Raw genomic sequence first — 57,671 nt, forward strand, 5'->3', positions numbered from 1 at the left:
TCGAACGGCACAGCCGTGTACATGCTGGACACGGCGGGCTCGTGCGCGGGCGTGCGGCGCTGCTCGATCGGCGGCAGCGTGGTCTCGACCCCGCGGACCGCCTCGGCGACCTGGCGGATGTGCTCGGGGGTGGTGCCGCAGCAGCCGCCGACGAGCCCGAGCCCGAACTCGGAGACGAACCCGCTCAGGGCGACCGCGAGCTCCTCGGGCGTCAAGGGGTATTCCGCGCCGTTGGCGCCGAGCACCGGCAGACCGGCGTTCGGCATCACCGACACCGGGATCTGCGCGTGCCGCGACAGGTGGCGCAGGTGCTCGCTCATCTCGTCGGGACCGGTGGCGCAGTTCAGGCCGATCATGTCGATGCCGAGGGGCTCGAGCGCGGTGAGCGCCGCGCCGATCTCGGACCCGACCAGCATGGTGCCGGTGGTCTCCACCGTGACGTGGGTGATGATCGGGATGCGGCGGCCCGCCGCGATCATGGCCCGGCGGCTGCCGGTGATCGCGGCCTTGACCTGGAGCAGGTCCTGGCAGGTCTCGACCAGGATGGCGTCGGCGCCGCCGTCGAGCATGCCCAGGGCGGCCTCGGTGTAGGCGTCCCGCAGGGCGACGTAGGGGGCGTGGCCCAGGGTGGGCAGCTTGGTGCCGGGGCCCATCGAGCCCAGGACATAGCGCGGAGTGCCGTCGGCGGAGGGGCCCATCTCGTCGGCGACGTCGCGGGCGATGCGGGTGCCGCGTTCGGACAGGTCGCGGATCCGGTCGGCGATGTCGTAGTCGGCCAGGTTGGGCAGGTTGCAGCCGAAGGTGTTGGTCTCCACGGCGTCGGCACCGGCGGCGAAGTAGGCGCGGTGGATGTCGGCCAGCACGTCGGGGCGGGTGTCGTTGAGGATCTCGTTGCATCCCTCGAGGCCGCGGAAATCGTCGAGCGTGAGATCCGCGGCCTGCAACATCGTGCCCATCGCACCGTCGCCGATGACGACTCGCCGCCGCAGCGTGTCGAGGAGCGTGGTATCGAACCCGGTGGGCAAGGACGCAGACATGTATCCAAGACTAATGGTCGGCACCGACGCCCGAGACCACTGCGGGTGAATCGAGTGGCCCCGGCCACAGCCACGCGCCGAAACACGCAACAGCGCCGGTCACCGCAAAACAATTCGCCCGAGACACTAGGCTGACCGGGTGGATGCCAGTGAAACCCCCGAGACGGAACTGCCGACGTTGCGCAATCCCGTGCTGGTTGCGGCCTTCGAGGGCTGGAACGATGCCGGTGACGCTGCCAGTGGCGCGGTCGAGCATCTCGAGTTGCTCTGGGACGCGGAGCCACTGGCCGAACTGGATTCCGAGGACTATTACGACTATCAGGTGAACCGGCCGACGGTGCGCCAGGTGGACGGGGTGACCAGGGAGATCCAGTGGCCCTCCACCATGCTGTCGGTGTGCTCGCCGCCCGGCAGCGACCGCGACATCGTGCTGCTGCGCGGCATCGAACCCAATATGCGCTGGCGCAGCTTCTGCAACGACCTGCTGGAATTCATCGAACAGCTCGGCGTGGAGACGGTGGTGATCCTCGGCGCGCTGCTGGCCGACACCCCGCACACCCGCCCGGTGCCGGTCACCGGCTCGGCCTACAGTCCCGAGGCCGCCGAGCGCTTCAGCCTCGAGCAGACCCGCTACGAGGGCCCGACCGGGATCACCGGGGTGCTGCAGGACCAGTGCGTCAAGGCCGGGGTGCCCGCGGTGTCGTTCTGGGCGGCGGTCCCGCACTACGTGTCGCAGCCGCCGAACCCGAAGGCCACCATCGCGCTGCTGCACCGGGTCGAGGAGGTCCTCGACATCGAGGTGCCGCTGGGTGAGCTGCCCAAGCAGGCCGAGGAGTGGGAGTCCGCGGTCAACGAGATGACCGTCGGCGACGAGGAGATCAACGAGTACGTGCGCTCGCTCGAGGAGCGCGGCGACGCGGCGATCGATCTCAACGAGACGATGTCGAAGATCGACGGCGACGCCATCGCCGCGGAGTTCGAGAAGTACCTGCGCAGGCGCGGTCCGGGCAGCTTCGGGCTCTGAGCCCGTGCCGCCGCCGGGCGCGCGGTGCGCCCGGCCGGGCGGCGGGGACTCCCCCCGCTCACCGATGTGGTGGTTCGGATCCCGCGGAACCGGACATGGCTACACCTCCAGGGTGAGCACTTGGGCGGCCGCCTCGTGAGCCAGCTTCGCGATGAGCAGGTCACGGGGAATCGTCTGGCCGGCAAGGTGATCCAGCGACGGCACCACCACGTGGTGCGCGTCGGCGCGCTTCAGTTCCTGCGTGAGCTCGGCGAACGCGGCGCCGTCACCGGCGGTCGATTCGTGGAAGGTCGCGGCGAAACACATTCCCGCGGTACGCGCCAGGCTACGTAGCGCGTCCTCCAATTGATCGCCCTGGCCCTCGGCCAGATCGTCACGCAAGTATCCATAGATCAACGCTTCCACCCGAACCTCCGTTGGATAGGGATCGCTGTTCTGTTGTCGGATCCCCCCGCGCCGCGCCGGAGCGCCGCGCGGGGGTACTGCGTTGCCTCGCAAGCTCTCCTGCGAGGCGGGCGTCCGGTCTGCGGGCCGAGCACCTGCTACCAGCATGCGCAATCGTGGCCCGCGGCAGCAGATGTCAAACCGATGACATCTACATGCCCTATCCGGGACGCCGAACGTTAACTGGTGGGATACTACCGCCGTGACCGCAACTGATGATCGACCCGTCTGGGCTGTCCGGATGCGCTCGGAACGTGACGCGAGGGGGTGGTCGCAAGCCGATGCCGTCCGCGCGATGCGTGCCAAGTCCTCCCACAACCTGCCAACGGACAGTACTCTGCTGCGCAACTGGCGCCGCTGGGAATCCGGGGAATCACGACCTGACGAGTTCTACGCGCCGATCATCGCGGCCGCGTTCGACACCGTCACGGCGGCGTTCTTCCCCAAGGCCCGGCCCAACCGGGATGACGAGCTGTTATCCGCAACGGGTATGGACACTTTGGAGTTCATCGGCCGACTGCGCATGTCCGATGTCAACAGCGCGACCCTGGACGCGGTGCGGATCACCGCCGAACGGCTGTGCTGTGAATACGCCTACGCCGAACCGCACGCGCTGCACGCCGAGGGCACGGCCTGGCTGCGCCGGATCACCTCGCTGCTCGACGGCAGGCTCACCCTGGGCCAGCATCGGGAAATCCTCGTTCTGGCGGGCTGGGTGGCGTTGCTGGTGGGTTGCGTCGACTACGACCTGGGCCGCCGCGGCGGCGCCGAGGCCACCCGCCGGGCCGCCGAGTCGCTGGGCCGGGAGGCGGGCAACCCCGAGATCGTCGGCTGGGCGGCAGAGATGTCGGCCTGGTTCGCCCTGACCCAGGGCAACTTTCGCGGCGCCATCGAGGTCTCCGAGAAGGCGATGCCGGGGACGACCTCGATGAGTGTCGGGGTGCAGCTGGCCGCGCAGCGGGCCAAGGGCTGGGCCCGGCTCGGTGACCGGCGGGCGGTGCAGACCGCGCTCGACGAGGGCAGGGCGATCCTGTCGCGGATGGGTCACCCGGCCGATCTGGACAACCATTTCGTCATCGACGCAACCAAATTCGACTTCTACGCGATGGATTGCTGCCGGGTGGCGGGCCAGGACCGGCTCGCCGAACGCTATGCCCACCAGGTGATCAGCGATTCGACCCGGCCCGACGGCAGCGTGCGCAATCCCATGCGGGTCTCCGAGGCCCGGCTGACCCTGGCCGTGGTGGCGGTGCGCGATCGCGATCTGGAGCGCGCCGTGGAGGAGGGCGTGGCGGCCTTCAGCCCGGGACGCAAGTCACTGCCCTCGCTGGCCTGGATCGCGGGCGAGGCGGCGCGCGAGATCATCGAGCGCTTCCCGGGCGACCCGCGCACCCAGACGTTCCTCGAACAGCTGCGCTCACTCAACGTCGGGTGAGCGCGGCGGCGGGGGCGCGCCGATCCGGGACGGGTCGGGCGGAGCACGGACCGGGCCCCACTACCCTCTCTACGGTGACCGACTCCGCCGACGGCCTGCCCAGCGCCGTACCCGCCCTGTGGGACGAACGTCTGCGGTTGTTCTCGTTCGCGACGGCGGAGAAGCGCGCCGACTACCTGCGGGTGCTGCGGGCCTTCGACAGCGCCCGCGCCGCCTACGTGGTGTTGCTGCACGCCGACGACGTCGCGGACTGGATCGGCCGCACCGAATCGGGGGGCAGGGGCGACGCCCCGGCGGGCGTCCCGCTGCCCTCGGCCGAGATCGGCCCGCTGCTCGAGCAGCTGCACCGGTGGGGGGTGCTCGAACGCAGCTATGACGGCACCCGCGCGGCCACCCTGGCCGAGTACCGCAACCGGCACTACGTCTACCAGTTCGCCCAGGCCGGGTTCCAGGCCTACCGGGCGGTGGCCGGGGTGCTGGCGGCCCGGATGGACGACGCCTCGCTGTCGCGGCTGGTGCTGCCCGAACTGCTCGCCGACCTGGGCACCTTGGCCGCGGCCAATCGTGACGGTGACGCCGAACGCGTCTACACCACTCTGCGCAGGCTCGACGCCGCCCTCACCGATATGGCGGCGCGGGCCGCGCACTTCTATCTGTCGCTGGGCGATCTGGTGCGGACCACCGAGATCACCCCGGAGTCGTTCCTCGCGCACAAGGACGCCCTGCTGGCGCACATGCGCGAGTTCAGCATGGACCTGGCCCGGTTCGCGCCGCGGCTGGCGGCGGCGATCGGCGAGGTCGAGCGGACCGGGGTCGAGGAGCTGGTCCGGCGGGCGGCGAGCTGTGACGAGCGGGTGCTGGTGAGCGCGGCCGAACGCGAGGCGGACTGGCGGGCCCGCTGGGAGGGGCTGCGCACCTGGTTCGTCGGCGCGGGCGGCGAGGGCGACGCGTGTGAGGCCGACCGGCTGCGCGAGGCCACGATGAGCGCGATCGCGGCGGTGCTGTCGCTGCTGCGGCGGGTCACCGAGACCCGGCGCGGGGGTGTCAGCCGGGAGTCGGCGCTGCGGCACCTGGCCGGTTGGTTCGTCGACACCCCGACGACGTCGGCCGCGCACGCCCTCTACGACGCGGTGTTCGGACTGGGCAGGCCCCGCCATTTCGCGCTGGAGCATCCCGATGCCGAGCTCGTGCCCGCGCACCGATCCTGGTGGGACGCACCGCCATTGGAGATATCGCGTACTCTCGCCGAGACCGGCCGGGCCCCCGCCGCTGGCGCACCGGCCCGGATCGCGCGCAATGACGCGGGGATTCGACGGCTGCGCGAAGCCCAGCTGGCCGCGCAACGCGAACGCGCGGCGGCCGCCGCCTCGCTGGCCGCGGGCAATGTGCACGAGCGGGTACTCGATCAGCGCGAGACCGAGGTCCTGTTGCGGCTGCTCGACGCGGCGTCGACGGCGTGGGTGCCGGTGAGCGGCCGGGTCGAGGGCACCACCGGATCGGACAACGGCGTCACCTTGACGGTGCGGCCGTGCGAGGGATCGACGATGATCCGCACCGCCGCCGGGATGCTCCATCTGAACAATCGCCGACTCGAGGTGCGGGCGACGGTGCGGCGGGGCGTGTCCCGATGAACGACTACCGCCCCCCAGGCGATGCCGTCGAGCGAGAGGCGCCCGGCTCGAGCTTCCCCCGCACCGCGATGAGGTGCGCTCCGGTGCGCGACCACCTCCGCCCCGGAATGGCCGCCACCGCGCGACACCCGCGCGGTTCGACGAACCAGGCGCGGGAGATCCGCGCCACCCAGCGGCGAGGTGGGGTCCGATGAAGCAGCGACGACGGATCGACGCGCTCGCACTGGACAGCTATCAGCGGGCCGCGCGGGTGATGCTGGCCAATCACCTGGTCACCCGGGTGTACCCGGACCGGATCGCGTTGCCGCTGGTGCGCCGGTGGGCCACCGAACTGCGCGAGGACCTGGCCGAACTGTTCGGGTATCGGCTCGAGGTCACCGAGACAACGGCCCGGCTCTTCCCGGTGCACGACCGGCTCGATGACGCGCGTCCGGCGCGCAGTGTCAACGACCGGGTCTTCGACCGGCGCCGCTACGCCTATCTCGCGCTGGCGCTGGCCGCGCTGGGGCGGGCGGGTGACCAGATCACGCTGTCCGAGCTGGCCGAACAGGTGGCCGACTACGCGGGCGGGATCGACGGGCTGGAGCTGTCCACCGAGCGGGCCGCCGACCGCGATGCCTTCGTCGACGCCATCGGCTGGCTCGGTGCGCGCGGTGCGCTCACGCTGGCCGACGGGGACGCGGGCGGCTGGGCCAGCGACCCGGAGGCGGGCGAGGCGCTCTACGACATCGACCGTCCGGTCGTCGTCGCGCTGTTCCGTCCGCCGCGCGCGCTCCAGCACCTGCACAGTGTGCGCGGCCTGCTCGCCGACGAGACCGAGCAGACCGCCGCCGACCAGGCGCGGCGGGTGCGGCGCGCGCTGGTGGAGCGGCCGGTGGTCTATCGCGAGGAGCTCTCCCCCGCCGAACGCGCGCTGCTGGACCAGGACCGGGTGGTCGGCGAGGTCGAGTACTGCACGGGGTTGCGGGCCGAGCGCCGGGCCGAAGGGGTGGCCCTGATCGATACCTCCGGCAGGCTCTCCGACACCCGGTTCCCCGGCACCGGAACCCTCGCCCAGGTGGCGCTGCTGCTGATCGGCGAGATCGCCGACGCGGTGCTCGACCTCGACAATCCCGTCGAGCGCCGTCCCACGCCCGACCCGGCCGAGGACGCGCTGATCACCCAGCTCGACGCGGCCATCCCGGCGGCCGGTGTCTTCGCCCCGCTGGCCGAGGAGGCCGACGCGCTCGCCCCGGATCCCCTCACCGAGATCGCCGGGGACGACGGCGACCCGGTGACCTACCCGTTCCTCGACGACGCCTGGACACGCAGCACGGTCACCGCGCTCACCGACCGCTACGGCGCGACCTTCGCCGCGCAATGGCAGGCCGATGTGGGCGGGTTGAGCGCCGAGGTGCTGGCTCTGCTGGCCAAGCTGCGGCTGGTGCGGCCGGTGCCCGGCGGGCTGCTGGTGCTGCCCGCGCTGGCCCGGTACCGGGGCGCGGTGGTCACCGTGCGGGTGCGCAAGGCCGAGGAACTGTTCGTCACCGCCGCCGAGACCGGCGGGACCGGAGTGGGAGGGAACCGAGCATGACGCTCATCCACGGCGGAATACGTTTCGTCCCGACCCGCGCGGGCATCGTCAACCTCTGGGACTACCGCGACCAGGAGTTCTGTTTCGCCGACGGCCGCCTGGTGCTGCGCGGCCCCAACGGCTCGGGCAAGACCAAGGCCCTGGAGGTGCTGTTCCCGTTCGTGCTCGACGGCCGGATCGAGCCGCGCAGGCTCAACCCGTTCGCGGGTGAGGAACGCACGATGAAGTCGAACCTGCTCTACCGCAAGCAGGAATCGGCCTACTCGTATGTGTGGATGGAGTTCGCGCGCGGCAGCTGGGCCGACCCCGAGGTGGTCACCGTCGGCATCGGCATGCGCGCCACCCGCTCCTCGGACAAGGTGACCCGCTGGTACTTCGTCGCCGACGGGCGCGCCGGGGTGGACTTCTCGCTCATCGGTCCCGACGATCGCCCGCTGACCCGCAAGCAGCTGGCCGAGCAGATCGGCGGCGACGCCATCGTCGACCGGCCGGTGGAGTACCGCGCCGCGATCGACGCGCGCATGTTCGGGCTCGGCGTGCAGCGCTACGACCAGCTGATCAATCTCATTCTCACGCTGCGCCGCCCGCAGCTGGCCAAGAACCTCGATCCGCGCGGGCTCTCCCAGGCACTCACCGACGGCCTGCGCCCGCTCGACGAGCAGCTCATCCTCGACGCGGCCCGCTCCTTCAGCGATATGGAGGAGGTAGGGCGCACCCTCGACGGGCTCGTCCAGGCCGACACCGCGACCCGCAAGTTCGTCGACGTGTACCGCAAATATCTCGCGGTCCAGGCCAAAACCGATGTGGACCAGGTGCGGACCCGCCTCGACGCGGTCACCAACGCCGCTACCGCCGTCTTCGCCGCCACCGCGCTGCGCAGCCGCCGCGAGGGCGACCGCGCCGAGGCCGAGGCCAGGGCCGAGGACGCCGACCGCGCCTACGAGCAGGCCATCGCCGACCGTGAGAACCTGCAGCGTTCCAGCGCCTACGAGGGCAAACAGCAGCTCGACGACCTCGCCGACGCCGTGCGCCGCCTGGAGACCTCCGCCGCGGTCCACCGCGACAAGGCCGCCGAGGCCGGGCAGACCCTGCAACGCCGGGCCGAGGAGGCCGAACGCGCGGCCGAGGCGGTGCGCACCGCGGCCGCCGCGCTGGCCCGCGGCGAGGACGCCGTCCGCGCGGCCGCCGAGGAGGCGGGCATCGAGTGGACCCCGCCCGCCGACGGCCGCGGCGACCAGTTCACCGCCGCCGTGCGCGGTCACGCCGAGGAACGCGACGCCGACGTCCGCGCGGTCCGCAAGGCGGTGAGCACGTGGGAATCCGCCACCGCCGAACGCACCCGCGCCGAACGCCTCGCCGAACGGGCCGTGGAACTGCGGGAGTCCGCCGCCGCCGAGGTGGCCCACGCCGAAGCCGCGGTCACCCTGGCCCGCACCGAATCCGCCGCGGCCCTGCGGTCCTGGTGGAAAACCCACGCCGCGGTGTTCACTCCGGACACCCCGAATATCACCGAACCCGCGAACATCTCCCAGTCCGCCGGGGGCCCGACAGCGTTGTTCGCCGCTCTCAGCGCCGCCTTCGCCGCCGCGGGCAGCGACGAAGGCGCGTCCGCCCCGGAAATTCTGGCCGAGTTCAGCGAGCCACTCCGAGAACAGATCCGCACGCGGCGCCAGGAGGCGCGCGCCCGGGCGAACGACGCGGCCGCCCGTCGCGACGCGCTCCGTGCCGAGCGCACCCAGATCGCCGCCCAGCACGACGACGCTCCCCCGCCGCATCCCGCCAGAACCGGTGTCCGCGACGACCTTCCGGGCGCGCCCCTGTGGCGGCTCGTCCGTTTCGCCGACGCGGTCACCGCCACGGACGCCGCCGCGATCGAAGCGGCCCTGCAGTCCAGCGGCCTGCTCGACAGTTGGATCTGCGGCCCCGACCTGCCCGCCCACGTCGCGTCCGACCACTTCCTGCTCCCGCTCCCCGCCGACCAGCGCCCCACCGGCCGCACCCTCGCCGATGTCCTGGTGGTCGAGGAGGACTCCCCCGAACTGACGGTCCCCACCGAGACCGTCGCGGCGGTGCTCGCCTCCATCGCCCTGCACGACGCGGCCACGAGCGCCTCCGCTCCGACCGGCACCCCCACCGCGCCCACCGCCGCCGAGGCTCCGGACGAGCCGGACTCCGAGCGCACCGCGGTGCGGGCGGACCCGCTCGACTCCGCCACGGACGCGCGGACGGGCACCGCCACGGCGATCAGCGGGCCCGCGCTGGCCGCGCTGAGCACCGCGGGTGTGGTCCTGGGTACCGCGGGCGAATTCCGGTCCGGGGTCCTGGTCGGTCGGCATCACAAGGCCGCGGCCGAGTTCCTCGGTGCCACCGCGCGGGCACGCAGGCGGGAGCTGCGGCTGGCCGAGATCGAGGCGGCCATCGAGAGCACGGCGGCCGAACACGACGCGGCGCAGGCCGAAGAAGCCACTGCCACAGCGGAATCGGCCGCCCTGTCGACGGCGGCCAAGGCACTCCCCCGGCCCTCGGCCGTCACCGCCGCGCTGCGGGCCGTGGCCGAGACCGCAGGACTCATGCGGTCACGGGTGGAGGCGGCGGCGCAGGCCGAGCGGGAGCTCGATCAGGCGGTCGCCGAGGTGACCGCGCTCGACAAGAACGTGCGGGCCGCCGCCCAGGCGCACCGGACCCCGCGCGAGGCCCGCGCGCTGGACGCGCTCGCCGCCGCCATCCGGCATTTCGAGAACACCGGGACGGGGCAGCTGCGGCTGCGCGCCGAGCACGAGCGGGAGCGGGAACGCGAACGCGAGGGCGCCGACCGGCACGCCGAGGCCCGCGCGCTGGCCGAGGCGTTCGCCGAGGAGGCCGAGGCCGCCCGCCTCGGGTTCGCCGAACAGCAGCGCAAGCTGGAGACCCTGCGCGAGGCACTGGGCGCGAGCGCGGCCGATATCGACCGTGAACTCGAGGCCGCCCGCGCGGCGATCGAGGCCGCCAAGGCGGAGCAGCGGGCCGCGCGCAAGGCCGCCAACGCGGCGATCGAGGCGGTCGGTGACGCCGAGGCCGCCTACCGCACCGCCAATGAGGCACTCACCACCGCGCTCACCGAAGTCCTGGCCGAGGTGCGCTCGCTGGCCCCCTATGCCCGCCCGGACCTGCTCGCCCTGCTCGGCGCGGGCACCGAGCACCGCTGGCCCGCCGGGGACGCCGCCTGGCTCACCCCGGAGCAGCTCCAGTACCGCATCGTCGCCGCGGGCCCGGAGACCGATCCGGTCGTGCTGCCGGACGAGGTGGCCGCCCTCTACGCGGATCTGGACACCGCCACCGCGCAGGTGCGCGCGACCGAGGCGGGCCGCAAGGCCACCCGCTCGGCGGTCACCGGCGCGCTGCAGGAGTTCGACGCCGCGCTCACCGCCTCCGGACGCGACTACCGCCTGCACTGGGACGCCGCCGACGGGCTCACCGTGGTCGCCGTGCACGACGAGAACGGCCAGGCCGCGCTCGCCGATTTCGCCGCCCGGATCGACGCCGCCCGCCGCGACCAGGAACTGCTGCTCACCGACGCCGAACGCCGCATCCTGGAGGACGCGCTGCTGACCGGCCTGGCCCAGCAGATCCACGAGCGCACCACCGACGCCCGCGAACTCATCTCCCGGATGGGCGCGGAGATGAAGCAGCGGCGGATGTCCTCGGGCACCACCGTCGGCGTGCACTGGGTGCTCGCCGACGGCCTGTCCGAGGCGGCCAGGGCCATGTGCAAGCTCCTCGACCGCGACACCGCCGCGCTGAGCCAGGACGATCTGGGCGCGGTCCGCGCGCATTTCGCCGCCGAGATCCGCGCCGCCCGCGGTGCCCACCCGGAACGCTCCTACCCGGAGATCCTCGCCGCCACCCTGGACTACCGCACCTGGCGGGTGTTCGCGTTCACGCTGATCTCCGGTGACGGCACCGAGGACAAACTCACCGTCGCCCGGCACAGCGCGCTCTCCGGCGGTGAGCAGTCGGTCTCGCTGCACCTGCCGCTGTTCGCCGCCGCGCACGTGATGCTCGATTCGGCCGACCCGCAGGCGCCGCGGCTGCTGGCCCTGGACGAGGCGTTCGCCGGTGTCGACGACAACGGCCGCAGCGAATTGCTCGGCCTGAGCGTGCAATTCGACCTCGACCTGTTCATGACCGGCTACGACCTGTGGATCACCTACGGGCACGTCCCGGGGTGCGCGCACTACGACCTGGCCCACTCGACCGCCGAGAACACCGTCAGCGCGACGCTGCTGGTGTGGGACAGCGGCGAGCTGCTCGCCGAGCACGACGGCGGCGATCTCACCGCCGCGCTGGGCTCGCCCAACCGCCGCCGCGTCCCCACCACGATCGAGGGTGGACTCACCCTGGAGGGCATGCCGGGCGAACCCGCGCCGGTGGGCTGACCCCCGCGCGGGCCAACCCGCCTTGACGGGAATTCCACACGGCCGGTGCGGTATCCAGGGGTTTGCCGGTGCCGTGCGGACCGACCGGTTGATTTCCGCGCGCTCCCGGATCGAATTTCGCGGAATCGGTTGCTCGAAATCCGCAGGGCTGTCAGGATTCTGCTCACGCGCGGGCCCGGGGATCATGGGGCCCACGCGGGCCGGTGCGGTCGATTCCGCACGCCGTCAGCGATTTTCAGGGGTCGTCGTGAGATACCGACACATGCCGTGCGCGCCGATGCGGTGAGTTCGCCGGCACCCGGCCGCCCAGCCCGCGGAAGGTGCCGGATGTGTTCGCCGGACTGAGTGCGTGGCCGTTGCTGGCCCGCCTGCGCACGAACCGACCGCGGGAGGTGACCACCATGCAGCTGCCCATCCCCCTCCGGGACACCCGACCGCTCGAAGCGGCCCTCGCCGCCGCGGGCACCGACCACTTCTGCGGAATCCTGCGCGTAATCGGCGAGCCCGGCGGCGACATCCGTTTCGCCGACGGCCGGATCGTGGCCGTGACCACCGGTGGCGCACCGGGTTTCGACGCGCTCGACCGGGTCGCCGGGGAGCGTCCGCTCGGCGCCGCCCGGGCGCGGCTGCTGCGGATGACCGCCACCGTCGACGGGGCCTTCGCGATCGCGGCGGGCTGGGTCGAGCGCTGTCACCGGATCGACACCGGTCCCGACGACATCGACGCCGGGGAGTCCGGGTACGAGGCGCCCTGGCTGGTCGACGAGACCGACCGCCGGATCACCGCCCTGGCCCACGCGGGCTTCTCCCCGTACCGGAATCTCCTGGCCCGCACCGCCGCCGTCGAGGGTGGCGAGGGCCCGGGTGCCGGGATCCTGCGCCTGGCCGACGGCACCCGGACCTGCCGCGATCTGGCCTTCCGGCTCGGCCGTCCGCTGTATCCGGTCAGCGTCGAGGTGGCGCGTCTGCTGGCGACCGGTCTGCTCACCGTCCATCACGCCGACGACCGTCCCGGTCCGGCCGACACCGCCCTGCCCCGGCGCCGCCGCGGCGCCAGCGGCATCAACGACACCCTCCGGCCGCGTCCGCCACAGCCGGTTCCCCCGTCCACGACCGTGGACGAGTACTACTCCCCGCTCCGGCGGAGAAGCGAGAAGATCACGTGACCACCAGTAATCCCGGCCCCGCCACCATGACCGAACGACTCGGCGGGCTGGTCAAATCCCTGCGCGCCGAGGTGCCCGACTGTCTCGCCGCGGGCATCATCGACATGTCGACCGGCATGCTGCTGTCGGTGGAGACCGTCGACAACCACCCGCCGGAGGTCCTCGACCTGCTCGCGGCCGCCACCCTCGACCTGTTCCAGGGCCGCAATGTGGTGATGATCGAGGACATCTGGAAGGAGCGGCGCGGCGTCCGCAGCGACGAGCACTACTTCCAGGAGATCCTGGTGAACTCCAACAACCTCACCCACCTGTTCCTGCGCGCCGAGAGCCGCGACGACATGGTGGTGGTCGTGGTCTGTCGCAAGACGGTCAATGTGGGCATGCTGTTCGCCCAGTCGCGCCGGGTGCTCAAGGACACCGGCAGCCTCTGACCCGGCGGTCACGGGCCCGGCGGGGTGAGGGCCCGGGCGACGCGATCGGTGAGCGTGCGCAGGTGCGCGGCGAGTTCGGGGGCGTCGTGGAGCCGGAAGGGCACGCCCAGGGTAACCAGGCGGGCGGCGAGCCAGGCGGGATCGTCGGCCCGGGTGCCGGTGAGGCGGCAGCTGGTGGCACCGTCGGCGACGAGGGTGCCAGGTTCCTCCCCGAGCCGACCGGCGACGCGGTGGAGCGGCGCCTCGATGGTGACCTCGGCCCGGTATTCCGGGGTGCCCCAATCGGTTCGGCGTCCCGCGACGTAGTCGGCGGGATCGGCGGCGGGGAGTTCTCTGACCAGGACGCGGGCGCCGGTGGGCCGGGGATCCTCGATCCGGTCGGCCCGGTAGCTGCGCCAGGCGTCCCGGTCCAGGTCGTAGGCGACGAGGTACCAGCGTCGGCCCGAGGCGACCACGCCGAGCGGTTCCGCGTGCCGCCGGGAGACGGTGCCCGCCGCGTCCCGGTAGCCCAAGCGCAGGCGTTCCCGGTTGGTCACGGCGGCCGCGAGGACGGTGAGCACGTCGGGGTCGACGGCCGGTCCGTCGTCCACCCGAACCGCGACCGCCGCGCCGACCGTGCGTACCCGCCTGCGCAGCTTGGCGGGGAGCACCTGTTCGAGTTTGGTGAGCGCGCGCACCGACGCGTTCTCGATCCCGGCGACGGCCTGACCGGTGGCCACCCGCAGGCCGACCGCCACCGCCACGGCCTCCTCCTCGTCGAGCACCAGGGGTGGCAGCGCGGAGCCCGCGGTGAGACGGTAGCCCCCGGTGGCGCCCAGGGCCGCGACCACCGGATAGCCCAGTTCGCGCAGGCGATCGACATCGCGGCGCACGGTGCGATCGGTGACGCCGAGCCGTTCGGCCAGTTCGCTACCCGGCCACTCGCGCGGCATCTGCAGCAGGGACAGCAGTCGGAGCAGGCGGGCGGCGGTATCGGTCATGAATTCGATTCTCCCGCACATCTAGGACCGATCCTGTCCTAGATGCTTTCTAGAGTCGGAATCACACCGACGAGATCGAGGAGCCCGACCCCATGAGCACTGTCCGCCCGTTCCGCATCGACATTCCGCAGGCCGACATCGACGATCTGACCGACCGGCTCACCCGCACCCGCTGGGCCGCGCAACTGCCGGGCGAGGGCTGGGAGCGCGGGGTGCCCGCGACCTACCTGCGCGAGCTGGCCGAGTACTGGACGGGCGAATTCGATTGGCGCGCACAGGAAGCCGCCCTCAATGCGTTCCCGCAGTTCCTGACCGAGATCGACGGTCTCGACGTGCATTTCGTGCACGTGCGCTCCCCCGAGCCCGACGCGGTGCCGCTGCTGCTCACCCACGGCTGGCCGAATTCGTTCGTCGAGTTCACCCGCGTCATCGGGCCGCTCACCGATCCCCGCGCGCACGGTCTCGATCCCGCCCTCGCCTTCCACGTGGTGATCCCCTCGGTCCCCGGCTTCGCCTTCTCGGCCGCGCCGACCGAGTCCGGGATGACCACGGCCCGGGTGGCCCGCATGTGGGCCACCCTGATGGACCGGCTCGGCTACGACCGCTACGGCGCCCAGGGTGGCGACCTCGGCGCCTACATCGCCCCCGAGCTGGCCCTGGTCGCGCCCGAGCACGTCATCGGCGTGCACCTCGACGGCGGGATCGGCATGCCGACCGAGGCCGACGTCCCGACCATGTCGGCCGAGGACCAGGCGCAGTGGGCCGAGATGCAGCAGTGGATGACCGGCGGCGTCGACCACCACGCCCTGCTGAAGGCGGCCCCGCAGACCTTCGCGCTGGGCTGGAACGATTCGCCGGTGGCCCTGCTGGCGTGGATGATGCAGAAGTTCCAGGAATTCACCCCGATGGCCGAGCTCGCCGAGGACGTGATCGACCGCGACCACATCCTCACCAATGTGGCGCTGTACTGGTTCACCCAGACCACGGGCAGCTCGTCGTGGCCGATGTACGAGGGCCTGCGCGACGGCGGCTTCGGCTGGCCGATCGGCCAGAAACTGGTGCCGACCGGCGTCTACGGCGGCGGTTCACCGCTCATGCGCACCCTCGCCGAACGCGACAACAAGATCACGCACTGGCCGTCGGAGAACCCCGGCAACCACTTCGTCGCCATGGAGGAACCGGCCGCCCACGTCGCCGACATCAGGACCTTCTTCGCCACCCTGCGCTGACCCCGGCCCGCGGCGCCGGGATAGCACCCCGGCGCCCCGGGCGGGTCAGCGCTGACTCGCGTCGGGCACCGTCGGCGGGCACGGGGTGCCCGGCACGGTGACCAGCTCGAAGTGCCACCACTCGTTGTCGAAGGTGCGGCACAGGCCCCAGCGGTTGCCGTTGGTCTCGAGCCACTGGGCGCCTGCCTGGGGGCCTACGTCGATGGCGTGGCCGGAGACGTGGGTGGATTCGGCGGGTGGGAGGACCCAGCGGCGGGCCTCGGCGGGGTCGCCGTAGGTGGCCAGGCCGTCCTGCCACAGTTGTTCCTGCTGTTCAGGCGTGCGGTAGCCGGAGGTGATCGACAGGGGGACACCCTCGGCGTGGGCCCGCTGTTCGGCGAGGGTGTAGGCGGCGGCCAGGGCGGGGTCGAGGCCCTCGGTGCCCGCGGCGGACTGGGACTGTTCGCGCTGGTCGGTCCCGGTCGGGTGGGCGTGGGCGAGGCCCCCGGCCGCGGCGGTGAGCACCACCGCGGCCGTGAGCGTCACCAGTATCCGGTCGGCCGCGCGGCCGGGCACAGTCCTCATGCGCGGATTCTATCGACCTCCGCCCGGCCCGCGGAGTGCGGCCGATCGTCCCCGGACCCGGTGCGCACCGGCCAGCGTCCGGGGGCGGCGGTGTAGGCGGGCAGGGCCGACGACCGGCGGTGGCGTCCCTGGTCGGGGCACAGCGCGCGGCCGACCGCGACCGCGGTGAGCACGCCGATCAGCAGGATGCCCAACCAGACCAGCCGGTCGGCACCCGCGGCCCTGGCGGCGCCGAGGACCGCGCCGGTTGCCAGGTTCCCGGCCAGGATGGCGACGCCGACCACAGTGTTGTAGAAGCCGTAGTGGGTGGCGACCAGCTTGCCGTCGGCCATGGCGACGACGGTGTCCATCTCGAACGGGAACACCGCCGCCGTGCCGAGCGCGAGCACCGCCGCCGACACCAGCAGGGCCCCCGCCGCGACCACCGGACCGACCCCGTCCGGCCCCGGCACCAGCGCCAGCGGCACGAAGGCCGACGCCAGCACCCCGAGCCCGACGACCAGTCCGCGCTCGGTGCCCCACCGCCGCCGGAACCAGGCGGTGATCCGCCACTGCCCGGCGATGGCGACCACGCCCGAGATCACGAACACCGCGGCCGTGAGCGCCTGTGCCCCGCTCGCCCCGGCGACGAACTCCGCGTGCAGCGGCAATGCCAGATACACCTGGAACGAGAGCACATACGACCCGCCCATCGCGACGGCGAAGGCGAGGAAGCGCCGGTTGCCCGCGATGGCACGCCAGTCGGCCAGCACCGACGTGCCGGTGACCACCCCGCGCCGCTGCGGCAACGCGCACAGCTGCGCCACCGTGAGCACCGCGAACACCGCCGCCGCCACCGCCGCGACCCACCGGAAGTCCAGTCCCAGCAGGGCGATACCGACGAGCGGTCCGGCCAGGATGCCCGCCTGATAGAACACGTTGAACACCGCGAAGGCCTCCACCCGCCGCTCCCCCGCCTCGGCGGCGAGATAGGCGCGCACGGCCGGATTGAACAGTGCCCCGGCGAAACCCGTGGCGGCGGAGGCGATCAGCAGCATGGGCAGCGACGAGGCGACTACCAGCGCGGCGAATCCGGCGGTGCGCAGCAGACAGCCCGCCACGATGAGCGGTTTGTAGCCGAGCCGGTCGGCCAGGGTGCCGCCGAGCAGGAACATGCCCTGCTGGGAGAAGTTCCGCACGCCCAGCACCAGTCCGACCGCCCAGGCCGCCAGACCCACGGGGCCCGCCAGGTATCCGGCCAGGTACGGCATCAACATGTAGAAGCCCAGGTTGATGCCGAACTGGTTGATCATCAGCAGCCGGGCGGGCAGGTCGAACCCGGCGAAGGCCCGCAGCGTCGTCATGCGAGCACCGGCGCGGCCGGGTCGACGACGACCGGGCAGCGGGTCCAGGACCGCACGGTCCGCTCCCCGGGATGCGCGAGGACCGCGGGTTCGCGCGGCGGCAGTCCGGTGAGCAGGTCGTGGTCGCGGCAGTAGGCGTCGTTGTAGACGGTGTCGAAGTAGCGGTGCGGGCCGTCGGGGAACACCGCGGCGATCCGGGTGTCCGGGTCGGCGGTGCGCGCGGCCCAGCCCGCGACCAGCGCGACCGCGCCCACGCTCCAGCCGCCGGTGGCGTAGTGCGTGGCGGCCAGGGTGCGACAGGCCCAGACGGCTTCGGCCGGGGCCACCCAGTGCACCTCGTCGAACGCCCCGTAGTCGACATTGACCGGGCGGATGCTGGAGCCGAGCCCCCGCATCAGCCGCGGTCCCGCGGGCTGGCCGAAGATGGTCGAGGCCACCGTGTCGACTCCGATCAGCCGCAGCGCCGGGTGGTGTCCGCGGAGGTAGCTCGCGACCCCGGCGGAGTGGCCGCCGGTGCCGACCGCGCACACCAGCACGTCGACCCGGCCGAGCTGCTCGAGCAGCTCCTTGGCCAGGCTCGCGTAGCCGTCGGGGGCGTCGGGATTGCTGTACTGGTCCGGGCACCAGGCAGTGGGGTCGGCGGCGAGGGCGGCGGTCACGTGGTCGCGGCGGGCCTGCTGCCAGCCGCCCACCGGATGCGGCCGCTCGACGCGTTCGACGCGCGCGCCGAAGGCGGTGAGCATGCGGTCCACGATGGGTTCCAGGCCGGGGTCGGTGACCACCGTCACCGGGTGGTCGTGCACCAGCCCCGCCAGCGCGAGGCCGAGACCGAAGGTGCCGCTGCTGGATTCGACGATCCGCGCGCCGGGCACCAGATCACCGCGCTCCTCGGCGCGGCGCACCATGTGCAGGGCGGGGCGGTCCTTCATCCCGCCGGGGTTGAAGCCTTCCAGCTTGGCCCAGAACCCCCGGTCGGGTCCGGCCAGCGGGGCGCCCACCCACATCACCGGGGTATTGCCGACGAGGTCGTGGGGCCGGTCGGCGATGACGCGAGCGGTCCTGTCGAGCACGAATTCCTGCATGTCTGTCGCTTCCTGAGTCGGCCGCCGGGCACGGCGGCGCGAACGAACACGGGCATGCGAACACCGGCCTGTCCCCTGGGGAACAGGCCTGGCGCTGACCGGTCAGCGTCGGCAGAGGCAGTGATGGATGAGGATGTCGCGGCCGGGGCGCGACCGCGGGGTGACGCGCGGGGGTCCACGCCCGGCGAGCGCGGGCAGGCCAAGGGCGGCGACGAGGACGAGCAGCACCGCGGTGAGCGCGGCGAGGGCGGGCAGGACGAGCGCGCTGTCGGGGGCCGCGACGTCGGCGAGGCAGTGGTCCGGCAGCAGTGGGTGATCGGGCACCACCACATCGGCGACGCCCGCGACCACGGCGACGGTGCCCGCGTGGTGGTCGTCGTGGTGCACGGTGGTGCAGTCGATCACCAGCGCGCACAGCGTGGTGAGAACCAGCAGCACGGCGACCGGGAGGGTCCGCGGGCCGAACGCGCGACGGGAACCATCGGCAGAGGTACCCACCACACTCCCTTCCCGCGCCGTCGCTTGTCGTCGACCAAGCTACTACAGCTCGACGTAGACGCAGGTCAGCACCGTGTGAGCGAGCGGAGTTGCGCCGGTGACGGTTTCGCGGCGCTCAGCGCGCGCGGTGGCGCCACCGCTCGAACTCGCGGCCAGCCTCGGTGGGCGCGGGATCCCCGTAGAGCCATTCGCGGGCCAGCAGATGCCAGTTCGCGGTGACCCGCAACTGGCCGAGGGTGGCGAAGGTGAACAGGTCGGCACGGCGGGAGAAGATGTGCTCGGGCGGCAGGAACTGGCGGTGCATGCCCTGGAACTCCGAGGAGCGCGGGTCGATGGCGAGCAGCAGCGCGCCGGTGGCCAGTTCGGGGGTGATGGTGACCTCTTCGTCGAACAGGTGCCAGCCGGTCACCGCCCACACATAGGCCTCGCACTCCTCGACGGTGACGCCCGCCTCCGGGTCGATGATGCCGCGCTCGACCCAGGCCGCGTACAGGTCCTCGGGGCGTCCCTCGGCGGCCGCGCGCAGGCACGAACGTTCGAAATCGACGTGCACGGGGTCCATCTCGTTGTAGAGCCCGAAGTCGACGAAGGCGAGCCTGCCGTCGGCGGCCAGCAGCACATTGCCCGGATGCGGGTCGCCGCAGAACTCGTTTTCGGCGAAGAGGGTGCCGATGTAGAAGCGGTAGATCAGCTCGCCGAAGTGGTCACGGTCGGCGTCGGGCAGCGTCTGCAGGTGGGCGAAGGGGCGCGCGTCGACGAATTCGGTCACCAGCACGTTGTGCGAGCAGTGTTCGCCGATCGCGTCGGGGATCTGCACCAGCGGGTGGCCGCGGTAGCGCTGCGCCACCCGGTGCTGAGTGCGGGCCTCGCGCAGATAGTCCAGCTCGCTGCGCAGATTGTCGGCGACCTCCTCGAGCACGCCGGTGTCGGCCACGCTGGGCAGCACCGAGCGGCCCATCTTGCCCAGGAATTCCAGGTTGCCGATATCGGCGTGCACCGCGCGCTCGATCCCGGGGTATTTGACCTTGACCGCCACCTCGCGCCCGTCGTGCAGCCGCGCCCGGTGCACCTGGCCGATCGAGGCCGCCGCGAGCGCGGTCTCGTCGAAGTCGGCGAAGACCCGCCCCAGCGGGCCGAGATCGTCCTCGATCACCCGGCGGATCTTGGCGAAGGGCACGGCGGGGGCCTGATCGCGCAGCGCGGCCAGCTGGCCGCGGAACTCGTCGCGGTGCCGTTCGGGCACGAAGTCCAGGTCCAGCACCGAGGCCATCTGCCCCAGCTTCATGGCCGAGCCCTTCATGCTCCCGAGCACCGCGACGATCTGCTGGGCGGTGGTCATGGCCGAGCGTTCGGCCAGCACCTGCCGGGCCTCCTCGGTGCGCCCGATCATCGACAGCCGCCTGCCGACCCCGCGCATCGCCTGCCCCGCGGCCAGTTGCCCGAGCTTCGCGCCTCGCGTGAAGCGTCCGCCGGGCACTCCGGTGGCTGTCATCCGCACCCCCGTCACCTGGCGTGTCCTGTCGCGCGTCACATTACACGCGACAGGCCGCTGTCAGACGCGTTCCTTCGAGCGGGTGCGCACGCGCAGCGCGATCGGCTTGGACGTCTCGGCGAAGAAGTCGTTGCCCTTGTCGTCGACGACGATGAACGCCGGGAAGTCCTCGACGTCGATCTTCCAGACCGCTTCCATGCCGAGCTCGGGGTATTCGAGCACCTCGACGTTCTTGATGCAGTCCAGCGCCAGGCGCGCGGCCGGGCCGCCGATGGAGCCGAGGTAGAAGCCGCCGTGCTCGTGGCAGGCCTTGGTGACCTGGGCCGAGCGGTTGCCCTTGGCGAGCATGATCATCGAGCCGCCCGCGGCCTGGAACTGGTCGACATAGGAGTCCATGCGACCGGCGGTGGTGGGGCCGAAGGAGCCGGAGGCGTAGCCCTCGGGAGTCTTGGCCGGGCCCGCGTAGTAGACGGCCATGTCGCGCAGGTACTGCGGCATGGGCTCGCCCGCGTCGAGGCGTTCCTTGATCTTGGCGTGCGCGATGTCGCGGGCCACCACCAGTGGGCCGGTGAGCGAAAGCCGGGTCTTCACCGGGTATTTCGACAGTTCGGTGCGGATCTCGTCCATCGGGCGGTTGAGGTCGATCTTCACCACGTCGCCGCCGAGGATGTCCTCGGTCTGCTCCGGAAGGTACTGCGCCGGTTCTGTTTCCAGCTGCTCGAGGAAGATGCCGTCCTTGGTGATCTTGGCCAGGGCCTGGCGGTCGGCCGAGCAGGAGACCGCGATGGCGACCGGGCAGGAGGCGCCGTGGCGAGGCAGGCGCACCACGCGCACGTCGTGGCAGAAGTACTTGCCGCCGAACTGGGCGCCGATGCCGAACTCGCGGGTGAGCTGGAAGACCTCTTCCTCGAGCTCGAGATCGCGGAAGGCGTGGCCGGTGATCGAACCCTCGGTGGGCAGATTGTCCAGGTAGTGCGCGGAGGCGTACTTCGCGGTCTTCAGGGCGAATTCGGCGCTGGTGCCGCCGATGACCACCGCGAGGTGGTACGGCGGGCAGGCCGCGGTGCCCAGCGAGCGGATCTTCTCGTCGAGGAACTCGAGCATGCGCTCGGGGTTCAGGACGGCCTTGGTCTCCTGGTACAGGAAGGACTTGTTGGCCGAGCCGCCGCCCTTGGCCATGAACAGGAACTTGTAGACCGGGTTGTCCGGGGTGCCCTCGGTCGAGTACAGCTCGATCTGCGCGGGCAGGTTGGAACCGGTGTTCTTCTCGTCCCACATGGTGATCGGGGCGAGCTGCGAGTAGCGCAGGTTGAGCCGGTTGTAGGCGTCGTACACGCCGCGGCTGATCCACTCGGCGTCGTCGACGCCGGTGAGCACGCCCTCGCTCTTCTTGCCCATCACGATCGCGGTGCCGGTGTCCTGGCACATGGGCAGCACGCCGCCCGCGGAGATGTTGAGATTCTTGAGCAGGTCCAGCGCGACGAAGCGATCGTTGCCCGAGGATTCCGGGTCGTCGATGATCTTGCGCAGCTGAGCCAGGTGCGCGGGGCGCAGGTAGTGGCTGATGTCGTGGATCGCCGTCTCGGTGAGCAGGCGCAGCGCCTCGGGCTCCACCTGCAGGAAGGTGCGCCCGTTGTGCTCGAACGTGCTGACCCCCTCGGTGGTGAGCAGGCGGTAGGGCGTCTCGTCGGCGCCGATCGGCAGCAGATCGGAATAGCGGAACTCCGGCGCGGTCACGGATCGCACTCCTTCGGGCAGGGCGGGCTGGTCACAAAGCGATCCGAAGCCTATCGAGCACCGTCATCGCGCCGCAGGTAAGGCGACCCTTTGTGACGAAGACCCGGCAAGCCGAACCATGATCGAGGTTGCACGTTCAACCCAAACGGTGCTACCCATTCTCCGGGCGGTGGCGGGGCGTGCACCGTTCCACCCCGAAGCCTGCACCGGAGAATCTGGAGCTCGATCGTGACGGATCCACAGTGGCTCGATGATGTCGAAATGCGCGCCTGGCTCGGCTACGTGCGAACCCGCGACCTGATCGCCGCGGCGATCGGACGCGACGCGGGCCGGGCGGCCAACCTGAGCTATGTCGAATACTCGGTGCTGGTCTACCTGGCCGACGCGCCGGGTCAGCGGCTCACCTTCGCCGACCTGGCCGGCGCCCTGGAGTGGTCGCAGAGCAGGCTCTCGCATCAGATCACCCGCATGCAGAAGCGCGGCCTGGTCTCCCGCGAGACCATGCCGCACGACGCGCGCCGCACCGTCGCGCGCCTCACCCCCGCCGGTGGGCAACTGCTCACCACGGCCGCGCCCGCCCACGTCCGCAGCGTACGCAGGCACATGATCGATGTGCTCGACCGCAGCCAGCTCACGGCCCTCGCCGAGATCTACGACGTCCTGGTCGACCACCACCGCACCACCGGCGCGACCCCACCGGAGCTACGCCGGGCGAACCCGGACCCCGCCGGAGCCTGATCCGGATCAGGAACCACCCGACCTACCCGTGTCCGGTCGGCGGGAACCGAGCCGCCACGGGTGACCGGACCGGCGGCGATCCTAGCCAGTGGGGGCGGTGACGACCTCCGTGGAATTCGTGAAATCCCGGTTGCCGGAATGGTTTTCCCCCGCGGGGACGCCCAGGGCGCGTTCGAAGCCGGTGGGGATGACGATGTCGTCGCGGGTGAGATCGGTGACGGCGGTTTTGCGCAGGCCGAGCAGGGCGGAGTCGATGCCGCCGCGGAGGATGTCGAGGACGTTCTCGACGCCCGCCTGGCCGTTGGCGGCCAGGCCCCAGAGGTAGGCGCGGCCGATGAGGACGGCGCGGGCGCCCAGGGCCACGGCCTTGACCACGTCGCTGCCGCGGCGGATGCCGCCGTCGAGCAGGACCTCGATCTGGTCGCCCACCGCGTCGGCGAGAACCGGCAGGGCGCGGATGGCGGCGGGGGTGCCGTCGAGGTTGTTGCCGCCGTGGTTGGAGACCGAGATGCCCGCCACGCCCGCGTCGACCGCGCGCAGCGCGTCGTCGACCCGCATCACACCCTTGAGCAGCACCGGGCCGTCCCACTGGTCGCAGATCCAGGCCACGTCGGCCCAGTCGGGGGCGGGGGTCTGCATCCATTCGCCGTAGGCGCCGAAGAAGCCCGGCGCCGCGCCGCCGCCGACGGCCATATTGGGGGCGGTCAGGTCGGGGATGCTGCCCGAGCGCAGGTAGGTGGCCAGCCAGCGCGGACGGGCCAGGGTCTGCGGGGCGAACCGCATCATGGCGCGCAGGTTCAGTGTCTCCGGGATGACCGGGCTGCCCCAGTCGCGGCCGTGCGAGAACGACCAGTCCAGGGTGAGGATGAGCCCGACGGCACCGGCCTTCTTCGCCCGGTCCATCCGCTCCAGGATCTGGTCCCTGTCGCCACACCAGTACAGCTGGAAGAAGGTCGACGGGTTGGCCGCCACGACCTCTTCCACCGGCTTGCTCGCGAAGGAGCTCAGCCCCATGGCGATGCCGCGCGCGGCGGCGGCCCTGGCCACGGCCACCTCACCGTCGGGGTGCACGGCCTGCACGCCGGTCGGCGAGATGAGCACCGGCATGGACACCGGCTGACCGAGCACGGTGGTGGACTGATCGCGGTCGCCGATCGGGCCCGCGCAGTGCGGGGCGAAGCCGAGCTCGGTGAACGCGGTCTGGTTGTCCTCGATGGTCTGGCCGCGTTCCGAGCCCGCGATCAGCGCGCCGTACACCGATTTCGGCAGGCGCTTGCGGGCGCGGCGCTGCGCCTCGGCGACGGTCTCGAACCAGGGATTCATCGACGGGGTCCTTCCTCATGATCCTGCGGCCACCAGCGGCCCAGGTCGTCCAGTAGTGCGGTGGTCGCGTGTTTCAGCAGGGCTTCGCCCTCCTCGGGCCCGGCCCCGGTGGGATCGCCGAGGACCCCGTTGGGGCTCACGGCGCGGACACCACCGGCGCGCAGTTCGGGCAGCAGCTCGGCCAGCTCGCGGGTGTCGCCCGGTACGGCCAGTTCGGCGCGCACCCGGTCGGGGTGCAGCGCGAGTTGGATCGAGGTCTCGGTGCGGCCCGCGTGCGGGTCGCCGCCATAGCCGGGTGAGTACAGCCGCACCTCGCGCGATTCCGCGCGCAGCAGCGTGACCGCGCGGCGCAGCGCCTCGATATTGCCGCCGTGCCCGTTGACCAGCACGATCCGGGAGAAGGTGTCGGTGGCCGACCGGCACAGTTCCACCACCAGCAGCTCGAGCGCCGCCTGCCCGATCGAGAGGGTGCCGGGGAATCCGGCGTGCTCACCACTGGCGCCGTAGGGCACGGCCGGGGCGACGAGCACGTCGGCACGCTCGGCGGCGACGCGGGCGCACAGCGCGGCGGCGATATCGCTGTCGGTGGACAGCGGCAGGTGCGGGCCGTGTTGCTCGGTCGCGCCGAGCGGGATGAGCAGGATCACTCCCGCGGCGGCGCAGACACCCGCCTCGGGCCATGTGAGGTGGGCCACGAACATGACCGAAGATTAACGTCAGCCACTGACATAATCAAGGGGACCGGGACTTTGTCCCTACGCTGTATCCATGTCCGCCCCGACGCCGCGCACCCACCGCGGCCGCCCCCCGCGCACCACGCGCCGCGAACTCGAAGTCATCGCGATGCGACTGTTCGCCGAGTACGGCTTCGACGAGATCACCGTCGAACGCATCGCCGCCGAGGCGGGCGTGAGCGAACGCACCTTCTTCCGCTACTTCCCCAGCAAGGCCGAGGTGCTCTGGCACCAGTTCGACGACGAGGTCGCCGACCTGCGCGCCGCCTTCGCCGGGGTACCCGACGACGAACCGATGATGGCCGCGGTGCGCCGGATCGTGGTGGCGGCCAACCGCTATCGCGCCGAGGACATCCCCGAACTGCGCACCCGGATGCGGCTGGTCTCGGCGGTGCCCGCGCTCTCGGCGGGCGCGGGCGCGCACTACGACGCCTGGGAACGCGCGGTCGGCGAGTTCGCCGCCCGCAGACTGGGCACCACCGCGAACGACCTGGTGCCGCTGGCCGTCGGGCGCACCACCCTGGCCGCGGCCAGAGCCGCCTACGACGCGTGGGTCGAACGGGGTGACGCCGATCTCACCGTCTACCTCGATCGCGCGCTCGGCGCCCTCCAACGCGGGTTTGCTCCGGATATGCCCGCCGGTGTGGCGCAACCCGCAGGTTTGGGCAGCACCGCGGAGGGGGTATGAGTAGGCTCGAATCGATGCGCGCCGTGCGCACGGAGAATGTCGTCGAAAGGGGCAGGAGTTTCCATGTCCGAGGTGTCCACGAGTCTTTCGTCGGATTCGCTGCCCGCACGCCCTGTCGACAACCTGCTCCCCCAGCTGGTCGAACACCTCCGGCAGAACCGCACCGCGCTGCGCGAGGAATGGGCCCGCCGCATCACCGAGGCCCAGCTGCTCACCGCGATGACCCCGGAGGAGATCTTCTCCGAGGCCACCTCGATCTTCGACAACTACGTCGAGGTGCTCGAGACCGGTAGCGTCGAGGCCCTGCAGGCCTACGCCCGCGACCTGTCCGAACGCATCGTGCCCCGCGGCGTGGAGACCGACGAGATCCTGGGCATCGTGCTGTTGCTGCGCGACGTGCTGGCCCGCTCGCTGTTCTCGAAGTACATGTCCGACTTCGAGATGCTCAACCAGGTGCTCGACGCCTACGAGCCCGCCGCCAACCGCATCGCCAACACCGTGGGTGTGTCGTTCGTCCAGGAGCGCGAGCGCGTCATCAGCCGTCAGCAGGAGGCCATCCGCGAGCTGTCCACCCCGGTGCTGCAGGTGCGCGAGCAGCTGCTCATCCTGCCGATCATCGGTGTGCTCGACTCCCAGCGCGCCCGTCAGCTCACCGAGCAGCTGCTGCGCGCCATCCGCGCCAACCGCGCGAAGGTGGTCGTCATCGACATCACCGGTGTGCCCGCGATCGACTCCGTGGTGGCCAACCACCTGGTGCAGACCGTCGACGCCTCGGGCCTGATGGGCGCCAATGTCATCATCACCGGGCTGTCCTCGGAGATCGCGCTCACCCTGGTGACGATCGGCCTCGACCTGTCGAAGATGAACGCGGTCGGCGACCTGCAGGGTGGTATCGAGGAAGCGGAGCGGCTGCTCGGCTACGAGGTCTCCCGGGTCACCGAGCGCCTCGGCGAGCGCGACGGGCGCTGATACCTCCGCCATGCCGGTTCCCATTCTCAAACAGGGCACGTACCTGATCGCCTCGGTGCAGTCGGCCCTGACCGACAGCGACACCGAGCGCCTGCAGGACGACCTGATGAAGCAGGTCAGCCGCTATCGCGCGACCGGCATCATCGTCGACGTCACCGCGATCGACGTGATGGATTCCTTCGCGGCGCGCTCGCTGCGCACCATCGCGCACATGACCCAGCTGCGCGGCGCCGAGACGGTCATCGTCGGGCTCCAGCCCGAGGTCGCCTTCGCCATGGTCCAGCTGGGCCTGACCTTCGAGGACATGCACACCGCGCTGGATCTCGAGGAGGGCCTGGCCTGGCTGAACCGGCACCCGCGCAGCCGACGAGACGGTCGTGACAGTGGCCGCTGAGCAGGTTGCGATCGCGGTCAAGGTGTCCGAGGACATCGTGACAGCCCGCCAGGCCGGACACGAGCTGGCGGCACAACTCGGCTTCACCCTCACCGATCGCACCATGATCTCGACCGCGATCTCCGAGATCGCGCGCAACATCACCAGCTACGCGGGCAGCGGCGAGATCCGGCTGCTCGTCGATCAGCGCGACGGCCGTCGTGCGCTGATCGTCCAGGCCGAGGACCAGGGGCCCGGCATCAGAGACATCCCGCGCGCCCTGGAGGACGGCTTCTCCACCGGCCGTGGACTCGGTCTCGGCCTGCCCGGTGCGCGCCGCTTGATGGACCGGCTCACCATCGATTCCGCCCCGGGTCGCGGGACGTTGATCGAGATGTGGAAGTGGGTACCCGAGGGTGCATGAAGACGGGATCATCGGCCGCACGGAATGGTCGACGGCCGGTCGGGCACTGCCCGGTCAGGACGTCTCCGGTGACCGGGCGCTCGTCCTGGACACCGGCGACGGCGGGGTGCTCTTCGGCGTGCTCGACGGCCTCGGTCACGGTGCCGCCGCGGCCGACGCGGCCGACCGGGCCGCGGTCATCCTCTCCGACAATCGCGGCGAACCGCTGGATGTGTTGATGGTGCTGTGCCATCGCGCGATGGTCGAGACCCGCGGCGCCGCGGTCTCGCTGGCCCTCATCGGGCCGGGTGAGACGCTGCAGTGGCTCGGGGTCGGCAATGTCGAGTCGCGGCTGCTCACGCTGGGTCCGGCCGGGCCGGAACTGCGCGCGACCATGCTGCTCACCGGCGGCATCGTCGGCTACCGGCTGCCCTCGCACCTGCAGCCGCAGACGCTGCCGATCCGGCCCGGCGACCTGCTGCTGATGGCCACCGACGGGATCGTGCCCGTCGGCCCGGAATCGATCGATCTGGCCCGCCCGGCCGCCACCGTCGCGGGTGACCTGCTCGCCCGCGATGCCAAGGACACCGACGACGCACTGGTGCTCGCGGCCCGATTCCGCGGCGCCTGCCCATGAGAGGTTGCCGATGAGCGCAGGCCTGGCCGCATTTCTCGACGACTATTCGGCAGCACTACGCCGCCATGTCGCCGCGCCCGGCCAGGAGGGGCTCTCCGAGGGCTACGACCTGGGCAGGCGTGCCCTGGTCGAGGGCGTGAGCCTGCTCGACCTCACCGAACACCACTTCCGCGCGGTCGCCGAGTTCGCCGGGGCGCAGGCGGATTCGCGCCGGGCCGAGGTGGCGCTGGAGTTCCTGCTACAGACCATGGCGGCCCTGGACATCGCCACCCGCGGCTATCTGGACGGCACCCGCCGCTACGAGCAGCAGCGCTCGCGCGCCGAGGATCTGGCCGGGCGCGACGCCTTCCGCACCGCGCTGGTGGAATCGCTGCAGGACGGGTTCTTCGTCGCCGACGCGCAGGGCACCATCGTCGAGGTGAACTCGGCCTTCGGGGTGCTCACCGGCTACGGCGCCGACGAGGTGCCCTTCGCGCTGCCGCATCCGTGGGTGCTGCCCGACCGCGAGGGCTATCCCCAGATCGGTACGGAGGCTTCGCGTTTCGTGATGCCGGTGCGGCATCGCGACGGGCGCGAGCGCTGGCTGGCGGTGAGCGCGAGCTCGCTGGTGCGCCAGGAGAACAACGAGCGCATCTTCGTCGGCACCGTCCGCGATGTCACCGCCGAGCACGACGCGCAGGCCCGCGATCAGGCCGCCTCACGCCTGGCCACCGCGGTCGGCGCGGCCACCAGCATGGTCGAGGTGCTCGCCGTCGGGCTCGACGAGCTGCGCCGCACCATGGGCGCGCGGACCGCGCTGGTCGCGGTGTGGCCCAGCCGCACCGGACGCCCCGACGTGTACTCCTGCGGTGCGCCGCCCAGCGGGTCCGGACCCGAACTGACCGCCGCCACCGCGACCCCGGTGCGGGAGAACGTCGGCGCCGAGGTGCCGCTGGACGACGAGGTGCGCGCGCTGCTGGATCGCGCGCGCAGGCAGACCGCGCGCGGCCTGTCGGCCATCACCAGCGAGGACGAGGGCGTCGAGGCCGTCGTCGCGCCGCTCGGCGAGACCGGCGACGCCGCCCTGTGGGTGCGTTTCGGCGCGCCGCGCGCGGTCAGCGCCGCCGACTGGGCGCTGTACTCGCTGCTGGTCGGTCATCTCAGCGTGGCGCTGCAGCGCGCCCGTAACTTCGACCAGGCGCGCGCCACCTCGCTGACGTTGCAGCGCGCCATGCTCGGCCCGATCGAACTGCCGCCGCGGTTCTCGGTGCACTACGAACCCGCGCTGCCCCCGCTCGAGATCGGGGGCGACTGGTACGACGTGGTGCCGCTGCGCGACGGCACCATCGGTGTGGTGGTCGGCGACTGCGTCGGCCGTGGTCTGTCCGCGGCGGTGGTGATGGGCCAGTTGCGCACCGCGGCCCGCGCGCTGCTGCTGCGCGGGGCCGGACCGGCCCAGCTGCTGGCCGAGCTCGACACCGTCGCCGGGCGGATCCCGGGCGCGATGTGTACCACCGTGTGCGCGGCGGTCCTCGATCCGGCGCGCGGGATGGTCCGCTACTCCAATGCCGGGCACATGCCACCGGTGCTGGCCCCGCCCGGCGGGCCGGGCCGGGTGCTGGAAGGCGGGCGCGCGGTGCCGCTGGCCACCTTCGACACCCCGCGCAGGCCCGAGGCCACCACCGCGCTGCCGCCGGGAGCCACCCTCGTGCTGTTCACCGACGGGCTGGTGGAGCAGCGCGGGTACGACATCGAAGAGGGCTTCGTCAAGATCGCCGACGTGCTCAGCGAGACCGGGGCCGCGCTGCCCCGCGATGTCGCCGACGCGGTGCTCTCGCGGCTGGCCCCGGCGGCCGGCTACGACGACGACGTCGCCATGGTCGTCTACCGTCAGCCCCCCGAACCGCTGCACGTCGACATCCCCGCCGCCGCCGCGGAACTCACCGGCCTGCGGCGCAGTCTCTACCGCTGGTTCGCCACCGCCGCGGTGCCGCACGACCTAGCCGCCGACCTGGTCGCCGCCGCCAACGAGGCGTGCAGCAACAGCGTCGAACACGCCTACCGCGACAGCGAACCCGGCCGGGTCACCCTCACCGCGACCTGCGAGGGCGACCGCGTGGTCCTCGAGATCACCGACACCGGCCGCTGGGTCCCGACCCCCACCGATCCCGGTTTCCGTGGTCGCGGCGTGGAGATGATGCGGGTGCTCACCGAGGACCTGGAGTTCACCCAGGACGCGAACGGCACCCGCGTGCGCATGTGGGTGACGCTGCCCTCGATCACCTTCCCCACCGCCAATCCGCTGCGCGGCACCGGCCGCCGCGACCACCTGGACCAGCTACCGGCGCGCTGACCTCACGGGGTCATCCGGTAGGTCCCCGCGACGGCCCGCGCCGCGGCCAGCACCCGCTCCACCCGGGCCGCGTCGGCGACCGGCCTGCGCACCAGGTCGATCGCGCGGACCTGCTGGGCGCGGGTGGCGTCGGGCTTGCTGTGCAGGGTGAGCGCGTGCCGGGAGAACTCGCGCACGAACCCGTCGAAGAGCTGATCGAGCAGATCGGTGTCGGTGCCCTCGATCTCGGCCTGCTCGAGGATGAGCTGCGCGTAGGGCACCGCGGTGAACAGCTCACCGAGCGCGAACAGGAAGTCCACATCGCGCTGCTGCTCGGCGGTCGGGGTCGCCGCGGCCAGCAGGGCCTGCAGGGCCAGCACCTGGTCGAGGAACACCGCGACGTTCGGCACGTGCGCGAACCGCTCGAAGATCGGGCGCCAGTCGGCGAAGCGGATCCGGCCCAGCCCGCTGCTGGGGCCCTGCCGGAACAGGAATTCGTCGTCGGCGGCGTCGCGGCGGGTGCGGACCGGCGGGTAGTCGGCGCCGCCGAGTTCGGCGCGCAGCTTGGGGACCACCTTGCCGACCGTCGGCGTCAGGCGCCTGCTCGACCAGCTCAGTGCCCCGGCCACGGTGCGGACGGTGCCGCGGCCGACCGTGCCCGCGCCCGGGAGCACGCCCAGCGCCGCCAGCCCGGCGTCGGCGGGATGGAACATGTAGTTGGCCATGAACTTCAGCGACAGAGCCATGTTCACGTGCACGGTGCCCTCGAGGCGCGGCAGGCCGAACAGCCCGAGCATGGCCATCGGGAAGTACATGTCGTTCTCGAAACCGCGCGCGGCGATCACATCGGCGAGGTCCTCGATCACCCGCTGGCCCTGGCGGGTCACCGTCATCTTCTCGATGGCGTTGAACAGCAGGTAGCGCCGGTCCCGCGGCGAGGCCGAGCGCAGGTAGTCGATCGCCCGTTCGCTGTAGAGCCGCATGCCCGCCAGCCGCGCGTAGGACTCGGTGATCAGCGTGCGGACCTGCGGGAACTCGGTGACCCGGTGCCCGAACAGCACCCGGTTCTCGGCGTGGTCGATCGCCTCGTGGAAGGCGTGCTCACAGGCGCCGATCGCGCCGAAGCCGAGGTTGAACTTGCCCACGTTGACGGTGTTCATCGCGGCGTGGAAGGCGGCCGAGCCCCGGTGCAGGATGTCCTCCTCGGCCACCGGGTAGTCCTCGAGATCGAAGGCGGCCACATACATCTGGCTGTCGACCACATTGCGGCGCAAGTGGTAGTTCTCGTGCTGGGAATCGGCGACGAAGAACAGATACCCCTCGTAATCGTCCTCGGTCGGCGCCGAGCGCAGGGCCTGGGCGCTGTCGATGATCGGCTTGTCGGCGCGGCGGCCGAACACCGAGACCATCCGGGCCAGATTGCCGTTGCCGATGTAGTGCTTGCCGCCGTGCGCGCGGAAGCCACCGGCCGGGTCGGGGTCGAGCACCATGTCGGTGGAGTACACGTCGGCGCCGTGCTCCTTCTCCGACAGGCCGAAGGCGAAGATCTCCCCCGAGTCCAGCCCGGCGGCGGCCTTGCGGCGCGCGGTGGCGTTGTCGCTCTGCCAGATCGGGCCGAGGCCCAGGATGGTGACCTGCCAGACGTACCAGTAGGACATGCCGTAGAAGCCGAGGATCTTGCTCATCATGGCGATGCGCGCGGTGTCCCAGCGCTTGTTCGGGTCGCCCGCGGCCTCGGCCGCCGGGGTGAGGAAGGTGGCGAACACCCGCTCGCGCTTGACGAAGTCGAGGAACTCCGCGTACCAGATCCGGTCGCGGTCGTCGCGCTTGAGCGCGGCCTTGCCGCGGTGCTCGAACCAGTCGACGGTCGCCCGCAGCAGGCGGCGGGTCTCGGCGTCGAACTCGGCGAAATCGCAGGTCTTCGGGTTGAACAGGCCTTGGGTCATCGGTGACTCCTGATCGCGGATCAATTCCTACGCCACCGTATCATTATCCTACAGTCATGTAGGAACTGTTCCGGTGGCCGCGGCGCGCACTGCTAGAGTTGGACGCGATGACCACCGACCCGACCGTGCAGCCGCGCCGCCGCGCCGCCCATCTCGGGCCGGAACGCCGACGGCCGCAGGTGCTCGACGCCGCCCTCGCCATCGCCGTCGAGCAGGGCATCGGCGCGGTGACCATGGCCGCGGTGGCCGACCGGATGAAGGTCACCCGCCCGGTCGTCTACGCCTGCTTCGCCGATCGGGTCGAGCTGCTGCACGAACTCGTCGCCCGCGAGGAGCGCCGCATCATCGACGGCGTCCTCGAGGCCACACCCCGCCGCGCGGTGGACGCGGGCGAGGGAGTCTTCGTCGACGGCTTCCAGGCGCTGCTGCGCGTGGTCGCCGCGAGCCCGGATTCCTGGCGCCTGGCCTACGGCAATCCCGATCCCGATGTCGCCACCTCCTTCGGCCACGGCCGCGCCCTGGTGCTCGCGCGCTGCACCGAGCTGTTGCGGCCGACCCTGCACGCCTGGGGCACGGTCGACGCCGACGCCAAACTGCCGGTGCTGGTGGAACTGTGGATCTCGGCGGGTGAGAGCGCGGTGCGCAGCCTGCTCGCCGACGACGGGGTGTGGACCCCCGAGACGCTGGGCGCCTTCGTCGGCGCCGCGGTCTATCGCGCCCTGCGCGACGCCTGAGGGCTCAGCGGGCGGCGGTGCCGGTCCGCAGGACCATCGGCTCCGGCAGCGGGTGGTCCACCAGCGCCGTCGCGGCGGGCCGGGATACCGGACGCAGCACCGCGCAGCGCCGCGCCAGGACGGCGCCACAGGCACCGACGGTGGTGGTGATCAGATCCTCGGCCAGCGGCAGGTCGTCCTCACGGAAGGCGTAGACCGAGAAGCGGATGGTGCGCGCCGCGCCGAGCGGATCGCTCTGCACGATCGCCTCGGCGGGGCAGCCCGCCAGCAGCATGACCGCGGTGGCGAAGTCGGCGCACGCGTCGCCGGAGGCCAGCTCCTCCCCGATCGCCAGCGCCGCGAAAACCGTACGCAGGCAAGGCGGTTCGAGCATCTGCTGCGAGTCCTGGATGCGCGACCAGCGGCACAGCGCCGGGTGGTCGGCGATATCGGGGCGGTCGCGCCAGCGGCGCAGGCCGCTGCCGAGCAGCCGGGTGGCGGTGGTGTCCCACCGGCTCGCGTCGTCGATCCGGGCGACGATGCGCAGCCTGCGGCATTCGTCGGCATCGGGGGAAACCGGGTCGATCAGGGGCGCGGCGGGAAGCGCCGCGTGACGATGGGTCTGCATGCGGGGACTCCTAGCGCGTGAGGGAATCGGCGGATTCGGTGGCGGTGGCTCGACGCCACGCCAACCGGAACGCCCACATCGAGGCCGCGATCGAACCACCCACGACCACGGCGATCACCACATACACCGACCAGCCCGACCAGCCGAGCCCGGCATAGCGCGCGATCAGCGCCGACGCCGCGATCGGGCCCGCCGTGGCCAGGACCGGAATGAGCAGGATCAAGCCGAGAGTCACCAGTGTCGAGGGCGCCATCGCCGATTTCGCCGCGGAGTACTGCCGAGTCACTGTAGCCATTTCCGCCCTCTCCGTTACCCGAATGGGATCCAGCGAACTTATGCGGCCCTAAACGTACATCCCGGATCGGGGGGCCAGCGGAGTTCGTCACGAAAAGGTGATAACCCGAAACGGCGGTTCTGCGTAACGCCACGCAGAACCGCCGGTCGGGTCGCCTTTATCGATTTGCGAGAGATTTGCCCGATCTGAAAAGAGTTCAGATCTGATAACGATTCCCGGACCGGCCCGCCGTCAGCGGGTGGTGGTGTCGTAGGCCTCGATGTCGAAGCGGCGCAGCATCCGGTGGAACTTGAAGCTGAAGTCCGGCCACAGCGTCGCGTTGTGGCCGTTCTCGTCGACGAACCAGCTCGTGCAGCCGCCCTCCTTCCACACGGTGCCGTCGAACTTGGCCTGCAGCTCGCGGTTGTAGGCGGCCTGGGCCTCCGCACGGACCTCGACCGTGCGCAGGCCCTGCTTCTCGATCGTCGACAGCGCGTCCACGATGTAGTTGATCTGCGATTCGATGGTGAAAATCGCCGAGGTGTAACTCAATGCGGAATTCGGGCCCATCATCACGAACACATTCGGGAAATTCGCGACGGCCGAACCTTTGTACGCGGTAATGGGTTCGGCGTCGAAGGTTTCCGACAATGTGCGCCCGTCGCGACCGGTGATCATGTCGTAGGTCGGCGAATCGGTGATCCGGAATCCGGTGGCCAGCACGATCGCGTCGACCTCGCGTTCGGTGCCGTCGGCGGTGACGATGGAATGCGCACGGATTTCGGCGATTCCGTCGGTGATCACGTCGACATTGTCGCGCGCGAGGGCCGGATAGTAATCATTGGAGATCAGCATCCGCTTGCAGCCGAGGCGATACCCGGGGGTCACCTTGGCGCGCAGCGCGGGATCGCTGATCTCCCACCGGATCTTGGCCTTGGCCGCCAGCTGCACGATCGCGGCCGCCCAGGCGAACTTCGCCTGCCAGAGCACGAACGACTCGCGCAGCCAGTAGATGGCCGTGCGCACCGCGCGCTGCGCGCCGGGAATACGGCGGTAGGCAAAGCGTTCCAGGCCGGTGTAGCGATGACCGACCCGCGGCAGCACCCAGGGCGCCGAGCGCTGGTAGAGGTCGAGCCTGCCCACCTCGGGGGCGATGGTGGGCACGATCTGGATGGCCGAGGCGCCGGTGCCGATCACCGCGACCCGCTTGCCCGCCAGCTCGGCCTCGTGGTCCCAGTTCGCCGAGTGGAAGATCTTCCCGGCGAAGTCGTTGATGCCCTTGATGTCCGGCAGCTTGGGCGAACTCAGCGGGCCCGCCGCCGAGACGGCGAAATCGGCGGTGAACTCACCCTGGGTGGTGGTGACGTCCCAGCGGGCGGTCTGCTCGTTCCAGCGCGCGCTGGTCACCGCGCAGCCGAGCATGATCCGGTCGCGCACGCCGAAGTGGTCGGCGACCTCGCACATGTACCGGTGGATCTCGGGCTGATTCGAGAACGACCGGGTCCAGTCCGGATTCAGCGCGAAGGAGTAGGAGTACAGCTGGGAGGGCACATCGCAGCCCGCGCCGGGATAGGTGTTGTCGCGCCAGGTCCCGCCGATCTCGTCGCCGCGCTCGGCGACGACGAAATCGGTGTGGCCCTGCCGCTGCAGCTGGATCGCCAGGCCGAGGCCCGCGAAGCCCGCGCCCATGATCGCGACCCGGTAGTGCCGCTTGATACTGGTGTTCTCGGTCATCGCGTCCTCGCGGTGGTCTCGTAGGCGTCCACGTCGAAGCCGCGCAGCAACCGCCGGTACTTGAAACTGAAGTCCGGCCACAGCGTGGCGTTCTGGCCCCGCGAGTCCAGGAACCAGCTGTCGCAGCCGCCCGAGACCCACACGCTGCGGGCCATCTTGGTGTCGAGCTCGCGGTTGTACGCGGCCTGCACCTCGGGACGGACCTCCACCGAGCGCAGCTCGCGGGCCTGCATCGTGGCGACCGCGTCGACCAGGTAGGCGATCTGGGATTCGATGATGTAGATCAGCGAGGTGTAGTTCAGCCCGGAGTTCGCGCCGAGCATGAGGAACAGGTTCGGGAAGTTGGTGACCGTGGTGCCCTTGTAGGTCTGGTAGCCCTCCGCGTCGGCCACCTCGGACAGGGTGCGCCCGTCGCGGCCGGTGTAGAGGTTGTAGGTCGGCGAGTCGGTGACCTGGAAGCCGGTGGCCAGCACGATGGCGTCGACCTCGCGCTCGGTGCCGTCCTCGGTGACGATCGAGTGCGCGCGCACCTCGGCGATCCCGTCGGTGACGAGTTCGACATTGTCGCGACCCAGCGCGGGCAGGTACTTGTTCGACACCAGCATGCGCTTGCAGCCCAGCCGGTGCTTGGGGGTCACCTTGCGCCGCAGTTCCGGATCGCGCACCTCGAGGAACATCTTCACCCGGGCCACGATCTCCAGCAGCACCGCGGCCTTCGGGTACTTGGCCTGGAACAGCACGAACAGCTCCCGGTTGGCGTAGATCATCCCGCGCAGCACCCGCTGCAGGCCCGGCACACGCCGGAAGGCCCAGCGCTCGACCGCCAGGTAGGGCCGGGTGGCGTGCGGCAGCACCCAGGTGGCGGTGCGCTGGTAGACGTCGAGGTGCGCGACCTCGGGGGCGATCGAGGGCACGATCTGCACCGACGACGACCCGGTACCGATCACCGCGACCCGCTTGCCGGTCAGCTCCGAGTCGTGGTTCCAGCGCGCGGAGTGGAAGATCTCCCCCGCGAACTCCGAGATCCCCTTGATATCGGGCAGATTCGGCTCGCAGAGCACACCGGCGGCGGAGACCACGATATCGGCGGTGTAGTCGCCCTGGGTGGAGCTGATCTCCCAGTAGCCCTCGGCGTCGTTCCAGTGCGCGCCGGTCATCTCGCAGCCGAACACGTGCTTGTCGCGCACGCCGTATCGGTCGGCGACCGCGCGGATGTACTCGTGGATCTCGGCCTGCGGGGAGAACGAGCGCGTCCAGTTCGGGTTCAGCGCGAAGGAATACGAGTACAGGTGGGACGGGACATCGCAGCCCGCCCCGGGATAGGTGTTGTCCCGCCAGGTGCCGCCGACATCGGTGCCGCGCTCGAGCACGACGAAGTCGGTGACGCCCTCCTGGGTGAGCCGGATGGCGGTGCCGACACCGGACAGACCGCTGCCCACGATCAGTATTCGGGTATGCCGAACTGCCCCGACGGCGTCCGCCGGGGCTGAATGGTTGCTCATGGGTTACCTGGCTTCGTAGATGCGCTTGTGTCCCGAGATCGCGGCCAACCGGTACGGACGCGCGGTCTGGGTGGGCACGGCGTGGTAGGCGCCGTCGGTGGGCGCCGCGGCCTCGTGCAGGGCGCGGTAGTCCTCGTAGCCGATCGGCTCGCGGGAGTCGATGGCCGCGGTGTTGGCGGCGGTGCGCAGCTGCTCGCGGTAGCCGGGAACGACCGTGCCGCTGAAGAATTCGGCGACCGCGCCGGAGCCGTAGCTCAGGAAGGCCAGCGGCTTGCCGGTCAGGTCGTCGGCGTGGTCGAGCAGTGCGGCCAGGCCCAGGTACAGCGAGGCGGTGTAGCTGTTGCCGACGGTGCGGTTGTAGCGGGTGGTCAGCTCGATCGCGGCGGCGATGTCGGCGGTGTCGGCGGTGAAGCCCTGGCTCTCCAGCAGGTGCTTGTGCGCCTTGTAGGCCATCTTGGTGAACGGCTGGTGGTAGCAGAACGCGGCGAACTCGGTGAGCTCGCGCCCGCCCTGACGGCGGTAGTCGGTCCAGGCTTCCTGCGCGGCCTTCTGGTAGGCGTTGACCGAGGTCTTGCCGTCGACGATGGCCTCGGAGCGGTAGTTGGGCCGCCAGAAGTCCATGATGTCGGCGCTGTAGAGACCCGACTGCGGGTCCAGCGCGACGATGGCCGGATCGGCGCTGATCAGCATGGCCACCGCGGCCGCGCCCTGGGTGGGCTCGCCGGGGGTGTCCAGCTCGTACTTGGCGATGTCGGCGGCGATCACCAGCACCCGCTGCGACGGGTCACGGGCGATCAGGCCCGCGGCGAACGCGATACCCGCCGTGCCGCCGTAGCAGGCCTGCTTGAGCTCGACCACGCGCGCGGTGTTGGGCAGCCCGATCAGCGAATGCAGGTACAGCGCCGCGGCCTTGGACTGGTCGACGCCGGTCTCGGTGGCCAGCAGCACGGTGCGGATGTTCTCGGTGCCGTGCCGCTCCAGGATGGGCGCGGCGGCGGCCGCGGCGAGGGTGACGATGTCCTCGTCGGCGGCGGCCACGCTCATCTTCTCCTGGCCGATGCCCAGGTAGAACTTGTCGCGGTCCACCCCCAGCCGTTCGGCCAGGACCGCGTGGTCGAGGAAGTAGTGGGTGGTGGCGAAGGAGAGGTCGTGGATGCCGACCGAAGGTGTGGTCATCGTTTCGTTCCGTTGCTCGTGGTGGACCGCTCGAATTGGGTGTGGGCGCGCATCAGCTCGCCACGATTGGTCTGGGCCGCCATCAGCGACAGCTCGCCGCACAGCACCGCCGCCGCGCCGATCACCGCCAGCCTGCGGGCGTTGGCGCCGGGCTCGCGTTCGGCGCGGCAGCCCAGGCGCTCGAGGTTCTCGTCGACGAAGGAGGCGTGCTTGCCGTTGCCGACCGTGCCGACGATGAGATTGGGCAGGGTGCACGAGAAGTAGAGATCGCCGTCGCGGTCCTCGGCGTGGGTCACGCCCTGCGAGCCCTCGACGATATTGGCCGCGTCCTGCCCGGTGGCCAGGTAGTAGGCCAGCAGCATGTTGGCGTAGTGCGCGTTGGCGGACCGGATGCCACCGGCCAGCAGGGTGCCGATCAGGTTCTTGCGGATATTGAGCTCGACGACCTGGGCGGCGGTGGTGTGCAGCCGCTGCTCGACCACCTCGCGCGGGATCAGCAGCTCCGTGATGACGTTCTTGCCGCGCCCGAGGATGCCGTTGACGGCGGTGGCCTTCTTGTCGGTGCAGAAGTTGCCCGAGATGGAGCCGTAGCGCACGCCCGGGTAGTTCGACAGGATGTGGTCCATCAGGTGGTCGCTGGCCAGGGTCGCCATATTGTGGCCCGAGGCGTCGCCGGTGGTGAACTCGAAGCGCAGGAACAGCAGGTTGCCCGCGATCTGGTGGTGCAGGTCGATCAGCCGGGCGAAGCGGCTGCTGCCGGAGACCACCTCCCGTAACTCCGGCAGCCGCGCCTGCAGCCGCTGCACCGTGGTGTAGGCGGTGAGCGCGTCGTCGGCCTCGAGCAGGATCGACCGGGTCATCCGCTCGTCGATCAGGGTCGCGACGATGCCCTTCTCGGCCAGCGTGGAGATCTTCGCGCCGCGCCCGACCGAGGGCCACAGCGGCGTCTCGTAGGTGGCCAGCGGAACCTCGACGGCGTCGTCGACGACATTGCCGGTAATGCGCAGCGGCCCCACCCATTGCAGCGGGACGGCTGCATACGACATCTCATTCATGGGTGACTCCTTCTCGGTCATTCGATTCACGCCACCAGGGGCTCCGGTGGGCGAGGGCGGCCGCGTCGATCCCGCGCAGGGCGCAGAACGCCGCCAGGTCCCCGGTGATCAGCACGTCACAGCCCGCCAGATCGGCCGGGGTGTGCGCGCCGAGCACCGTCAGGATGCTGCGCAGTTGCGTCAGCCAGGTCTCGATGGTGCCGATCAGCACCTCGGTGTCATTGCTGACCAGGGTTTCCAGGAACACCCCGGCCACGCCGGTCGCGGTGGCGCCGAGCGCGAGGGCGCGGGCCACGTCGAGCGGGGAGCGGATGCCGCCGGAGGCGGCGATATCGATCCCGTCGAGCCCGGCGCAGTCCAGCAGGCAGGCCGGGGTGGACTGGCCCCAGCTCTCCAGGAAGCCGAAGTCCGCGGCCGTGCGCCGGTCGTTCTCGATCCGGGCGAAATTGGTGCCGCCGCGCCCGCCCACATCGGCGACCGCCACGCCCGCGTCGCGCAGCCAGCTCACCGTCTGCCTGCTCAGGCCGAAGCCGACCTCCTTGACCACCACCGGCACCGGGACCGCCGCGACGATCTCCTCGATGCGCGCGGGCCAGGCCGCAAAGGCCCGGTCGCCCTCGGGCATCACCACTTCCTGCACGGCGTTGAGGTGGATCTGCACCGCGTCGGCCTCGAGCAGTTCGATCGCCCGCAGGACCTGCTCGACGGTGGCATTGGCGTTGACATTGGCCAGCACGAACCCGTCCGGGTTCGCCGAGCGCAGCACCCGGTAGGTCGGGGCCACGGCCTCGTCCCGGAAGTAGGCGCTCATCGACCCGGAGGCGATCGGCAGGCCGGTCTCGCGGGCGGCCACGGCCAGCTGCCGGTTGATCTCGCCGGTGTGCGCGCTGCCGCCGGTCATCGCGTTGACGTAGAGCGGGGTGTCCCAGTGCTTGCCCGCGAACTCCACGCCGAGGGACACGTCCTGGCTGTCGATCCCGGCCAGCGCGTGGTGCACGAAGGCGATGGAGTCGAAGTCGTTGCCGCCGGTGACGGCTTTGCGGTGGGCCACCGCGTGCCGTACGTGGTCGTCCTTGCGATCGCCGATCACTGGCTGTCTCCCTCGAATGGATGCGTCCGCAGCGGCAGCGGCCGGATGCCCGCGCCGATCCAGCGCTGCGTCAGCGCGGTGATGGCGGTGTCGCGGGTGCGGTCGATGAGCGCGATCCCGCAGTCGCCGCCGCCCGCGCCGGAAGGCTTGGCCGCGGCGCCGACGGCGGCGCCCGCCGCGCACAGGGCGCGCAGGCGCTCGGTCATGATGCCCAGGCCGGTGGTGGCGTCCAGGTCGAGCAGAAGCTCACGGGCGCAGTCGATCTCGGCGCAGATGGCGGCTCCGTCGGCGGATTCGATGGCGGTCACCAACCGCTCGACGCAGTCGTTGCTGCGCAGCAGGAAATGCGCCCGCGCGCTGGGCTGCTGCTGGGTGCCGAGCCCGGCGACCAGCGCCGGAGTGGACGCCGGGCTGCCGGTCCAGCCGACCTGCAGGGCCAGCTCGGTCGGGGTGCGCAGCGGGCGCACCGACAGTCCCGGCCAGGGCGAGCGCAGCGCGGTGTCGACTCCGCCGGACGCGGCCAGGTCGGCGACGTGCGCGCGGTCGGGCGAGGCGTAGGCCAGCCAGCCGCCCCAGGTGCTCACCGCCACGTCCCCGCCGGAAGCGCGCGGGTTGACCGCGAGGGTGGCCAGCATGGCCAGCCGGTAGCGGTCCATCGTGTTGAGGCCGAGTCCGAGGAAGCGGCCGAGCGCGTCGACGGTGGCCACAGTCACCGCGGCACTGGAGCCGAGGCCGTATTTGCGGCCGTCGGTGTCGCCGAGATCGGCGCGCACCTCGAGATCGTAGGCGGCCGCCGCGATCCCCCGCTCGGCGCGCAACCGGTCGAGCACCGCGGCGGCGGCGAAGACATAGGCGAAGGCCGGTGGGACAGCGCCGTCTTCGGTGTCCGGGACCAATCCGTCACCGTGACGTCGGCAGGTCAGGGTGACGCCGCCGTCCAGATCGGAGCGCAGGGTGATCTCGGCCGCCGCGCCCACCGTGGCGGTGGCGTAGCGGTCCACCGCGGTGAGGACCGCGCGATGGCCGGGTTCGACCACCGCGTACTCCCCCGCGATGAACAGCTTGCCCGGCGCCCGACAGCTGATCACCGGTCGCCGCCCGCGCTGAGCGTCGCGCCCGGGCCGATGTGCGCGATGCGCGTGCTGACGAAATCGCCGAGGAAATCGAGGGTGGCGGCCACGTGTGGGGCGTCGGCGCGGCTGCACAGCACCTTCACATTGGGGCCCGCGTCCATGGTGGCGTAGGCGGCGATGCCGTCGGCGCGCAGCGCGAGCACCGCGTCCAGCACGGTGAGCGAGTGCGGGGACAGGTAGCGGATGCCGGGGCGGGCGGCGAGCATGGTCGCGTGCATGCCCAGGGCGTTGCGCTCGGCGATCTCGCCGATGGCGGGCAGATCGCGGCGCGCGACGGCGGCGCGCATCTCGGCGAGATCGGCGCGCGAGGACTCGGCCCACGGCCGGTACAGCGGGGAGGTGGCGGTGGTACTGCGCATGGCGTCGCGGCTCGACACCGCCTTGGCCCCCGCCTCGACGACGGCCACTACCAACGCCGGGTCGAGATCGTCGCCGCCGATCGGCTCGGCGTAGGAGCTCAGGTCGCCCACTTCGCCGTCCCCCTCGCCCTCGTGCCAGATCACGAAGCCGCCGAAGATCGAGCGCGAGGCCGAGCCGGAACCACGCCGGGCCAGCCGGGACAGCGCGCGGCCGTCGCCGTCGAGCCCGTAGGCGGCCGCGGCGGCGGTGGCCAGTGCGGCGAAACCACTGGCCGAGGAGGCCAGGCCCGCGCCGGTCGGCCCGGCGTTGGCGGTGATCACCTCGGCGCGTTCGGTGCGACCGGCCTTGGCGCGCACCAGATCCAGGAACTTCTCGATGCGGGTGTGCGCGGTGCCGGTGGCCGCGGCGCCGTTGAACTCGACGGCGTCGGTGGGTCCGTCGATCAGCCGCACCGAGGTGGTGGTCGGGAAGATGTCCAGCGTCATCGACAGGCTGCCGGTGACCGGCAGGAACAGCGCTTCGTCACGCTTGCCCCAGTACTTCACCAGGGCGATGTTGGGATACGCGACGGCGGTGGCGGCGCCGTCGGTGGCAGGAGAGGTCATGAGGGGATACCGCGTTCCGGGGTCGAGGCGGATAGGGACAGGGCGCCCGCGCGCAGGTCGGCGGTGCGCACCGTCCAGGTCTGCACGGCACCGGCGCGGCGCAGCGCGGCACTCACCGCGGCGGCGGCGTGGGTGTCGGTGAGCGCGAGCACACAGCCGCCGAGGCCGGCGCCGGTGAGCTTGGCGCCGTGGGCGCCCGCGGCCAGCGCGGCGGCGACCAAGGTGTCGATGTGTGGGGTACTCACGCCGAGTTCGCCCAGCAGGTCCTGGAATTCGAGCATCGTGCTGCCCAGCGTAGGGGTCTGCCCGGCCGCCAGGGCGTCCGCGCCGGTGTCGATCAGCGCCGCGGCCCGGTTCAGCAGCCGCCGCGCGGCGCGGGGATCGGCCGCCAGCCTGCGGCGCACGTCGGCGACCGCCTGCTGGGTGGAGCCGGAGACGCCGGTGTCGGCGATCACCAGGGCGGCGTCCAGGCCGACCGGCATCGGCCGGGCGCTGCCGGACTGGAACCGGATCGGCCCGCTCGCCAGCACCGCGCTGGCGTCGATGCCGCTGGCCCGGCCGTGCGCGACCTGCTCCCCGCACTGCACGAGGTCGTAGAGCTCGCCGGGGTCCAGGTCGCGTCCGTACAGATCGGCCACGGCGCGCACCGCCGCGCCCGCGCAGGCGGCACTCGAACCCAGGCCGCGGGCCAGCGGAATGTCGCAGTACACCACGACTTCCACGGTCTCGGCACCTCGGCCCCAGCGCCGCAGCGCCTCCTCGACGGCGACCCGCGGCCCCGACCGGTCGTCCCCGGCCACCGCGGCGGCTCCGGCGACGAATCCGAACGAGCCCGACGCCCCCGCCTCGGTCCCGGCCGCGGGCCGGGCCACCGCCCGTACCGGCAGGGCGGGCAGCGGGATCGCGATGGCGGGCGTACCGTGCACGACGGTGTGTTCGCCGAGCAGGATCGCCTTGGCGACCGCCTGCCCGGTGCCCCGCGCCAGGGCGGTCGCTGGGGAGTTGTGTCTCACGTCGATTCCTCTCCGAACTCCGGGCGGGCCCGTGGCTATGGCTCGCGCGGCGTACGGTTCAGCAGACTACGCACCGAGGGGAAGAAGGCGGGAACATGTGCCGCGTAGGCCCGGTATGACGCACCGAAACGGGCGATCAGATCACGCTCCTCCAGGAAGGTGCCCAGCACGATGTATCCGGTCAGGCCGAGCGCCCACACGAGGTGCCCGACGGTGAACTCGCTGGCGAACCAGAACGAGACGAGCAATCCGGTCATCAGCGGGTGCCGTACCAGTTTATAGACACCGTTGACCTGCAGACGATCGACAGTGGCGTCCGGCACACGCAGGATGTACTGCCGGTAGGCCTGGCTGATGCCGAGCAGGTGGAAGTGGTTGAGCAGCAGCGTGGCCGCGTACACCAGCACGAAACCGATCCAGAAACCGGCGTCGAGCGCGATTCCGAGCGCGCCGTCGGCCGACCACAGCTGCCGCGGAATCGGCTGCCAGGCCAGCATGACCGTCCACATCACCAGGCAGACCATGAAGATGTAGACCGTGCGCTCGAGCGCCTCGGGCACCCAGCGGGTGACGAACGCCTTGAACGCGGGCCGGGCCATGCCCGAGTGCTGCAGGCCGAACAGCGCCAGCAGCGCCACATCGATGGCAAGGGCGGGCAGGGTCGACAGGTGCGGTCCCCGGTCGACGGTCTTGGGCAGCCACCAGCCGCCCGCGAAGAGCAGCATCAGCGGCACCGTGATGCCCGCGATGCCGTAGACGGTGAACGAGATCAGGAAGGGGACGAGCCGCGCGGGGGTGCTCAGCACGCCCCGCGCCTGCTCGGGAGTGATCAGATCCATGCGAACCACGGGAGGTACTTCGACCGGACGGTGCCCTCTTCCAGTCGCTTCTCCAGCTTGGCCTTCCACTGGGTGCCGTACTTCTCGTTGAGGAAGCCGCCGGGCCAGAACAGCCGCCAGCCGGACTGCGCGACCATCCAGTACGGCACGATGACGCCGGGGTTCACGTCCCGCATGTAGGCCATCTTGTCCGGGATCTGGCTCCAGTGCACGCCCGGGTAGCGGTGGTGCACGCTGTGGTAGCCCTGGTTGAAGATGAGGAAGTTCAGGATGTTGCCCGCGTTGTTGAGCGAGGTGCTGGGCTCGTCGGTGAAGCCGCGCGCCGGGGCGTGGCTGAGCCAGGCGAAGTAGCCCGCGTTGACCTGGGTGATGAAGAACGGCACCCAGTAGAACAGCACGAAGCGCTCGGTGCCCGCGACGTACCAGACCGCGGCGATCACGGCGGTGTAGACGATCAGGTCGAAGATGAACTGGTGGCGGGTGCGGCGCCGGCGCGGGGCCGGGTTGGCCGCGAACACCGTCTTCACGGTGTGGATCTTGACGATGGTGCCGTAGCGGACCCAGTACCAGATCGCGCCGAGGCCCTTCTCCATGCCGGTGGTCGCGGTGACGTCACCGGGGCCGTCGTTGAACCGGTGATGGTTGAGGACGTGCACCTCGCGCATCTCCGCGGCGGTCAGGTTGCCGGGCAGACAGCACAGGATGTCGACGACCCGGTTCGGGAACTTCGACACGAACAGCGGCCGGTGGGTGTGCATGTGCATCACGCCGATGGTCAGCGACAGGTTCAGCAGCGAGAGCACGATGATCAGCGGGATGGCGATGTACCAGTTCCCGGCGATGGGCACGAACAGACCCGCCGCGGTCATGCCCATCCACAACGCGATGTGCAGCAGCGGCCCGATATTGGACGCGTGCTCGAGTTTGAACACGCGCCGGGCGAACGGAATCTGTTCGGACGACGGGACATTCGTTCCGGTGCTCATAGCAGAGCTCCTTGGTTAGTGGTGACAGGGCGGGGACTCGGAGCCAGGGCGGCGAGCTGAAGTCGGGAGGCGAGCGCGAGCATCGCCTCGGGCTGGTGCGAGGGCACCCGTTCCATGGCGCCGAAGGCCAGGTGATCGGCGATCATCATGGTGCGGATCTCCGCGTCGGGCAGTTCGCCGGTGAGGGGCTCCTCGGGCAGGGTCTGCACGAGCGCGAAGGTGGTGTCCACGATCAGCGGCACCAGCGAGGTCTGCGCGGCGTGCGGGTCGGCCGCGCCGAGCACTTCGGTGGCGCGGTTGGCGCCGGTGGCGAATTCCGGTGAGGCGTCGAGCATCTGGTGGATCGCGCCATCGCCGGTGCGGCGCACCCGCTCGAGCATCCTGGTCCAGTAGGCCGAGGAGCAGGCGGCGGCCGCGGCCGCCGCGATCGGGCGCCGGTAGGGCGCGGGCGCCCCGACGACCTTGCACAGGAAGGCGTTGGTGGTGATGGTCATGTAGGCCATCGCCGCGCGGGCGCCCCGGCTCGGGGTGGCCGGGCCGAGCCGGGTCAGCAGCGCGAAACCGCCCAGCGCGGGGGTCAGCAGCTGCAGCATCACCGTGCGGATCAGCTCCTCGCGGTCGGCCACGCCGTAGATCTCGAACTCGTTGTCGCGCAGGTCGTTGGCCGACTGCGCGATGACGGCCACGCAGCCGGTCAGCTCGCGCAGGTCCGCCTCGGGCAGCACCCCGTCGGCGACCAGCGCGCACGCGTAGTGGGTGACCCGCCCGAGCACGCCCTCGCCGTAGGCCACGCGCGAGATCGGGGACTCGATATTGCGGGCCATCACGTCGGCGATGTCGACCAGCACCCCGGCCACCCGGGCCCGGCCGTCGGCGGACAGCGCGGTGATCAGCGCCTTGATGTCGGCGACGCGCGCGGCCAGCACCCGGTCGACCGCCTCGCTGTCGCGGGCCTCGACCGTGACGGTGGGCAGGGCGGGCGGTGCGGTGTCGGTGCGGTCGGCCAGGTAGGCCGCCGCGGCGCGCACCGCCGCGGCCGCCCCGGCACGGTCGGCGAGGTCCTCGTAGGCGTCGAGCACGCGGCAGGCCAGCAGGGCCGCGGTGGCCTCGTCACGCTGGTGGGCGGGCAGGAACCCGACCGAGATGCCGAGGTTGCGACCGGCCGGGATGAGCGCCAGCTTCGCCAGCGCCGCCGGGGTCGGGGCCGCGCGCAACGCGGCGATGTCGGGTGCGCGGCGCAGCGTCCGCACGCCGCGCAGCAGTGTGCCGATCCGGGTCCCGCTCATCGCGAGATCACCTCCTGCAGGAGTTCGCGCAGGTCCTCGCGCGCGGCGGACGGGGGGAACACCTCGAGCGCCTTGCTCGCGGTCTCGACGGCGCCGATCGCGACCGACCGGGCGGCCTGGGTGGCACCGCTGTCGACCAGGTCGTCCTGCAGCGTGGCGCTCGGGGTCGCCGGGTCGAGCCACAGCTGCTCGGCGCCCTTGCGCAGGCCCAGCCACTCGATGACCGGCCAGGTCGGCACCCGGCGTTCCAGATCGCCGCCCGCGTCCTTGCCGAGCGACGGTCCGCCCTCGATGTCGCGGACGTCGTCCATGATCTGGAAGGCCAGTGCCAGCTGGTCGGCGTACTCCATCAGCGCGTAGAGCCGCTCGATCTCGACGCCACCGGCCGTGCCGCCGTAGGAACAGGCCAGGCGGAACAGGGTGCCGGTCTTGGCGGCGGCGACCGACTCGTAGTGGCGGCGCAGCGCGGCCTGGTCGACCGCGGGCGGCAGGGTCTCGATGAGCTGGCCGTAGGACAGGTCCGAGAGCCGGTCGGCGTAGGTGATGCCGGGTGCCTGCCCGACCCCGGCGAAGACCACCGGATTGTCGGCCAGCACGCGGGCCACGACCTGCAGCCCGGCCCCGGCCAGGTGGAATCCGGCCCGGGCCGAGATCCGCACGCCGAAGGCGGCGGGCACCGACGGGGCGCCGCGGCGCAGCAGGGAACCGTCACAGATGTCGTCGTGGACCAGCGAGGACTCGTGGAACATCTCCATCGCGCAGGCCAGGTCGACCGCGTCGGCGAGCGAGGTCGCGGCCTCGCCCGCGTCCGGCAGCAGGCCCGCGCAGGCCAGCACCAGGCGGGCGCGCACGCGCTTGCCCGGCGCGGCCAGGATGTGCTGGTAGATGGCGTCGAAATCCGCACCGGTGAGCAGGATTTCGCGCAACCGTGCGGTGACCAGCGGCAGCTGATCGGTCGGTGAGGGTCTCGTGATGACCGCCACCTGTTCGCCCGGGTGTTCCCGGGGATCGGACGGTAGCGCGTGATTGTCCATAGCGCTGAACTCCTTCGGTGTGGTCACGACGGCAGTGCGGTCACCCGGCCGGGGGGCCGGAGTGGGGAGCGGGAGGGGGCGGAGTCGTCACCGGGTATCGACATCTCGTTGCTGCCCGGCCGGAGCGTCTCGGTCGCCGGAAGGTACCGAAAGTTTCGTGGCGAGGCATCCAATCGTTAACTGTTACAACGAGTTTCACGCTTTCGTTGTGACAGACCGTAGTCGGAAATGTGCGTATGTCAACCCTGTGAGCTCGAGATTCCTTGCGGCGCAACGCTTTTCGCGCGCGTCAGCGCAGGGCGGCACGAGACGCCGTGCCAGGACGGGAAGGGACTCGGTGGTGACCGAGGGGTGGTGGGTGCCACGACATTGTGGCTATCACGGCTCTACTCGCCGGTAACAACACAAATAGCACTCCGGGCCCGCCCGCGCGAACCGAGACGGCGCCCTTGGGAGATCTCCCGAAACCTCGCGCCGGTAGTGTTGGAACATTTCCCAGAACAGCCCGGAGATTCGTTTTCGTTACAGTGACCAGCATCACACTTCTCGAGATCCGGTGTCGGAGTAGACATTTCGGGCACATCCGTAACGGGGGTGCGCGCCGACACCCACGCCCGGCATGCTTGACAGCCCCGCACGCGCGCAGGATCATGCCGACAAGCGGTCGATCGTGACCCGGCACATCTCGTCTCCCCCAAGGAGTGCGCTCATGTCCGATGCCGTTCCGCCCGGCCCCCGGCCGGTCTCCGCCCCGCACGGGTCCCGGCTGCGTACCCGCGGCTGGCCGCAGGAGGCCGCGCTGCGCATGCTGATGAACAATCTCGATCCCGAGGTCGCCGAACGCCCCGACGACCTGGTCGTCTACGGCGGCACCGGCCGCGCGGCCCGCGACTGGGCCTGTTTCGAGGCCATCGTGCGCACCCTAGAGACCCTCGGCGACGACGAGACCCTGTTGGTGCAGTCGGGCAAGCCGGTCGGGGTGTTCCGCACGCACGAGTGGGCGCCGCGGGTGCTGCTGGCCAACTCGAATCTGGTCGGCGACTGGGCCACCTGGACCGAGTTCCGCCGCCTCGAGCAGCTGGGCCTGATGATGTACGGCCAGATGACGGCCGGGTCCTGGATCTACATCGGCAGCCAGGGCATCCTGCAGGGCACCTACGAGACCTTCGGCGCGGTGGCCCGCAAGCGCTTCGGCGGCAGCCTGACCGGCACCATCACCCTCACCGCCGGGGTGGGCGGCATGGGCGGGGCGCAACCGCTGGCCATCACCATGCACGGGGGTGTGGCGCTGTGCGTCGATGTCGACCCGGCGCGGATCGACCGCCGGATCGCGCACGGCTATCTCGACACGAAGACCGAATCGCTGGATGCCGCACTGGCGCAGGCGATCACGGCCCGCGACGAGCGCCGGGCACTGTCGATCGGTGTGGTGGGCAATGCCGCCGAGATCTTCCCGCGCCTGCTGGCCGTGGACGCGCCGATCGACATCGTCACCGATCAGACCTCCGCGCACGATCCGCTGTCGTATCTGCCGCTCGGTGTCGCCCTCGAGGACTGGCACACCCTCGCCGAGAAGGACCCGGTCTGGTTCACCACCGAGGCGCAGGCCTCGATGGCCGCGCACGTCGCGGCGATGGTCGGCTTCCAGGACCGGGGCGCGGAGGTGTTCGACTACGGCAACTCGATCCGCGACGAGGCCCGCAAGGGCGGCTACGACCGGGCCTTCGCCTTCCCCGGCTTCGTGCCCGCCTATCTCCGCCCGCTGTTCGAGCAGGGGCGCGGCCCGTTCCGCTGGGCGGCGCTGTCGGGCGATCCGGCCGATATCGCCGCCACCGACCGCGCCATCCTTGACCTGTTCCCCGGCGACGAGCACCTGCGGCGCTGGATCACCCTGGCCGGGCGGAAGGTGCGCTTCGAGGGCCTGCCCGCGCGCATCTGCTGGCTCGGCTACGGCGAACGCCACCTGGCGGGCCTGCGCTTCAACGAGATGGTCGCCACCGGCGAGCTCGCGGCCCCGGTGGTCATCGGCCGCGACCACCTCGACGCCGGTTCGGTCGCCTCCCCGTACCGCGAGACCGAGGCCATGGCCGACGGGTCCGACGCGGTCGCCGACTGGCCGCTGCTCAACGCCCTGCTCAATACCGCCTCCGGCGCGACCTGGGTGTCGATCCACCACGGCGGCGGGGTGGGGATGGGCCGGTCCCTGCACGCCGGGCAGGTCTGTGTCGCCGACGGCACGGCGCTGGCCGCGCGCAAGCTCGAGCGGGTGCTCACCAACGATCCGGGCACGGGCGTGATCCGGCATGTGGACGCGGGCTACGAGCGCGCCGCCGAGGTCGCCCGGGCACGCGGCGTGCGTATCCCGATGTGGGAGAGCTGACTTCGCTACAGCGGCATGAGCCGGTGTTTGCGCGGACCGTGGTGCACGATCTTGTCGCGCAGCAGATGCAGTGCCTTGCGGATCTCGCGGCGGGTGGCCGAGGGTTCGATGACGGCGTCGATGTAGCCGCGTTCGGCGGCGGTCCACGGGGTGGCGATGGTGGCGTTGTAGAAGTCGACCAGCTGCCTGCGCAGGGCGGGCCGCTCGGCCGCCGGGGTGGCGTCGAGGGCGCGGCGCTGGGTCAGGCCGACGGCCGCCTCGGCGCCCATCACCGCGATCCGGGCGGTGGGCCAGGCGAGGTTCACGTCGCCGCCGAGCTGCTTGCAGCCCATCACCGCGTACCCGCCGCCGTAAGCCTTGCGCACCACCACGGTGACGATGGGCACGGTGGCCTCGACGACGGCGTAGAAGAACCGGCCACCGCGCTTGATCACGCCGATCTTCTCCTCTTCGACGCCGGGCAGCACGCCGGGGGTGTCGACCACGAAGACCAGCGGCAGGCCGAAGGCGTCGCAGAGCCGGATGAAGTGGGCGGCCTTGTCCGAGGCGCGCGCGTCGATGGCGCCGCTGGCGACCAGCGGCTGGTTGGCCACCACGCCGACACTGCGCCCGTCGACCCGGGCGAAGCCGGTGATCAGATTGCGGGCGGCGTTCTCGCCGATCTCGTGGAACTCGCCGTCGTCGAAGACGCGCAGCAGCACGTCGTACATGTCGTACCCGGCGCGGTCGGAATCCGGGATGAGCGTGTCGAGTTCGCGGTCGCTGTCGGTGAGTTCGGGTTCCAGGCCCGGGTTGACCACCGGCGGCCGCTCGAAGCAGCTCGACGGCAGGTAGCCCAGATAGTTCCTGGCCCAGGCGAAGGCGCTCGCCTCGTCCGGGGCGACGTGGTGGATATTGCCGCGTTCGGCCTGGTTGAACGCGCCGCCGAGTTCGTCGAGGGTGACCTCCTCGCCGGTGGTCTCGCGGATGATCTCCGGTCCGGTGACGAACATGTACGCCGACGCGGTCGCGATCAGCACATCGGTGTTGATCGGTGAGTACACCGCGCCCGCCGCGCACTTGCCCAGCATGATCGAGACCTGCGGCACCACCCCGGACAGGCGCAGCTGTTTGCGGCTCATGGCCGCGTACCAGGCCAGCGAGGTGACCGCGTCCTGCACGCGCGCGCCGCCGGAGTCGTTGATCGCGACGAACGGGCAGCCGATGTCGGCGGCGGCGTCCATGGCCGCGGAGACCTTGCGCCCGAACATCTCTCCGACCGAGCCACCGAAAACCGTTTGGTCGTGGGCGATCACCACCACCGGTCTGCCCTCGACGGTGCCGCGCCCGGTGACAACGCCGTCGCCGTAGAGCGCGTTCGCGGTGGCGGGTTGCCGTACGAGAGCGCCGATTTCGAGGAAACTGCCCGGGTCCAGCAGCATGTCGATGCGCTCGCGCGGGCCGGGAATGCCCTTGGCCGCCCGTTTCGCTACCCCCGTGGCTCCCGAGGGCTCGCGGGCGGCGGCCAGGTTCCGGTGCAGCAGTTCGAGTTTCGCGGCTGTCGTGGTCTCCACGGGTGCATCCTTCCGACTCGTACGCGGGTGCTGTGCCAGCGCACCATAGCCCGGCCGGACGGGCGGTCACGGCCGACGCGACGGCGGTGAATGCGGGTTTTTCCCGGGACGACGCGGGAGCGGAAGGGGTGGAGAAGGAGAAATACGCTCCTTTCCACTTTCAATATATAGCGCATACCGGGCCTTGCGGCAAGGCCCCGGGGATGCTGCACAATCGTCGCCTCGGGCCGCGACCGGCCCGAAACGAGGACGGGAGTGGAACATGCGGGTGGTGCTGTCGACGTTCGGGTCACGCGGCGATGTGGAACCCCTGGCCGGGCTGGCGGTGCGGCTGCGCGAGTGCGGAGCGGGGGTGGTGGTGTGTGCGCCGCCGGACGAGGATTTCGCGGCGCTGCTGGCGGGCGCGGGCGTGGCGATGGTGCCGGTCGGGCCGTCGGCCCGCGAGCTCACCCAGGCGCCGCCCGCCTCGGTGTCGCTGCCGGAGCGGGCCGCGCAGATCGTCGCCGCGCAGTTCGAAGCGGTGGACGCGGTGGCCCGGGACGCCGACCTGCTGGTGGCGACCGGTGCGATGCCCGCCGCGGCGGGCGCGCTGTCGGTGGCGGAGCGGCACGGGGTGCGGTCGGTGTCGGTGACCTTCCAGCAGCTCACCCTCCCCTCGGCCCAGCGCGCGCCGCTGGCGTACCGGGGCAGGCCGTTCCCGCCGGAGATCACCGGCACCGCGGCGCGGTGGGAGTTCGACGCGGCCACCATCGACGAGCTGTTCGGGGCCGCGGTGAACTCGAGCCGGGTGGCGGCGGGGATGGCGCCGGTCGACGGGGTGCGCGACTACGTCATCGGCAAGCGGCCGTGGCTGGCCACCGACCCGACGCTGGATCCGTGGACCGGGCGGCCCGAGCTGGAGGTGGTCCAGACCGGGTCGTGGCTGCTGCCCGACACCCGGCCGCTGGCGCCGGAGCTGGTGGAGTTCCTCGACGCGGGCGCGCCGCCGGTGTACGTCGGGTTCGGCAGCATGGCGATGCACGGGTCGGCCGATGTCGCCGAGGTGGCGCTCGGCACCGCCCGGGCGCTGGGCAGGCGCGTGGTGCTGGCCCGCGGCTGGGCCGAGCTGACCGCCGCAGGCGACCGGGCCGACTGCTTCGTGGTCGGCGAGGTGAACCAGCAGGCCCTGTTCCAGCGGGTCGCCGCCGTGGTCCACCACGGTGGGCAGGGCACCACCACGACCGCGACCAGGGCGGGCGCCCCGCAGGTGGTGGTGCCGCAGCTGGCCGATCAGCCGTACTGGGCGGGCCGGGTGGCCGCGCTCGGCATCGGCGTGGCGCACGACGGCGCGACCCCGACCGTCGCGTCGCTGACCACCGCGCTGGACTCCGCCCTCTCCCCCGCCACCGCGCGGCGCGCCGAGGAGGTGGCCGCGCTGATCCGCACCGACGGCGTCGCGGTGGCGGCGGAACTGCTGCTGGCGCACTGAGCACGACTTCGGCTTTCGACGATCAGGAGAACATGTCCGAGCACAGGTACGACGAGGAACTACGGTCCGAGCGGCAGTATGTCGACGGGCTCTACACACGGCTCGATGCCGAGCGCGCGCGGGTGCGTGGCCGCTACACCGCCGCGTTGCGCGGGGACGGTGGTTCGCCGATGGAGCGTGAGTTCGAGGTCCGGGCGCTGGCGAAGGAGGCGAAGGGGCTCGATATCGCCGATAACGGGTTGTGTTTCGGGCGGCTCGACGCCGTCACCGGCGAGCACTCGTATATCGGCCGGATCGGCCTGTTCGACGAGGCGAACGACTTCGAACCGCTGCTGCTGGACTGGCGGGCACCGGCCGCGCGGCCGTTCTATGTGGCCACCGCGGCCAGCCCGGAGAACACGCGCAGGCGCCGTCAGTTCCATTCCCGGGGCAGGCGGGTGATCGGCTTCACCGACGAGGTGCTGGGCAGGCCCGAGGCCGGGGACTCCGGGGACGCGGCACTGCTGGCGGCGGTGGCGGCCCCGCGTGGACCGGGGATGCGCGACATCGTGGCCACCATCCAGGCCGAGCAGGACGAGATCATCCGGCTCGATCATCCCGGCGTGCTGGTGATCGAGGGCGGTCCCGGCACCGGCAAGACGGTGGTGGCGCTGCACCGGGTGGCCTACCTGCTCTACACGCAGCGGGAGCGGATGGAACGGCAGGGTGTGCTGATTGTCGGCCCGAATCCGGCCTTCTTGCAGCACATCTCGCACGTGCTGCCGTCGCTGGGCGAGACGAATGTGGTGTTCACGACCACCGGTGGACTGCTGCCCGGGCTCGAGGTCACCGCCGAGGACGCCCCCGAGGCGGCCCGGGTGAAGGGGTCGACCGAGATCCTGACGGTGCTCGCGGCGGCCATCGCGGACCGGCAGCGGCTGCCCGCCGAACCGATCGTCATCGAGCTGGCCGATGTGCCGGTGCGCATCGATGCCGCGCTCACCGAGTGGGCACGCGCGGAGGCCCGCGCCACCGGCCGCCCGCACAATCAGGCCCGCGCCACCTTCCTGGAGGTGCTCACCTGGGCACTCACCGAGCGGGCGATCGGGCGGATCGGCAACGGATGGCTGAGCCGTTCCGATCGCGCGGCGTGGGAGCAGGTCCGCACCGACCTGCTGGCCGAGCTCGCCGAGACGCCCGCGTTCACTGCCGCGATCGACGAGCTGTGGCCGGTCCTGACGCCGGAAACCCTGCTGGGACAGCTGTACTCGTCGCCGGAGCGGCTGGCCGCGGCCGGGGCGGATCCGGTGCTGGGGCGTGCCGACGGGGCCGCCTGGACGGTGTCGGATGTGCCGTTGCTCGACGAGCTGATCGATCTGCTCGGCCCGCACGAACCGGTCGACCGGACCGCCGAGAAGGAGGCGAAGGCGCAGGCCGCCTACGCGGCGGCGGTGCTGGAGAACATGGTCTCGCGCGAGGACATGATGGACGACGAGGACCACCTGTTCGCCACCGACATGCTCTTCGCCGAGGACCTGGCCGACCGCTTCGTGGAACGCGACACCCGCGAACTGGCCGAGCGGGCCGCCGCCGACCGGGACTGGACCTACCGCCACATCGTGGTCGACGAGGCCCAGGAGCTCTCGGCGATGGACTGGCGGGTCCTCATGCGCCGGTGCCCCGGCAAGTCCTTCACGATCGTGGGTGACCTGGCCCAGCGCCGCGCGGCCGCGGGCGCCACCTCGTGGGACGCGATGCTCGACCCATACGTCCCCGGCCGCTGGGTCTATCGCCCGCTGTCGGTGAACTACCGCACCCCCGCAGAGATCATGGCGGTGGCCGCCGCGGTACTGGCCGAGTTCGCGCCCGAGGTCCGGCCGCCCGAGTCGGTGCGCGCGTGCGGGGTGGCGCCGTGGTCACGCGCGGTGACCACGGCCGAATTGCCCGCGGCCATCGCCGAATTCGAGCACGCGGAGGCGCAGCGGGAGGGCACCAGTGTGGTGATCGGTCCGCCCGGGGTGCCCGGCACGATCCCGGCCTCGGAGACGAAGGGGCTCGAGTACGACGCGGTCCTGGTGGTCGACCCGGAACGGATCATCCTCGACGGCCCACGCGGCGCGGCCGAACTGTACGTGGCCCTGACCCGCGCCACCCAGCGCCTCGGCGTGCTGCACGAAGGACCACTGCCCGGAGTCCTGCGTGGCCTGACCGAAATCGGGACGGCGGTCTCCACCCGGTCGTGATCCCGGACCGCGCCACCGAGCGGGTGCGCGCAGCGCGGCTTCACCAGATCGAGCAGGCGGCCGCCGCCCGGCCGTGATCCGGACCATCGAGCCGACGGTGCCGGAGGCAGCGGCGGGTCAGCCGAAAACGGCCAGCCACCACGTCGCCACAGCAGCAGTGGGTCAGCCGAGTGGGCCGATGACCGACTCGGCGGCCACAACCAGGGCGCCGGAGGTGGCCAGGTCGACGGCGGCTTCGATGTCGGGGGCGAGGTGGCGGTCGGGGCCGGGGCCGGGGATGCAGGTGCGGAGGGTGGTGACGACGGCGGCGGTGGCGGGGGCCGGGGTGAGGGGGGCCCGGAGGTCGAGGGCGCGGGCGGCGGTGAGGGCCTCGATGGCGAGGACGCGGGTGAGGGCGTCGAGGACGCGGCGGAGTTTGCGGGCGGCGGACCAGCCCAGGGAGACGTGGTCCTCCTGCATGGCCGAGGACGGGAGGGAGTCGACCGAGGCGGGCACGGCCAGGCGTTTGAGTTCGGCGACGAGGGCGGCCTGGGTGTACTGGGCGATCATGTGGCCGCTGTCCACGCCGGGGTCGTCGGCCAGGAACGGGGGCAGGCCGTGGTTGCGGGCGGGGTCGAGGAAGCGGTCGGTGCGGCGTTCGCTCATGCCCGCCACGTCGGCGGTGACGATGGCCAGGAAGTCCAGCACGTAGGCCAGCGGGGCGCCATGGAAGTTGCCGTTGGACTCCACCCGGCCGTCGCCCGTGACCACGGGATTGTCGATGGCGGCGGCCAGTTCGTGGCCCGCGACCCGTTCGGCGTGAGCCAGGGTGTCGCGGGCGCCACCGGCCACCTGCGGGGCGCAGCGCAGCGAGTACGCGTCCTGGACGACGGTGCAGTCGGGTGTCGCGTGGCTGGCGACGATGGCCGAATCCGTCAGCAGGCGTCGCATATTCGCCGCGGCGACGGCCTGGCCGGGCTGCGGGCGCAGGGCCTGGAGATCGGCGGCGAAGACCCTGTCGGTGCCGAGCAAACCCTCCACGCTCATCGCGGCGGTGACATCGGCCAGCCGCAGCAGGGCGCGCAGATCGTGACAGGCCAGGATCAGCATGCCGAGCATGCCGTCGGTGCCGTTGATCAGCGCCAGCCCTTCCTTCTCCGCCAGCTCGACCGGCACGATCCCCGCCGCGCCCAGGGCCGCCGCCGCGGGCAGCAGCGTCCCGGCCGCATCGCGCACGGTTCCCTCCCCCATGACCGCCAGTGCCACGTGGGCCAGCGGCGCGAGGTCGCCGGAACAGCCGAGACTGCCGTACTCGTGGACGACCGGGGTGATCCCCGCCGACAGCAGCGCCGCGTAGGTCTCGGCGAGGATCGGCCGCACCCCGGTGTGCCCGGTGGCCAGGGTCGACAGGCGCAGCAGCATCATCGCCCGCACCACCTCCCGCTCCACCTCGGGACCGGAACCCGCGGCATGCGAGCGCACCAGGCTCCGCTGCAACTGCGTGCGCGAATGTTCCGGAATGTGCCGGACGGCGAGCGCCCCGAAGCCGGTCGAGACGCCGTACACCGGTCGCGGTTCAGCGGCCAGCGCCTCGATCCGGGCCCGGCTGGCAGCGATCGCGTCCAGCGCCTCGCCCGACAGCCGCACCCCAGCGCCACCACGCGCCACCCGCACGACCTCGGCGGGCGTCACCGGCCCGACCCCCACGACAACCGGTTGCCCGGAATCGATACTCACGAACTCTCCCGTCGCTGTCGCTGGCCGAAACCTCAGGCGCCCGACCACGGACACCCGACCGCACCGGGCACCCGCGCACCCGGCGCTGGGCGGTAGGCACCGGAACCCCTATAAGACAGGATGCCCCGGACCGGCACCGGCGTCATAGCCACACAGGGCGCGTCGCGCGCGGTGGCGATCCGGAGCAAGACCGGGGGGTGGCCTCGGCGCGCGAGGACTCGGCCCACGGCCGGTACCGCGGGGAGGTGGCGGTAGTGCTGTGCATGGCATCGCGGCTCGACACCGCCTTGACCCGGGTCTCGACGACGGCCACCAGCAGCGCCGGGTCGAGCTGGATCGCGTGCCCAGCTCGCCGGTGCCGGGATCGGTTCCGTGTCGAGAACCCGTGGCCGCGCCTGCGCGCTCCGCCTCGTCCGGACGAGGAAGATGACTAGCGGACGTGACTCGGCACCCGCTCGTCACCAGGAGGTTCGCCCGTGCCCACCACTGTGCTGAGCGGGATCGGCACGCTCGTCACCAATGATCCGGCGCTCGGCGAAGGCCCGCTCGGGATTCGGCATGAGGCCGCGCTGGTGTTCGAGGACGAGCGGGTGGTGTGGGTGGGTGACAGTGCCGACGCGCCGGCCGCCGACGACGGGATCGACCTCGACGGGCGGGCCGTGCTGCCGGGGTTCGTGGAGTCGCACTCGCATCTGGTGTTC

General features: G+C 71.4%; 48 protein-coding genes (1 of these 48 running past the window's edge). 20 read left to right on the forward strand and 28 right to left on the reverse strand.

Translation table 11 applies throughout. The annotated features are described in order from the left end of the window. Window positions 1-1,037: homocysteine S-methyltransferase family protein (locus tag WA675_RS09215; protein WP_336083629.1), on the reverse strand; the 1,037-nt coding region annotated here is incomplete at its 3' end. A 139-nt stretch (window positions 1,038-1,176) separates the two neighbouring features. Here WA675_RS09215 and WA675_RS09220 point away from each other — a divergent pair. Beyond that, window positions 1,177-2,061 carry a PAC2 family protein gene (locus WA675_RS09220; protein WP_336083630.1) on the forward strand — a complete coding sequence of 295 codons (885 nt, stop codon included), beginning with the start codon at window positions 1,177-1,179 and terminating at the stop codon, window positions 2,059-2,061. A 99-nt stretch (window positions 2,062-2,160) separates the two neighbouring features. Here the strand turns inward: WA675_RS09220 and WA675_RS09225 are convergent, their stop codons facing one another. Then, window positions 2,161-2,466: a hypothetical protein gene (locus WA675_RS09225; RefSeq protein WP_278264512.1), complete on the reverse strand. Its 306-nt coding sequence runs from the start codon at window positions 2,464-2,466 to the stop codon at window positions 2,161-2,163. Window positions 2,467-2,800: 334 nt separating this feature from the next. On the opposite strand from WA675_RS09225, the gene WA675_RS09230 reads away from it, so the two are divergent. The 6 genes from WA675_RS09230 (at window position 2,801) to WA675_RS09255 (ending at window position 13,156) form a co-directional block, all read left to right on the forward strand. Then, the gene (locus tag WA675_RS09230) at window positions 2,801-3,940 is read left to right on the forward strand and encodes an XRE family transcriptional regulator (protein WP_336083634.1); all 1,140 of its coding nucleotides are present in this window, start codon (window positions 2,801-2,803) and stop codon (window positions 3,938-3,940) included. 74 nt (window positions 3,941-4,014) lie between these two features. Next, on the forward strand, window positions 4,015-5,571 hold the full coding sequence (locus WA675_RS09235) for a TIGR02677 family protein (protein WP_442945588.1): 1,557 nt from the start codon (window positions 4,015-4,017) through the stop codon (window positions 5,569-5,571). 190 nt (window positions 5,572-5,761) lie between these two features. After that, window positions 5,762-7,144 carry a TIGR02678 family protein gene (locus WA675_RS09240; protein WP_336083636.1) on the forward strand — a complete coding sequence of 461 codons (1,383 nt, stop codon included), beginning with the start codon at window positions 5,762-5,764 and terminating at the stop codon, window positions 7,142-7,144. Next, entirely contained in the window at window positions 7,141-11,559 is a 4,419-nt protein-coding gene (locus WA675_RS09245) for an SbcC/MukB-like Walker B domain-containing protein (RefSeq protein WP_336083637.1), read from the forward strand. Before WA675_RS09240 ends, WA675_RS09245 begins: the two co-directional genes overlap by 4 nt. Window positions 11,560-11,888: 329 nt before the next feature. Next, a complete protein-coding gene (locus tag WA675_RS09250; protein ID WP_336083639.1) occupies window positions 11,889-12,725 on the forward strand; it encodes a hypothetical protein in 837 nt (278 codons plus the stop codon). Next, window positions 12,722-13,156 (forward strand): hypothetical protein, encoded by a 435-nt coding sequence (locus WA675_RS09255; protein ID WP_336083640.1) that lies wholly within the window; start codon window positions 12,722-12,724, stop codon window positions 13,154-13,156. The genes WA675_RS09250 and WA675_RS09255 overlap by 4 nt, the downstream gene beginning before the upstream one ends. Before the next feature lie 8 nt (window positions 13,157-13,164). Here the strand turns inward: WA675_RS09255 and WA675_RS09260 are convergent, their stop codons facing one another. Beyond that, window positions 13,165-14,136: a helix-turn-helix transcriptional regulator gene (locus tag WA675_RS09260; protein ID WP_336083642.1), complete on the reverse strand. Its 972-nt coding sequence runs from the start codon at window positions 14,134-14,136 to the stop codon at window positions 13,165-13,167. A 92-nt stretch (window positions 14,137-14,228) separates the two neighbouring features. Between WA675_RS09260 and WA675_RS09265 the strand changes: the two genes are divergently transcribed. Then, window positions 14,229-15,365 (forward strand): epoxide hydrolase family protein, encoded by a 1,137-nt coding sequence (locus WA675_RS09265; RefSeq protein WP_336083643.1) that lies wholly within the window; start codon window positions 14,229-14,231, stop codon window positions 15,363-15,365. A 45-nt stretch (window positions 15,366-15,410) separates the two neighbouring features. Here the strand turns inward: WA675_RS09265 and WA675_RS09270 are convergent, their stop codons facing one another. The 6 genes from WA675_RS09270 to WA675_RS09295 all read right to left on the reverse strand — a co-directional run bounded on the left by WA675_RS09270 (window position 15,411) and on the right by WA675_RS09295 (window position 22,081). Then, window positions 15,411-15,929 carry a M15 family metallopeptidase gene (locus tag WA675_RS09270; protein WP_442945589.1) on the reverse strand — a complete coding sequence of 173 codons (519 nt, stop codon included), beginning with the start codon at window positions 15,927-15,929 and terminating at the stop codon, window positions 15,411-15,413. After that, the gene (locus WA675_RS09275; RefSeq protein WP_336083645.1) at window positions 15,926-17,272 is read right to left on the reverse strand and encodes an MFS transporter; all 1,347 of its coding nucleotides are present in this window, start codon (window positions 17,270-17,272) and stop codon (window positions 15,926-15,928) included. The genes WA675_RS09270 and WA675_RS09275 overlap by 4 nt, the downstream gene beginning before the upstream one ends. Then, a complete protein-coding gene (locus tag WA675_RS09280) occupies window positions 17,269-18,354 on the reverse strand; it encodes a PLP-dependent cysteine synthase family protein (protein ID WP_336083646.1) in 1,086 nt (361 codons plus the stop codon). Before WA675_RS09280 ends, WA675_RS09275 begins: the two co-directional genes overlap by 4 nt. A gap of 102 nt (window positions 18,355-18,456) precedes the next feature. Beyond that, window positions 18,457-18,852, reverse strand: coding sequence for a hypothetical protein (locus WA675_RS09285; protein ID WP_336083648.1), 396 nt, complete (start codon window positions 18,850-18,852; stop codon window positions 18,457-18,459). 115 nt (window positions 18,853-18,967) lie between these two features. After that, window positions 18,968-20,344, reverse strand: coding sequence for an AarF/UbiB family protein (locus WA675_RS09290; protein WP_336083650.1), 1,377 nt, complete (start codon window positions 20,342-20,344; stop codon window positions 18,968-18,970). 60 nt (window positions 20,345-20,404) lie between these two features. Further along, window positions 20,405-22,081 carry a fumarate hydratase gene (locus WA675_RS09295; RefSeq protein ID WP_336083652.1) on the reverse strand — a complete coding sequence of 559 codons (1,677 nt, stop codon included), beginning with the start codon at window positions 22,079-22,081 and terminating at the stop codon, window positions 20,405-20,407. Window positions 22,082-22,309: 228 nt separating this feature from the next. Between WA675_RS09295 and WA675_RS09300 the strand changes: the two genes are divergently transcribed. Further along, window positions 22,310-22,819, forward strand: coding sequence for a MarR family winged helix-turn-helix transcriptional regulator (locus tag WA675_RS09300; RefSeq protein ID WP_336083653.1), 510 nt, complete (start codon window positions 22,310-22,312; stop codon window positions 22,817-22,819). A gap of 81 nt (window positions 22,820-22,900) precedes the next feature. Here WA675_RS09300 and mftD read toward each other — a convergent pair whose 3' ends face one another. Further along, window positions 22,901-24,142, reverse strand: a complete 1,242-nt coding sequence (mftD, locus tag WA675_RS09305) for a pre-mycofactocin synthase MftD (protein ID WP_336083654.1) — start codon at window positions 24,140-24,142, stop codon at window positions 22,901-22,903. Beyond that, on the reverse strand, window positions 24,139-24,843 hold the full coding sequence (gene mftE / locus WA675_RS09310) for a mycofactocin biosynthesis peptidyl-dipeptidase MftE (protein ID WP_336083655.1): 705 nt from the start codon (window positions 24,841-24,843) through the stop codon (window positions 24,139-24,141). Before mftE ends, mftD begins: the two co-directional genes overlap by 4 nt. Window positions 24,844-24,910: 67 nt before the next feature. Between mftE and mftR the strand changes: the two genes are divergently transcribed. The 6 genes from mftR (at window position 24,911) to WA675_RS09340 (ending at window position 30,278) form a co-directional block, all read left to right on the forward strand. Next, the gene (mftR, locus tag WA675_RS09315) at window positions 24,911-25,564 is read left to right on the forward strand and encodes a mycofactocin system transcriptional regulator (protein WP_336083657.1); all 654 of its coding nucleotides are present in this window, start codon (window positions 24,911-24,913) and stop codon (window positions 25,562-25,564) included. A gap of 63 nt (window positions 25,565-25,627) precedes the next feature. Further along, complete coding sequence (locus tag WA675_RS09320; protein ID WP_336083659.1) at window positions 25,628-26,533, forward strand: STAS domain-containing protein; 906 nt, start codon at window positions 25,628-25,630, stop codon at window positions 26,531-26,533. Window positions 26,534-26,543: 10 nt separating this feature from the next. Further along, window positions 26,544-26,927, forward strand: a complete 384-nt coding sequence (locus WA675_RS09325; protein WP_278264496.1) for an STAS domain-containing protein — start codon at window positions 26,544-26,546, stop codon at window positions 26,925-26,927. Next, window positions 26,917-27,330, forward strand: a complete 414-nt coding sequence (locus tag WA675_RS09330) for an ATP-binding protein (RefSeq protein ID WP_336084169.1) — start codon at window positions 26,917-26,919, stop codon at window positions 27,328-27,330. Before WA675_RS09325 ends, WA675_RS09330 begins: the two co-directional genes overlap by 11 nt. Then, window positions 27,323-27,946, forward strand: coding sequence for a stage II sporulation protein M (locus tag WA675_RS09335; protein WP_336083660.1), 624 nt, complete (start codon window positions 27,323-27,325; stop codon window positions 27,944-27,946). The genes WA675_RS09330 and WA675_RS09335 overlap by 8 nt, the downstream gene beginning before the upstream one ends. A gap of 10 nt (window positions 27,947-27,956) precedes the next feature. Then, on the forward strand, window positions 27,957-30,278 hold the full coding sequence (locus WA675_RS09340) for a SpoIIE family protein phosphatase (RefSeq protein ID WP_336083662.1): 2,322 nt from the start codon (window positions 27,957-27,959) through the stop codon (window positions 30,276-30,278). Window positions 30,279-30,280: 2 nt separating this feature from the next. Here the strand turns inward: WA675_RS09340 and WA675_RS09345 are convergent, their stop codons facing one another. Continuing rightward, window positions 30,281-32,203 (reverse strand): acyl-CoA dehydrogenase family protein, encoded by a 1,923-nt coding sequence (locus WA675_RS09345; RefSeq protein WP_336083664.1) that lies wholly within the window; start codon window positions 32,201-32,203, stop codon window positions 30,281-30,283. Window positions 32,204-32,310: 107 nt separating this feature from the next. Here WA675_RS09345 and WA675_RS09350 point away from each other — a divergent pair, with 107 nt between their 5' ends. After that, window positions 32,311-32,937: a TetR/AcrR family transcriptional regulator gene (locus WA675_RS09350; RefSeq protein ID WP_336083665.1), complete on the forward strand. Its 627-nt coding sequence runs from the start codon at window positions 32,311-32,313 to the stop codon at window positions 32,935-32,937. Between the two features lie 4 nt (window positions 32,938-32,941). Here the strand turns inward: WA675_RS09350 and WA675_RS09355 are convergent, their stop codons facing one another. The 14 genes from WA675_RS09355 to WA675_RS09420 form a co-directional block, all read right to left on the reverse strand. Further along, window positions 32,942-33,544 carry a hypothetical protein gene (locus WA675_RS09355; RefSeq protein WP_336083667.1) on the reverse strand — a complete coding sequence of 201 codons (603 nt, stop codon included), beginning with the start codon at window positions 33,542-33,544 and terminating at the stop codon, window positions 32,942-32,944. A 10-nt stretch (window positions 33,545-33,554) separates the two neighbouring features. Then, a complete protein-coding gene (locus WA675_RS09360; RefSeq protein ID WP_336083669.1) occupies window positions 33,555-33,839 on the reverse strand; it encodes a hypothetical protein in 285 nt (94 codons plus the stop codon). Window positions 33,840-34,070: 231 nt separating this feature from the next. Then, a complete protein-coding gene (locus tag WA675_RS09365; protein WP_336083671.1) occupies window positions 34,071-35,552 on the reverse strand; it encodes a flavin-containing monooxygenase in 1,482 nt (493 codons plus the stop codon). Then, window positions 35,549-37,054 carry a flavin-containing monooxygenase gene (locus WA675_RS09370; RefSeq protein WP_336083673.1) on the reverse strand — a complete coding sequence of 502 codons (1,506 nt, stop codon included), beginning with the start codon at window positions 37,052-37,054 and terminating at the stop codon, window positions 35,549-35,551. The genes WA675_RS09365 and WA675_RS09370 overlap by 4 nt, the downstream gene beginning before the upstream one ends. A gap of 3 nt (window positions 37,055-37,057) precedes the next feature. Beyond that, the gene (locus tag WA675_RS09375; RefSeq protein WP_336083675.1) at window positions 37,058-38,230 is read right to left on the reverse strand and encodes a hydroxymethylglutaryl-CoA synthase; all 1,173 of its coding nucleotides are present in this window, start codon (window positions 38,228-38,230) and stop codon (window positions 37,058-37,060) included. Beyond that, window positions 38,227-39,285: a hydroxymethylglutaryl-CoA reductase gene (locus tag WA675_RS09380; RefSeq protein ID WP_442945590.1), complete on the reverse strand. Its 1,059-nt coding sequence runs from the start codon at window positions 39,283-39,285 to the stop codon at window positions 38,227-38,229. The genes WA675_RS09375 and WA675_RS09380 overlap by 4 nt, the downstream gene beginning before the upstream one ends. Further along, window positions 39,278-40,375, reverse strand: a complete 1,098-nt coding sequence (gene fni, locus WA675_RS09385; RefSeq protein ID WP_336083678.1) for a type 2 isopentenyl-diphosphate Delta-isomerase — start codon at window positions 40,373-40,375, stop codon at window positions 39,278-39,280. Before fni ends, WA675_RS09380 begins: the two co-directional genes overlap by 8 nt. After that, window positions 40,372-41,463, reverse strand: coding sequence for a phosphomevalonate kinase (locus WA675_RS09390; protein ID WP_336083680.1), 1,092 nt, complete (start codon window positions 41,461-41,463; stop codon window positions 40,372-40,374). The genes fni and WA675_RS09390 overlap by 4 nt, the downstream gene beginning before the upstream one ends. Continuing rightward, on the reverse strand, window positions 41,460-42,473 hold the full coding sequence (gene mvaD / locus WA675_RS09395) for a diphosphomevalonate decarboxylase (RefSeq protein ID WP_336083682.1): 1,014 nt from the start codon (window positions 42,471-42,473) through the stop codon (window positions 41,460-41,462). Before mvaD ends, WA675_RS09390 begins: the two co-directional genes overlap by 4 nt. Beyond that, the gene (gene mvk, locus WA675_RS09400; RefSeq protein WP_336083684.1) at window positions 42,470-43,486 is read right to left on the reverse strand and encodes a mevalonate kinase; all 1,017 of its coding nucleotides are present in this window, start codon (window positions 43,484-43,486) and stop codon (window positions 42,470-42,472) included. The genes mvaD and mvk overlap by 4 nt, the downstream gene beginning before the upstream one ends. A gap of 35 nt (window positions 43,487-43,521) precedes the next feature. Continuing rightward, window positions 43,522-44,325, reverse strand: a complete 804-nt coding sequence (locus WA675_RS09405; protein ID WP_336083686.1) for a methyltransferase family protein — start codon at window positions 44,323-44,325, stop codon at window positions 43,522-43,524. Next, window positions 44,316-45,311: a fatty acid desaturase gene (locus WA675_RS09410; RefSeq protein ID WP_336083688.1), complete on the reverse strand. Its 996-nt coding sequence runs from the start codon at window positions 45,309-45,311 to the stop codon at window positions 44,316-44,318. The genes WA675_RS09405 and WA675_RS09410 overlap by 10 nt, the downstream gene beginning before the upstream one ends. Next, the gene (locus WA675_RS09415; protein ID WP_336083690.1) at window positions 45,308-46,597 is read right to left on the reverse strand and encodes a hypothetical protein; all 1,290 of its coding nucleotides are present in this window, start codon (window positions 46,595-46,597) and stop codon (window positions 45,308-45,310) included. The genes WA675_RS09410 and WA675_RS09415 overlap by 4 nt, the downstream gene beginning before the upstream one ends. Next, window positions 46,594-47,658 carry a polyprenyl synthetase family protein gene (locus WA675_RS09420; RefSeq protein ID WP_336083692.1) on the reverse strand — a complete coding sequence of 355 codons (1,065 nt, stop codon included), beginning with the start codon at window positions 47,656-47,658 and terminating at the stop codon, window positions 46,594-46,596. The genes WA675_RS09415 and WA675_RS09420 overlap by 4 nt, the downstream gene beginning before the upstream one ends. Window positions 47,659-48,340: 682 nt before the next feature. Here WA675_RS09420 and hutU point away from each other — a divergent pair. Continuing rightward, window positions 48,341-50,011, forward strand: coding sequence for a urocanate hydratase (hutU, locus tag WA675_RS09425; protein WP_336083694.1), 1,671 nt, complete (start codon window positions 48,341-48,343; stop codon window positions 50,009-50,011). A 5-nt stretch (window positions 50,012-50,016) separates the two neighbouring features. On the opposite strand, the gene WA675_RS09430 is transcribed toward hutU, so the two are convergent. Continuing rightward, the gene (locus tag WA675_RS09430; RefSeq protein ID WP_336083696.1) at window positions 50,017-51,564 is read right to left on the reverse strand and encodes an acyl-CoA carboxylase subunit beta; all 1,548 of its coding nucleotides are present in this window, start codon (window positions 51,562-51,564) and stop codon (window positions 50,017-50,019) included. Window positions 51,565-51,826: 262 nt separating this feature from the next. On the opposite strand from WA675_RS09430, the gene WA675_RS09435 reads away from it, so the two are divergent. Further along, on the forward strand, window positions 51,827-53,032 hold the full coding sequence (locus WA675_RS09435) for a glycosyltransferase (protein ID WP_336083698.1): 1,206 nt from the start codon (window positions 51,827-51,829) through the stop codon (window positions 53,030-53,032). A gap of 32 nt (window positions 53,033-53,064) precedes the next feature. After that, window positions 53,065-55,254 carry an RNA polymerase recycling motor ATPase HelR gene (helR, locus tag WA675_RS09440; RefSeq protein ID WP_336083700.1) on the forward strand — a complete coding sequence of 730 codons (2,190 nt, stop codon included), beginning with the start codon at window positions 53,065-53,067 and terminating at the stop codon, window positions 55,252-55,254. Between the two features lie 162 nt (window positions 55,255-55,416). On the opposite strand, the gene hutH is transcribed toward helR, so the two are convergent. Continuing rightward, window positions 55,417-57,006, reverse strand: coding sequence for a histidine ammonia-lyase (gene hutH / locus WA675_RS09445; RefSeq protein ID WP_442945604.1), 1,590 nt, complete (start codon window positions 57,004-57,006; stop codon window positions 55,417-55,419). Between the two features lie 440 nt (window positions 57,007-57,446). Here hutH and hutI point away from each other — a divergent pair, with 440 nt between their 5' ends. Then, window positions 57,447-57,671: the 5' end (the start) of an imidazolonepropionase gene (gene hutI / locus WA675_RS09450; RefSeq protein WP_336083702.1), read on the forward strand. Its footprint extends 951 nt past the window's final position; 225 of the gene's 1,176 nt are visible here — the first part of the coding sequence; the start codon lies at window positions 57,447-57,449; the stop codon falls past the right edge of the window.

Origin of the sequence: Nocardia sp. SSK8 (genome assembly GCF_037034205.1) — a bacterium.
In the GTDB taxonomy this organism is placed as follows: Bacteria; Actinomycetota; Actinomycetes; order Mycobacteriales; family Mycobacteriaceae; genus Nocardia.

Coding starts and splice junctions, on each gene's coding strand:
- WA675_RS09230 (WP_336083634.1), top strand. CDS start 2,801: ATGCGTGCCAAGTCCTCCCACAACCTGCCAACGGACAGTACTCTGCTG.
- WA675_RS09240 (WP_336083636.1), top strand. CDS start 5,762: ATGAAGCAGCGACGACGGATCGACGCGCTCGCACTGGACAGCTATCAG.
- WA675_RS09245 (WP_336083637.1), top strand. CDS start 7,141: ATGACGCTCATCCACGGCGGAATACGTTTCGTCCCGACCCGCGCGGGC.
- WA675_RS09260 (WP_336083642.1), bottom strand. CDS start 14,136: ATGACCGATACCGCCGCCCGCCTGCTCCGACTGCTGTCCCTGCTGCAG.
- WA675_RS09265 (WP_336083643.1), top strand. CDS start 14,229: ATGAGCACTGTCCGCCCGTTCCGCATCGACATTCCGCAGGCCGACATC.
- WA675_RS09270 (WP_442945589.1), bottom strand. CDS start 15,929: ATGAGGACTGTGCCCGGCCGCGCGGCCGACCGGATACTGGTGACGCTC.
- WA675_RS09275 (WP_336083645.1), bottom strand. CDS start 17,272: ATGACGACGCTGCGGGCCTTCGCCGGGTTCGACCTGCCCGCCCGGCTG.
- WA675_RS09280 (WP_336083646.1), bottom strand. CDS start 18,354: ATGCAGGAATTCGTGCTCGACAGGACCGCTCGCGTCATCGCCGACCGG.
- WA675_RS09290 (WP_336083650.1), bottom strand. CDS start 20,344: ATGACAGCCACCGGAGTGCCCGGCGGACGCTTCACGCGAGGCGCGAAG.
- mftD (WP_336083654.1), bottom strand. CDS start 24,142: ATGAATCCCTGGTTCGAGACCGTCGCCGAGGCGCAGCGCCGCGCCCGC.
- mftE (WP_336083655.1), bottom strand. CDS start 24,843: ATGTTCGTGGCCCACCTCACATGGCCCGAGGCGGGTGTCTGCGCCGCC.
- mftR (WP_336083657.1), top strand. CDS start 24,911: ATGTCCGCCCCGACGCCGCGCACCCACCGCGGCCGCCCCCCGCGCACC.
- WA675_RS09320 (WP_336083659.1), top strand. CDS start 25,628: ATGTCCGAGGTGTCCACGAGTCTTTCGTCGGATTCGCTGCCCGCACGC.
- WA675_RS09325 (WP_278264496.1), top strand. CDS start 26,544: ATGCCGGTTCCCATTCTCAAACAGGGCACGTACCTGATCGCCTCGGTG.
- WA675_RS09340 (WP_336083662.1), top strand. CDS start 27,957: ATGAGCGCAGGCCTGGCCGCATTTCTCGACGACTATTCGGCAGCACTA.
- WA675_RS09345 (WP_336083664.1), bottom strand. CDS start 32,203: ATGACCCAAGGCCTGTTCAACCCGAAGACCTGCGATTTCGCCGAGTTC.
- WA675_RS09350 (WP_336083665.1), top strand. CDS start 32,311: ATGACCACCGACCCGACCGTGCAGCCGCGCCGCCGCGCCGCCCATCTC.
- WA675_RS09355 (WP_336083667.1), bottom strand. CDS start 33,544: ATGCAGACCCATCGTCACGCGGCGCTTCCCGCCGCGCCCCTGATCGAC.
- WA675_RS09360 (WP_336083669.1), bottom strand. CDS start 33,839: ATGGCTACAGTGACTCGGCAGTACTCCGCGGCGAAATCGGCGATGGCG.
- WA675_RS09365 (WP_336083671.1), bottom strand. CDS start 35,552: ATGACCGAGAACACCAGTATCAAGCGGCACTACCGGGTCGCGATCATG.
- WA675_RS09370 (WP_336083673.1), bottom strand. CDS start 37,054: ATGAGCAACCATTCAGCCCCGGCGGACGCCGTCGGGGCAGTTCGGCAT.
- WA675_RS09375 (WP_336083675.1), bottom strand. CDS start 38,230: ATGACCACACCTTCGGTCGGCATCCACGACCTCTCCTTCGCCACCACC.
- WA675_RS09380 (WP_442945590.1), bottom strand. CDS start 39,285: ATGAATGAGATGTCGTATGCAGCCGTCCCGCTGCAATGGGTGGGGCCG.
- mvaD (WP_336083682.1), bottom strand. CDS start 42,473: ATGACCTCTCCTGCCACCGACGGCGCCGCCACCGCCGTCGCGTATCCC.
- WA675_RS09405 (WP_336083686.1), bottom strand. CDS start 44,325: ATGGATCTGATCACTCCCGAGCAGGCGCGGGGCGTGCTGAGCACCCCC.
- WA675_RS09410 (WP_336083688.1), bottom strand. CDS start 45,311: ATGAGCACCGGAACGAATGTCCCGTCGTCCGAACAGATTCCGTTCGCC.
- WA675_RS09415 (WP_336083690.1), bottom strand. CDS start 46,597: ATGAGCGGGACCCGGATCGGCACACTGCTGCGCGGCGTGCGGACGCTG.
- hutU (WP_336083694.1), top strand. CDS start 48,341: ATGTCCGATGCCGTTCCGCCCGGCCCCCGGCCGGTCTCCGCCCCGCAC.
- WA675_RS09435 (WP_336083698.1), top strand. CDS start 51,827: ATGCGGGTGGTGCTGTCGACGTTCGGGTCACGCGGCGATGTGGAACCC.
- helR (WP_336083700.1), top strand. CDS start 53,065: ATGTCCGAGCACAGGTACGACGAGGAACTACGGTCCGAGCGGCAGTAT.